Source organism: Streptosporangium sp. NPDC048047 (assembly GCF_040653115.1).
Taxonomy (GTDB): domain Bacteria; phylum Actinomycetota; class Actinomycetes; order Streptosporangiales; family Streptosporangiaceae; genus Streptosporangium.
This window is the reverse complement of the sequence record NZ_JBEZNH010000003.1, coordinates 226054-276618: the sequence shown is the minus strand read 5'-3', so window position 1 is coordinate 276618 and position 50565 is coordinate 226054. Positions and strand designations below refer to the sequence as shown.

37 protein-coding genes (1 of these 37 only partly in view) are annotated in these 50565 nt (G+C 70.1%); 22 read left to right on the top strand and 15 right to left on the bottom strand.

What is annotated here, in order from left to right; all coding sequences use genetic code 11:
* Positions 1–208 precede the first annotated feature (208 nt).
* The 3 genes from AB0D67_RS04585 to mug all read left to right on the top strand — a co-directional run bounded on the left by AB0D67_RS04585 (position 209) and on the right by mug (position 3752).
* Positions 209–1366 carry a VLRF1 family aeRF1-type release factor gene (locus tag AB0D67_RS04585; RefSeq protein WP_362929857.1) on the top strand — a complete coding sequence of 386 codons (1158 nt, stop codon included), beginning with the start codon at positions 209–211 and terminating at the stop codon, positions 1364–1366.
* A gap of 333 nt (positions 1367–1699) precedes the next feature.
* Complete coding sequence (locus tag AB0D67_RS04580) at positions 1700–3118, top strand: sugar porter family MFS transporter (protein ID WP_362929855.1); 1419 nt, start codon at positions 1700–1702, stop codon at positions 3116–3118.
* A 112-nt stretch (positions 3119–3230) separates the two neighbouring features.
* Complete coding sequence (mug, locus tag AB0D67_RS04575; protein WP_362929865.1) at positions 3231–3752, top strand: G/U mismatch-specific DNA glycosylase; 522 nt, start codon at positions 3231–3233, stop codon at positions 3750–3752.
* A 37-nt stretch (positions 3753–3789) separates the two neighbouring features.
* Here the strand turns inward: mug and AB0D67_RS04570 are convergent, their stop codons facing one another.
* A complete protein-coding gene (locus tag AB0D67_RS04570; RefSeq protein ID WP_362929853.1) occupies positions 3790–4335 on the bottom strand; it encodes a DUF1707 domain-containing protein in 546 nt (181 codons plus the stop codon).
* Between the two features lie 7 nt (positions 4336–4342).
* Positions 4343–5131, bottom strand: a complete 789-nt coding sequence (locus AB0D67_RS04565) for a PadR family transcriptional regulator (RefSeq protein ID WP_362929851.1) — start codon at positions 5129–5131, stop codon at positions 4343–4345.
* 636 nt (positions 5132–5767) lie between these two features.
* On the opposite strand from AB0D67_RS04565, the gene AB0D67_RS04560 reads away from it, so the two are divergent.
* The 9 genes from AB0D67_RS04560 (at position 5768) to AB0D67_RS04520 (ending at position 24491) form a co-directional block, all read left to right on the top strand.
* Positions 5768–6496: a metal-dependent hydrolase gene (locus tag AB0D67_RS04560; protein WP_362929849.1), complete on the top strand. Its 729-nt coding sequence runs from the start codon at positions 5768–5770 to the stop codon at positions 6494–6496.
* 211 nt (positions 6497–6707) lie between these two features.
* Positions 6708–9479, top strand: a complete 2772-nt coding sequence (gene acnA, locus AB0D67_RS04555; RefSeq protein ID WP_362929847.1) for an aconitate hydratase AcnA — start codon at positions 6708–6710, stop codon at positions 9477–9479.
* Between the two features lie 271 nt (positions 9480–9750).
* Positions 9751–10476 (top strand): sulfite exporter TauE/SafE family protein, encoded by a 726-nt coding sequence (locus tag AB0D67_RS04550; protein ID WP_362929845.1) that lies wholly within the window; start codon positions 9751–9753, stop codon positions 10474–10476.
* A gap of 195 nt (positions 10477–10671) precedes the next feature.
* The gene (locus AB0D67_RS04545) at positions 10672–11796 is read left to right on the top strand and encodes a substrate-binding domain-containing protein (RefSeq protein WP_362929843.1); all 1125 of its coding nucleotides are present in this window, start codon (positions 10672–10674) and stop codon (positions 11794–11796) included.
* A 188-nt stretch (positions 11797–11984) separates the two neighbouring features.
* Positions 11985–12749 carry an ATP-binding cassette domain-containing protein gene (locus tag AB0D67_RS04540; RefSeq protein WP_362929841.1) on the top strand — a complete coding sequence of 255 codons (765 nt, stop codon included), beginning with the start codon at positions 11985–11987 and terminating at the stop codon, positions 12747–12749.
* The gene (locus AB0D67_RS04535; RefSeq protein ID WP_362929839.1) at positions 12746–13993 is read left to right on the top strand and encodes an ABC transporter permease; all 1248 of its coding nucleotides are present in this window, start codon (positions 12746–12748) and stop codon (positions 13991–13993) included. The genes AB0D67_RS04540 and AB0D67_RS04535 overlap by 4 nt, the downstream gene beginning before the upstream one ends.
* 35 nt (positions 13994–14028) lie before the next feature.
* A complete protein-coding gene (locus AB0D67_RS04530) occupies positions 14029–15441 on the top strand; it encodes an ROK family transcriptional regulator (RefSeq protein ID WP_362929837.1) in 1413 nt (470 codons plus the stop codon).
* A gap of 403 nt (positions 15442–15844) precedes the next feature.
* On the top strand, positions 15845–23896 hold the full coding sequence (locus tag AB0D67_RS04525) for a polymorphic toxin-type HINT domain-containing protein (RefSeq protein WP_362929835.1): 8052 nt from the start codon (positions 15845–15847) through the stop codon (positions 23894–23896).
* Positions 23897–23915: 19 nt separating this feature from the next.
* Positions 23916–24491 carry a hypothetical protein gene (locus AB0D67_RS04520; protein ID WP_362929833.1) on the top strand — a complete coding sequence of 192 codons (576 nt, stop codon included), beginning with the start codon at positions 23916–23918 and terminating at the stop codon, positions 24489–24491.
* 59 nt (positions 24492–24550) lie between these two features.
* On the opposite strand, the gene AB0D67_RS04515 is transcribed toward AB0D67_RS04520, so the two are convergent.
* Positions 24551–26383 (bottom strand): hypothetical protein, encoded by a 1833-nt coding sequence (locus AB0D67_RS04515; protein WP_362929831.1) that lies wholly within the window; start codon positions 26381–26383, stop codon positions 24551–24553.
* Between the two features lie 273 nt (positions 26384–26656).
* On the opposite strand from AB0D67_RS04515, the gene AB0D67_RS04510 reads away from it, so the two are divergent.
* Entirely contained in the window at positions 26657–27220 is a 564-nt protein-coding gene (locus tag AB0D67_RS04510; RefSeq protein ID WP_362929829.1) for an ATP-binding protein, read from the top strand.
* 289 nt (positions 27221–27509) lie between these two features.
* Entirely contained in the window at positions 27510–27821 is a 312-nt protein-coding gene (locus AB0D67_RS04505; RefSeq protein WP_362929827.1) for a hypothetical protein, read from the top strand.
* Between the two features lie 181 nt (positions 27822–28002).
* Here AB0D67_RS04505 and AB0D67_RS04500 read toward each other — a convergent pair whose 3' ends face one another.
* The 3 genes from AB0D67_RS04500 to AB0D67_RS04490 form a co-directional block, all read right to left on the bottom strand.
* Positions 28003–28575 (bottom strand): hypothetical protein, encoded by a 573-nt coding sequence (locus AB0D67_RS04500; protein ID WP_362929825.1) that lies wholly within the window; start codon positions 28573–28575, stop codon positions 28003–28005.
* Between the two features lie 211 nt (positions 28576–28786).
* Positions 28787–29569: a neutral zinc metallopeptidase gene (locus AB0D67_RS04495; protein ID WP_362929823.1), complete on the bottom strand. Its 783-nt coding sequence runs from the start codon at positions 29567–29569 to the stop codon at positions 28787–28789.
* 144 nt (positions 29570–29713) lie between these two features.
* Positions 29714–30580 (bottom strand): neutral zinc metallopeptidase, encoded by an 867-nt coding sequence (locus AB0D67_RS04490; protein WP_362929821.1) that lies wholly within the window; start codon positions 30578–30580, stop codon positions 29714–29716.
* Between the two features lie 142 nt (positions 30581–30722).
* Here AB0D67_RS04490 and dxs point away from each other — a divergent pair, with 142 nt between their 5' ends.
* Both dxs and AB0D67_RS04480 read left to right on the top strand, forming a co-directional pair.
* Positions 30723–32684: a 1-deoxy-D-xylulose-5-phosphate synthase gene (gene dxs, locus AB0D67_RS04485; protein ID WP_362929819.1), complete on the top strand. Its 1962-nt coding sequence runs from the start codon at positions 30723–30725 to the stop codon at positions 32682–32684.
* 218 nt (positions 32685–32902) lie between these two features.
* Positions 32903–34384 carry an amino acid permease gene (locus AB0D67_RS04480; RefSeq protein WP_362929817.1) on the top strand — a complete coding sequence of 494 codons (1482 nt, stop codon included), beginning with the start codon at positions 32903–32905 and terminating at the stop codon, positions 34382–34384.
* Between the two features lie 76 nt (positions 34385–34460).
* Here the strand turns inward: AB0D67_RS04480 and AB0D67_RS04475 are convergent, their stop codons facing one another.
* The 3 genes from AB0D67_RS04475 to AB0D67_RS04465 form a co-directional block, all read right to left on the bottom strand.
* Entirely contained in the window at positions 34461–34937 is a 477-nt protein-coding gene (locus tag AB0D67_RS04475; protein ID WP_362929815.1) for an SSI family serine proteinase inhibitor, read from the bottom strand.
* A gap of 305 nt (positions 34938–35242) precedes the next feature.
* Positions 35243–37315, bottom strand: coding sequence for a 3-hydroxyacyl-CoA dehydrogenase NAD-binding domain-containing protein (locus tag AB0D67_RS04470; protein ID WP_362929813.1), 2073 nt, complete (start codon positions 37313–37315; stop codon positions 35243–35245).
* The gene (locus AB0D67_RS04465) at positions 37312–38511 is read right to left on the bottom strand and encodes a thiolase family protein (RefSeq protein WP_362929811.1); all 1200 of its coding nucleotides are present in this window, start codon (positions 38509–38511) and stop codon (positions 37312–37314) included. The genes AB0D67_RS04470 and AB0D67_RS04465 overlap by 4 nt, the downstream gene beginning before the upstream one ends.
* Before the next feature lie 122 nt (positions 38512–38633).
* Between AB0D67_RS04465 and AB0D67_RS04460 the strand changes: the two genes are divergently transcribed.
* Positions 38634–39641: a LacI family DNA-binding transcriptional regulator gene (locus AB0D67_RS04460; RefSeq protein ID WP_362929809.1), complete on the top strand. Its 1008-nt coding sequence runs from the start codon at positions 38634–38636 to the stop codon at positions 39639–39641.
* Positions 39642–39826: 185 nt separating this feature from the next.
* Here AB0D67_RS04460 and AB0D67_RS04455 read toward each other — a convergent pair whose 3' ends face one another.
* From AB0D67_RS04455 to AB0D67_RS04445, 3 genes are read right to left on the bottom strand one after another with little or no spacing between them, the layout of a single operon-like run.
* Positions 39827–40660, bottom strand: a complete 834-nt coding sequence (locus AB0D67_RS04455; RefSeq protein ID WP_362929807.1) for a sugar phosphate isomerase/epimerase — start codon at positions 40658–40660, stop codon at positions 39827–39829.
* A 49-nt stretch (positions 40661–40709) separates the two neighbouring features.
* Positions 40710–41840, bottom strand: a complete 1131-nt coding sequence (locus AB0D67_RS04450; RefSeq protein WP_362929805.1) for a dihydrodipicolinate synthase family protein — start codon at positions 41838–41840, stop codon at positions 40710–40712.
* On the bottom strand, positions 41840–42982 hold the full coding sequence (locus AB0D67_RS04445; protein WP_362929803.1) for a Gfo/Idh/MocA family oxidoreductase: 1143 nt from the start codon (positions 42980–42982) through the stop codon (positions 41840–41842). The genes AB0D67_RS04450 and AB0D67_RS04445 overlap by 1 nt, the downstream gene beginning before the upstream one ends.
* A gap of 328 nt (positions 42983–43310) precedes the next feature.
* Between AB0D67_RS04445 and AB0D67_RS04440 the strand changes: the two genes are divergently transcribed.
* Positions 43311–43952, top strand: coding sequence for a sigma-70 family RNA polymerase sigma factor (locus AB0D67_RS04440; RefSeq protein ID WP_362929801.1), 642 nt, complete (start codon positions 43311–43313; stop codon positions 43950–43952).
* Positions 43949–44920: a hypothetical protein gene (locus tag AB0D67_RS04435; RefSeq protein WP_362929799.1), complete on the top strand. Its 972-nt coding sequence runs from the start codon at positions 43949–43951 to the stop codon at positions 44918–44920. Before AB0D67_RS04440 ends, AB0D67_RS04435 begins: the two co-directional genes overlap by 4 nt.
* Before the next feature lie 159 nt (positions 44921–45079).
* Here AB0D67_RS04435 and AB0D67_RS04430 read toward each other — a convergent pair whose 3' ends face one another.
* Together AB0D67_RS04430 and AB0D67_RS04425 are read right to left on the bottom strand one after the other, a co-directional pair.
* Positions 45080–46297 (bottom strand): ribonuclease D, encoded by a 1218-nt coding sequence (locus tag AB0D67_RS04430; protein ID WP_362929797.1) that lies wholly within the window; start codon positions 46295–46297, stop codon positions 45080–45082.
* A complete protein-coding gene (locus AB0D67_RS04425) occupies positions 46294–46893 on the bottom strand; it encodes a DUF3000 domain-containing protein (protein ID WP_362929795.1) in 600 nt (199 codons plus the stop codon). The genes AB0D67_RS04430 and AB0D67_RS04425 overlap by 4 nt, the downstream gene beginning before the upstream one ends.
* 174 nt (positions 46894–47067) lie before the next feature.
* On the opposite strand from AB0D67_RS04425, the gene AB0D67_RS04420 reads away from it, so the two are divergent.
* Positions 47068–47193 (top strand): hypothetical protein, encoded by a 126-nt coding sequence (locus AB0D67_RS04420; protein ID WP_362929793.1) that lies wholly within the window; start codon positions 47068–47070, stop codon positions 47191–47193.
* Between the two features lie 439 nt (positions 47194–47632).
* On the top strand, positions 47633–48670 hold the full coding sequence (gene hemE / locus AB0D67_RS04415; protein ID WP_362929791.1) for a uroporphyrinogen decarboxylase: 1038 nt from the start codon (positions 47633–47635) through the stop codon (positions 48668–48670).
* 6 nt (positions 48671–48676) lie between these two features.
* On the opposite strand, the gene AB0D67_RS04410 is transcribed toward hemE, so the two are convergent.
* Complete coding sequence (locus AB0D67_RS04410) at positions 48677–49675, bottom strand: DUF4349 domain-containing protein (protein WP_362929789.1); 999 nt, start codon at positions 49673–49675, stop codon at positions 48677–48679.
* Positions 49676–49807: 132 nt separating this feature from the next.
* Here AB0D67_RS04410 and hemG point away from each other — a divergent pair, with 132 nt between their 5' ends.
* Positions 49808–50565 carry the 5' portion of a protoporphyrinogen oxidase gene (gene hemG / locus AB0D67_RS04405; protein WP_362929787.1) on the top strand. Its footprint extends 679 nt past the window's final position, so only the first 758 of its 1437 coding nucleotides appear in the window; its start codon is at positions 49808–49810; its stop codon lies off the right edge, out of view.

Below are 50565 nucleotides of genomic sequence, written 5' to 3'. Positions count from 1 at the left end.
GACACCGTCGGCAAGGACGGTCTGCAGCTCGCCTTCCAGCAACGCCTGGCCGGCGCCGAGGGTTCCGCGGGAGGACGGTGATCCCCGGGTAAAGACCGGGGCAGGAGCGGGGCAGCTCCCTGCCCGCGCGGCGAGTCCTTTACGTGCCGGTCCATAGGCTTGTAGCCCGGATCAGGTCTGTGGCCCGGACCCGTCGGAGGGGGACGTCGTGAGGTTCGACCGCGCTGCCCTGAGAGAGGTCGTCTCCATCAGCGATGAGCTGGGGGTCCTGTCGTTCTACGTGACCGTGGACCCCCGGGCCGATCCCGGGTCCCGCCCCGCCTGGCGGATCAAGTTCGCCAACGACCTGGGCGACCTGCGCGGGCGGGCCGAGGCCGACCCCGACCGGGCGCGGCGCACGGCCGTCCTGAGGCGGCTGGACGGGCTGGAACGCGACTTCCAGACACTGCTCGACCCGTCCCGGCCGGGGGTCGGGCGGGTGCTGTTCGCCCCGGTCGGCAGGGACGAGGCGCTGACCTTCTCCTTCCAGCTGCCGGTCGCCGACCAGATGGTGCTGGAGTCGACGGCGTACGTGCGCCCGCTGGTCAACACCGTGGAGACCGCGCCGCCCGCCGGGATCGTCGTGGTCTCCCGGGACGGCACGCGCGTGGTCGACTACCGGTACGGCCAGGCCGAGGACCTCGGCGGCATGCGCTTCGAGGTGGACTCCGGCGACTGGCGCGACCCCGGCGGTCCCTCGCGCACCGACTATCCCTCGCACGGCACCCCCTACCGCGACAGGTTCGAGAGAAGGGTGGCCGACAACGTCGCCCGCCTGACGCGTGAGGCGGGCCAGCGCGTCGCCGAGGAGGCCGCGAACCGCGGCTGGACCACCACCGTGGTGCTCGGTGACCCCCCGCTGGGCGAGATCCTGGCCGGGGAGCTGGGCGGCGACGTCATCCAGCTGACCTCGGTGGCGGAGCCGGGGTCCCCGGCGAAGCTGGTCGAGCGGGTACGGCCGCAGCTGAAGGAGGCCAGGACCCGCCTGGGCGCGTCGCTGGCGGCTCATGCCAGGGACGGGGCGCTGTCCGGAGGGCGCGGGGCGCTCGGCCTGGCCGACACGCTCGGTGCGCTGAACGACGGCCGGGTGGCTCAGCTCCTGCTGGACGAGACCCGGGAGTGGAGCGGCAGGCGCGCCGCCGACGGGCTGCTCTATCCGCCGCACGCGACCCCGCCGGGGAATCCGGAGGTCACCGAGGAGCCCAGGATGGGCGAGCGCATGATCGAACGGGCCCTGGACATCGACGCCGAGGTGATCGTCCTGGACGGCGAGGCCGCCGCGGCCCTGGCCGACGTCGACGGGGCCGGGGCGATCCTGCGCTGGTGACCGGGCCGCGCCGGTGATCCGGGCCGCGGACTCGGGCCATCCGGGCCATGGACCCGGGCCGGTCATCGCGCGGTCACCGTGAGAGACTTTCACTCGGAGCCCGCCGGGTCGTGCGGGTTCCGCCGGTCCGGCCGGTGCCATCGGATTCGCCGGGCGCCGCCTCGCCGCGTGCGGACGGGCGGCGCTCCGCCGGACCGCGCCGGGGCATCGCCCTTCGCGGCGCCGGACGCCCGACATCCCTTCGCGGTGCCGTACCACCCCCCGTGACAAGAGCGGATCGATGCCTCCACGCTGATCTGCGGATATATGTCTTTTTCGGGGGAAAGGACCGTCATGGTCGGTACTACCTCATCAGGGTCATCGGGTACATCCAACGAGAACCTCGGGCACGTCGTCTTCATCACCGCCGCGGCGGCGATCGGCGGATTCCTCTTCGGCTACGACAGCGCCGTCATCAACGGAGCGGTCACCGGCATCCAGAAACACTTCGACATCGGCGCGGCCGAGACCGGGGTCGTCGTCGCGATCGCCCTCCTGGGGTCGGCGGTCGGCGCGTGGATCGCCGGGGGGATGGCCGACCGGTGGGGGCGCACCAGGACCATGCAGGTGGCCGCGATCCTGTTCGCGGTGAGCTCCATCGGCCAGGCCCTGCCGTTCGCCGTGTGGGACCTGGCGCTGTGGCGGGTCCTCGCGGGCGTCGGGATCGGCATGGCGTCGGTGATCGGCCCCGCCTACATCGCCGAGGTCGCCCCGGCCGCCTACCGGGGCCGCCTGGGCTCCTTCCAGCAGCTGGCGATCGTGCTCGGCATCGCCGTCTCCCAGCTCGTCAACTACGGGATCGCGCAGTTCGCCGGGGGCAGCGTCAACAACACCCTGTTCGGGCTGCAGGCGTGGCAGTGGATGCTCGGCGTCTGCGTGGTCCCCGCCCTGCTCTACCTGATCTTCGCGTCGATCATCCCCGAGTCGCCGCGGTACCTCATCGGAGCCGGCAAGACGCAGCGCGCCCGCAAGGTCCTCGCCGAGGTGGAGAGCGACGACGTCGACCTGGACGACAGGATCGCGGAGATCAAGAAGTCGCTGCACACCGAGCAGCGGACCCGGCTGCGCGACCTGCGGGGCCCCGCGCTGGGACTGCTGCCGATCGTCTGGATCGGCATCCTGCTGTCGGCCTTCCAGCAGCTGGTCGGCATCAACGTCATCTTCTACTACTCGTCGTCGCTGTGGCAGTCGGTCGGCATCAACCAGAGCAACTCGCTGCTGATCAGCTTCTCCACCTCGATCATCAACATCATCGGCACGTTCATCGCCATCGCGCTGGTCGACCGGCTCGGCCGCAAGCCGCTGCTGCTGGTCGGATCCGTGGGCATGACGCTCGCGCTGGGCACCGCCGCGTGGGCGTTCAGCGCCGGCGTGCCGTCCGGGGAGAACGTCACGCTGCCGGCGACGCAGGGCACCGTCGCGCTGATCGCGGCGCACGTCTTCGTGCTGTTCTTCGCGCTGTCGTGGGGCGTCGTGGTCTGGGTGCTGCTCGGCGAGATGTTCCCCAACCGGCTCAGGGCCGTCGCCCTGTCGGTGGCGGCCACCGCCCAGTGGCTGGCCAACTGGCTGATCACCGTCTCGTTCCCCTCCCTGGCGGAGTGGAACCTGTCGGCCACCTACGTCATCTACGCCTGCTTCGCCGCCCTGTCCTTCGCCTTCGTGATGTTCAAGGTGCGGGAGACCAAGGGGCGCAGGCTCGAGGAGATGGGTTAGGTTCATGGCCGTGACCCCCGGAGAACCCACTCCGGCGGCGCGCCCCCTGCCCCCGCGAGGGGCCGCGCCGCCGAGGACGCCGCGCAGGACGCCGCCGCCGACCCGGGCCGAGCTGGAGGCGGCCAGGGACCGTACGGTCGACGACGTGCTCGGCCCGTCGCTGGACGTGCTGTTCTGCGGCATCAACCCGGGCCTGTACTCCGCCGCCACCGGGCGTCACTTCGCCCGGCCGGGCAACCGCTTCTGGCCCGCGCTGCACCTGTCGGGGTTCACCCCCCGCCTGCTCGACCCGAGCGAGCAGGCGGAGCTGCCCTCGTACGGCCTGGGCATCACCAACGTCGTTGCGCGGGCCACCGCCCAGGCCGCGGAGCTGACCCCCGAGGAGTTCCGGGCGGGCGGCGAGCGGCTGGTACGGCTGGTCACCGAGATCCGGCCCCGCGTGCTGGCGGTGGCCGGGGTGACCGCCTACCGCACCGCGTTCGGCGACCCCAAGGCCGCCGTCGGGCCGCAGGACGCCGCGATCGGCGGCACGGCCGTGTGGGTGCTGCCCAACCCCAGCGGACTGAACGCCCACTGGCCCCTGGACCGGATCGTGGGGGAGCTGCGCAGGCTGCGGGAGACGCTGCGCGCGTGAGGGCCCGGCGTCCTCCGCGACGCCGGTCGTACGGGTGTCAGAAGGGCCGCCGGGGACCCGGCCGCCGTCCCCGGTGCCCGGCGTGCGGTCCCCGCATCATCGGGTGGGCCGCCTGGCGGTGGTGCCACCGCCGCCGCTCCCAGGCCCGCCCCCGCCTCCGGTGCAGCATCCCCGCCACCGCCATCACCAGCCAGATGGTGAGCAGGATCCGGAGCACCCCGAACCCGGCGGCCGCGAACCCGGCCACCAGCAACACGGGAAGGAACACGAACGCCGGCGGCCGGCCGTGGCGGCGCCAGGCGGCGCGGCGCGGCGGGCGGATCCCGCCGGGGTCCCCGTGCCCCATGGGGTTCTCGTGCCCGGCTGCGGGGCTCATGGGGTCCACGGGGTCCGCGCCGGGCCCGCCGGGCAGGTCGGCGCCGGCCCGGGACAGCTCGCGGCCGGTGCGCGCGGCCAGGACGAGGTCGACGCGCTCGCCGAACTCCTCCAGGGTCAGCCGGCCCCGCGCGTAGTGCTCACGCAGGGCCGACACCGCCGCGTCGCGCTCGGCGTCTCCGATACGGAGATCGTCGTGGGACGTCATCGCCCGATCACTCCTCCTCCTGGTCGCCGTCCGCGAGGATCTGGTACAGCTTGCGCCGCGTCTCGACGAGCGTCTGCCTGGCCTGGCGGATCTGGGCGTCGCTGCCGGTCTGCATGATCTGGACCATGGCGAACCCCGCCTGCCGGACGATGTCCATCAGCTCCCAGGTGTCGTCGTCGACCTCGGGGGTCATCTCCTCCCAGGGGGCGCGCAGCTCGTCGGCGTGCTCGGCGACGTAGGCCCGGCCGGTGTCGGTGAGCCGGAAGGACTTGCGGCCGTCGCTCTCCTCCGACAGGACCAGGCCCTCGTCGGCGAGCTGCTGCAGCGCCGGGTAGACCGCGCCGGGGCTGGGCTTCCAGCCTCCCTGGCTGCGCTGGGCGATCTCCTGGATGATCTGGTAGCCGTTGCGCGGCTCCTCCGACAGCAGGGACAGGATCGCCGCGCGGACGTCGCCGCGCTTGGCCTTGCGCCCCCGGCCGAACTGGCCCCGGCCACCGCCGAACGGGCCGCCGCCGAAGGGCCCGCCGAAGGGGCCGCGCCTGCCGAAGTCCCAGGGGAAGGGACCTCCGGGGAAGGGCCCGCGGTGCCCGCGGTGGCGGTGCTCGTGCGGCCCGCCCTCGCTGAGGCCGTGCCCGTGCGGGCCGTGTGGGCCGGGGCCGCCGTGGTGGGACGCGTCCTGGTGCCAGCCGGCGGCCATTGCCCGCATGGCCTCCCTCGCCGCGCGCTTCATCTCGCGCCGGATCCGTCGCGGGTCGGCACCATCCCAGGGGCCGCCCATGGCGTGTGCGGAACTCATGTGCACCTCCGTGCCGATCGTCTTCAGAACGTTCTCGATGCTTCAAAGATATATCGAGACTATTCGATCGACAACCCCTGGAAGCGGCGAGAGCCGACGATGGGGCTCGGCCGGCCATCCCGCCGGATCCGCTCCGCCGGGAGTGGGGGAGCGAGGCGGGAGCCGGAAGACGCGGCGGCGGCAGGAGGGGATTCGTGCATGACCGGAGAAGGGGTTCGGGGCGGCCGGAGAGGGTTTCGAGGCCCGGATCGAGGTCGCCGGGCAAAAAAGTGAGGTAGATCACCCGATTCTCAGCGAATTTCGGAACAACCACTGAGACCTGGGCGTTACAAAGGACATAGACGGGATTCGTTCCGTGCCGGAAGGGCTGGGGGGTGCTTTCGGTACGGAACGGTCCCGTCTGTTAGTTCCAGGGGCAAGGTGCAGGGCCCGCCGGGTTTCCCGGCGGGCCCTTCGCCGTTCCAGGGCCCTTCCTCACCGCTCCCGGCGCCCCGTCCCGCCGCATCCGGTGCCCCGCAGGTAAGACACTGATCACGCCCAGGCGACACGCCACGGGCGGAAGATGGCACTGTCCGCTCCTTTTGAGAGGCTTTGCCGTACTCTCCCTCTAGTGATCTTGATAGGGGTGTTGGACCGATGATGGGGCACACGCACGCGCTCACCGGGGCGGTCGCCTGGCTGGGGGTGGCTCCGACGCTGGCCGCGCTGCCGCTGCTCACCGACTCCTCCCGGTTCGTGGAGACCGGTGTCATGGTGAACGCGCTCAACCCGTCGGAGTTCATCGCCGGGACCATAATCTGCGCCGGGGCCGCGATGCTGCCCGACCTGGACCACCCCAGCGCGACGATCGCCCAGACGTTCGGGCCGATCACCTGGATGCTGAGCAAGGCCGTGGCATGGGTGAGCGGCGGACACCGCCACGCCACCCACTCGCTCGTGTTCGCGGCCGCCGCCGGGTTCGGCGCCCACTACCTGGCCAACACCTACCCCATCGGCCGGGACATCCTGGTCGCGCTGCTCATCGGCCTGGCGATCCGGGCGATCGGCATCGGCGTCCCGGGCAACAAGATGGCCACCGCGATGGTCGACATCGGCCTGGCGGCCGGGCTCTTCGTCGTGTTCCGCAGCTACAACGTGGGCTACGCCTGGCTCGGACTGGCGGTCGGGATCGGCTGCCTCATCCACGTCGTCGGGGACTGCTGCACGGAGAAGGGATGTCCGGTGCTGTGGCCGGTACCCGGGCGGTGGGTGCTGCCATGGAAGATCGGCATCAAGACCGGCCAGGCCTTCGAGCAGAAACTCCTCGCCCCGGTGCTCTCCATCGCCATCGTGGGCCTGATCTACCTCCGCTTCGTCCAGTTCTGAGATCCCACGCCCACAACCGCTACGAGCACAATAACTTGATATCAAGATATCCAGCACGGTATCTTGATGTCGAGACATTCGCCGCGGTCCACAGGTGTCCCAGGGTTAGGCATACCTAACAGACCTGGGCACTCCGCAGGTGCGGCAGGATTTCAGGTGCGCCCCCCAGGCGGCGCTTCGAGACCAACAGGGTGATTGAGGGAGGCGAACCGTGTCCACGAACAGCTTCGGCAGCCGTGACACGCTCCGCGTCGGAGACGCGGAATACGAGATCTACCGGCTGAACGCCGTCGAGGGGTCGGGGCGCCTCCCGTACAGCCTGAAGATCCTGATGGAGAACCTTCTCCGCACCGAGGACGGCGCGAACATCACGGCCGACCACATCCGCGCCCTGGGTCAGTGGGACCCCAAGGCCGCGCCGAGTGTGGAGATCCAGTTCACCCCGGCTCGCGTGATCATGCAGGACTTCACCGGCGTCCCCTGTGTCGTGGACCTCGCCACCATGCGCGAGGCCGTCCGCGACCTCGGCGGCGACCCGGCGCGGATCAACCCGCTCGCCCCGGCCGAGATGGTCATCGACCACTCCGTCATCGTCGACTTCTTCGGCGGCCCGGACTCCTTCCGGCGCAACGTCGAGCGTGAGTACGAGCGCAACCGCGAGCGCTACCAGTTCCTGCGCTGGGGCCAGACCGCCTTCGACGAGTTCAAGGTCGTCCCGCCGGGCACCGGCATCGTGCACCAGGTCAACATCGAGCACCTCGCCCGCGTGGTCATGGTCCGCGATGGCAAGGCTTATCCGGACACCTGCGTAGGCACCGACTCCCACACCACCATGGAGAACGGCATCGGCGTCCTCGGCTGGGGCGTCGGCGGCATCGAGGCCGAGGCCGCGATGCTCGGCCAGCCGATCTCCATGCTGATCCCGCGCGTGGTCGGCTTCAAGCTGACCGGCAAGCTCCCGGCCGGCGCCACCGCCACCGACCTGGTGCTCACCATCACCGAGACGCTGCGCAAGCACGGCGTCGTCGGCAAGTTCGTCGAGTTCTACGGCGAGGGCGTCTCCAGCGTGCCGCTGGCCAACCGCGCCACCATCGGCAACATGAGCCCCGAGTTCGGCTCCACCTGCGCGATCTTCCCGATCGACGGCGAGACGATCAACTACCTCCGTCTCACCGGCCGCTCCGAGGAGCAGGTCGCCCTCGTCGAGGCGTACGCCAAGGCCCAGGGCATGTGGCTCGACCCCTCCGCCGAGGAGCCGGTCTTCTCCGAGTACCTCGAGCTCGACCTGTCCACGGTCGTGCCGTCCATCGCCGGCCCCAAGCGCCCGCAGGACCGCATCGCGCTGTCGGAGGCCAAGAGCGCCTGGCGCGCCTCCGTCAAGGACTACGTCTCCAGCATCCAGGGCCCGACGGACGAGGCCTCCGCCGAGTCCTTCCCCGCGTCCGACTCCCCGGCGATCTCGCACGGCGGCGACGGCGACGCCCCGCACGCCCCCGCGCTGAACGGCGACCGCCCGCGCAAGCCGGTCCAGGTCACGCTGTCCGACGGCACGGGCTTCGAGATCGACCACGGCGTGGTGACCATCGCGGCCATCACCAGCTGCACCAACACCTCCAACCCCTACGTCATGATGGGCGCGGCGCTGCTGGCCAGGAACGCGGTCGAGAAGGGCCTGTCCCGCAAGCCGTGGGTCAAGACCTCCCTCGCCCCGGGCTCGCAGGTCGTCACGGGGTACTTCGAGCGCTCCGGCCTCCAGCCGTACCTCGACAAGATCGGTTTCAACCTGGTCGGCTACGGCTGCACCACCTGCATCGGCAACTCCGGCCCGCTGCAGGAGGAGATCTCCGCCGCCATCCAGGAGAACGACCTCGCGGTCACCGCGGTGCTGTCCGGCAACCGAAACTTCGAGGGCCGGATCAACCCCGACGTCAAGATGAACTACCTGGCCTCGCCGCCGCTGGTCGTCGCCTACGCCCTCGCCGGCACCATGGACATCGACCTGAACACCGAGCCGCTGGGCACGGGCGCCGACGGGAAGCCGGTCTTCCTCGCCGACATCTGGCCATCGCCGGAGGAGGTCTCGGCCGTCGTCGCGTCCTCCATCGACCAGGAGATGTTCCTGCACGACTACGCCGACGTCTTCAAGGGCGACGAGACCTGGCGGTCGCTGCCGATCCCGACCGGCGACACCTTCGAGTGGGACCCGGCCTCCACCTACGTCCGCAAGGCCCCGTACTTCGACGGCATGCCGCGCGACCCGCAGCCGGTGACGGACATCTCCGGCGCCCGGGTCCTCGCCAAGCTGGGCGACTCGGTCACCACCGACCACATCTCCCCGGCCGGCGCCATCAAGGTCGGCACGCCCGCCGCCGAGTACCTGCGCGAGAACGGCGTCGAGGTCAGGGACTTCAACTCCTACGGCTCGCGCCGCGGCAACCACGAGGTGATGATCCGCGGCACCTTCGCCAACATCCGGCTGAAGAACCTGCTGCTCGACGGTGTGGAGGGCGGTTACACCCGCGACTTCACCCTCGACGGCGGCCCGCAGAGCTTCATCTACGACGCCTCCGTCAACTACCAGGCCGCGGGCGTCCCGCTCGTCGTCCTGGCGGGCAAGGAGTACGGTTCCGGCTCCTCGCGCGACTGGGCGGCCAAGGGCACCGCGCTGCTCGGCGTCCGCGCCGTGATCGCTGAGTCCTACGAGCGCATCCACCGCTCCAACCTGATCGGCATGGGCGTGCTGCCGCTGCAGTTCCCCGAGGGCGAGACGGCCGCCTCCCTCGGCCTGACCGGCGAGGAGACCTTCGACATCACCGGTGTCGAGGCCCTCAACGAGGGCGGCGTCCCGCAGACCGTGACGGTCCGGGCCGACGGCAGGGAGTTCGAGGCGGTCGTGCGCATCGACACCCCCGGAGAGGCCGACTACTACCGCCACGGCGGCATCATGCAGTACGTGCTGCGCTCCCTGCTCGCCAAGAGCTGAGCCGGGAGGGCGCGGGGGCGGTGACGCCGCCCCCGCGCCGGGGCGGCACTCCGTACCGAGCCGCCCGGCGGGACGCCTCCCGCCGGGCGGCTCGGCGTTTTCCGGGCCTTCGCCGGCCGGCGCCGGCGGCCTCCGCCGGAGGGGCACCCGGTGCCCCGGCGGTCCGGGAGCCCAACGCTCCGGGAGCCCGGTGGTTCAGGGGCCCGGCGCTCCGGCGGCTCGGCGGGAAATCCCTTTTCGGCGTCGAGAGGACCGGGGCTACGCTCGCCCCGTGACCCATGAGACTCTCATCATCGTCTGCGCGGGCCTGGCGGTCTTCGCCGGAGCGGTCGTGCAGGGGGCGATCGGCTTCGGGCTGGGCCTGGTGGCCGCCCCGCTGATCGCCCTGCTCGACCCCACGCTCATGCCCGGGGCCGCCCAGGTCGTGAACGCCACGCTGCCGCTGTTCACGCTGGCCGCCGAGTGGCGCAGGGTGGACTGGCGGGGACTGGGATTCGCCCTCCTGGGCCGGGTGCCCGGCAGCCTCCTGGGCGGTCTGGTCGTCCTCCACGTCTCCACGCGGGTCCTTGGCGTCCTCGTCGGGGCGATGGTGCTGCTCGCGGTCGGCCTGACCGGGCGGGCGGTGGCGGTGCGCCGTACGGGCGGCACCGTCACCGGGGCGGGCTTCGTCTCCGGGATCACCGGCACCGCGACCGGGATCGGCGGCCCGCCGATGGCCCTGGTCTACCAGAACGCCAAGGGCCCGCAGATCCGGGCCACCCTCGCGATGTTCTTCATGATCAGTGCCTGCCAGTCGCTGGCCGTCCTCGCGTTCGTGGACCGGCTGCCGGTCCGGGCGCTCTCCTTCGGCGCGCTGCTGATCCCCTTCCTCGTCGCGGGGTTCGCGGTGTCCAGGCCGCTGCGGCGTTTCCTGGACGGCGGGCGGGTCAGGACGGCGATCCTCGTGCTGGTCGCGGTTTCCGCGCTCTCGTTGATCATTACCGGCGCACTGGGTTAAGCCCGCGTTTCTGGATTGTTACCGGCGACAACAAACTTTACCGACGAAAGGTCTGGTGCTGAGGCCAACGGCGGCATACGTTGCGGCAAACAACATTCAACGGGAAGGCGGGCCGACCCCGGCCGGCCGTACCCGCTGACCCGGCACGCCTCTACCCATACCCCCCGCCCTCCTTGACGAAAGGACCCGTGCACGATGCGCAAGGGGATCCTCAGCCTGACCGCCGCCGCCTCGCTCCTCACCTTCGGCCTCGCCGCCTGTGGAAACGACGGCGGCACCACCGCCGCCCCCGAGGGCGCCGCCTCCGCCTCCGGAGACGCCGGGGCCAAGGCCGCCGGCAAGGTCGGCGTCATCCTGCCCGACAGCAAGTCCTCCGCCCGGTGGGAGACCGCCGACCGCAAGTACCTGGAGGAGGCGTTCAAGTCCGCGGGCATCGCCTACGACATCCAGAACGCCCAGGGCGACAAGACCCAGTTCCAGACCATCGCCGACCAGATGATCACCAACGGCGCGACCGTGCTGATGATCGCCAACCTCGACAGCGGCACCGGCAAGGCCGTGCTCGACAAGGCCAAGTCCCAGGGCGTGGCCACCATCGACTACGACCGCCTCACCCTGGGCGGCGGCGCCGCCTACTACGTCAGCTTCGACAACACCAAGGTCGGCACGCTGCAGGGCGAGGGCCTGGTCAAGTGCCTCACCGACAAGAAGGCCGACAAGCCGATCATCGCCGAGCTCAACGGCTCGCCCACCGACAACAACGCCACGCTCTTCAAGAACGGCTACGACGGCGTGCTCAAGCCCAAGTACGACTCCAAGGAGTACGTCAAGGGCCCCGACCAGTCGGTTCCCGACTGGGACAACGCCCAGGCCGGCACGATCTTCGAGCAGATGCTGACCGAGCAGCCGAAGATCGCCGGTGTGCTCGCCGCCAACGACGGCCTCGGCAACGCCGCCATCACCGTGCTGAAGAAGCAGAAGCTCAACGGCAAGGTCCCGGTCACCGGCCAGGACGCCACCGTCCAGGGCCTGCAGAACATCCTCGCCGGCGACCAGTGCATGACGGTCTACAAGGCCATCAAGAAGGAGGCCGACGCCGCCTCCCAGCTCGCCATCGCGCTCGCCAAGGGTGAGAAGCCGGCCGCGACCGGCAGCGTCAAGGACACCGAGAGCAACGCGGACGTCCCGGCGGTCCTGCTGGACCCGCAGGCCATCTACCTCGACAACGTCAAGGACGTCGTGGCCGACGGCTACGTGACCAAGGACGAGCTGTGCACCGGCGAGTTCGCCGACAAGTGCACCGAGGCCGGAATCCAGTAACGATGCGCCGGGGTGCGCCCGCCCCGCCTCATGGGAGGCGGGCGCACCCCGTCCGGGTGCGGCTCCGCCGTACCCCTCGGCCGGGCGGGCGCCGACCCGGCGGTGAGCGGCCGGGCCGTGAACGGGCCGGCGGTGAACGGCCGGGCCTCGAACGGGCCGCGCGCAACGAACACAGGGAGAAAACCCTCATGACCCCCGTCCTGGAGATCCGCGGGATCGACAAGAGCTTCGGCCCCGTCCAGGTCCTGCACGACGTCGACTTCTCCGTACATCCCGGAGAGGTCACCGCGCTGGTCGGCGACAACGGCGCCGGCAAGTCCACCCTCGTCAAGTGCATCGGCGGCATCCATCCCGTCGACTCCGGCGAGTACCTCTTCGGCGGCAAGACCGTCCAGATCAACAGTCCCCGCGACGCCGCCGAACTCGGCATCGAGATCGTCTACCAGGACCTCGCGCTCTGCGACAACCTCGACATCGTCCAGAACATGTTCCTCGGCCGGGAGCACCGGCGCGGCATCGTCCTCGACGAGGACACCATGGAGGAGATGGCCGCCAGGACCCTGGAGAGCCTGTCGGTCAGGACCGTCAAGTCCATCCGCCAGCACGTCTCCAGCCTCTCCGGCGGCCAGCGCCAGACCGTGGCCATCGCCAAGGCCGTGCTCTGGAACAGCAAGGTCGTCATCCTCGACGAGCCGACCGCCGCGCTCGGCGTCGCCCAGACCGCGCAGGTCCTCGAACTGGTCCGCCGCCTGGCCGACCAGGGACTGGCCGTCGTGCTCATCTCGCACAACATGAACGACGTGTTCGCCGTGTCCGACCGGATCGCCGCCCTCTACCTGGGCCGGATGGCCGCGCAGGTCAAGACGTCCGACGTCACCCACGCGCAGGTCGTCGAACTGATCACCTCCGGCCGCAGCGGCGACCTCGGCCTCACCAACGGAGTCAGCGCATGACCGACACGATCGCCTCGCCGCGCGCGCCCGAGGCCCCCACCATCAGCGGCAGCGTCCGCGGCTACGCCGAGCGGGTACGCGGCGGCGACATGGGCGCACTTCCCGCCGTGTTCGGTCTGGTCGTGCTCTGCACGGTCTTCTCGATCCTGCGGCCCTCCTTCCTCACCTCCGGCAACTTCGCCAACCTCCTCACCCAGGGCGCCGCGGTCACCGTCATCGCGATGGGCCTCGTCTTCGTCCTGCTGCTCGGCGAGATCGACCTGTCGGCGGGCTTCGCCAGCGGCGTCTGCGCCTCGGTCCTCGCGATCCTCCTCACCGAGCAGGGTCTGCCCTGGTACGTCGCGGTCGCCGCGGCCATCCTCACCGGCGTGGTGATCGGCGCCGTCCTCGGCACGATCGTCGCCAAACTCGGCATCCCGTCCTTCGTCGTCACCCTCGCCGCCTTCCTCGGTTTCCAGGGGCTCGTCCTGCTGCTGGTCAAGGGCGGCACCAACATCTCCATCCGCGACGAGACGATCGTCGCCGTCTCCAACAAGTACCTCCCGCCCGCGCTGGGCTGGGCGCTGCTGGCCCTCGGCGTCGTCGGTTACGCCGCGCTCCAGTTCGTCCGCGCGCGCAAGCGGACCTCCCGCGGCCTGGTCTCCGACCCGATCGCGCTGATCGCCGTCCGGGTGGGCGCCCTCGCCGTGCTCGGCGGCGCCGCCGTCTACATCCTCAACCTGGAGCGCAGCCGCAACCCCGCGGTCGTGTCGCTGACCGGCGTTCCGGTCGTCGTGCCGATCATCGCGGTCCTGCTGGTGCTGGGAACGTTCGTGCTGCGCCGTACCGCGTACGGCCGTCACCTGTACGCCGTCGGCGGCAACGCCGAGGCCGCGCGCCGGGCCGGCATCAACGTCGACCGCATGAAGATCAGCGCGTTCGTCATCTGCTCCGGCATGGCCGCCGTCGGCGGCATCATCGCCGCCTCCCGTGCCAGCTCCGTCGACCCCAACACCGGCGGCAGCAACGTGCTGCTGTACGCGGTCGGCGCGGCCGTGATCGGCGGCACCAGCCTCTTCGGCGGCAAGGGCCGCGTGCTGGACGCCATCCTCGGCGGCACCGTGGTCGCCGTCATCGAGAACGGCATGGGCCTGATGGGCTACAGCTCGGGCGTCAAGTACGTCGTCACCGGAGCGGTTCTGCTGCTGGCCGCCGGGGTCGACGCCCTGTCCCGCAAGAGGGCCGCCGCCACTGGTCTAAGGTGATCAGCGACCCCGACCCCCCGAAGGAAACCCACGCGATGCGGGCTGGCCCCTCCCAGGAGGAGATCCGGCGCCACAATCTCGGCGCCCTCCTCCGGCACGTCCACCTCGGCGGCCCGACCTCGCGCGCGGAGCTGACCAGCCGGATGGGCCTCAACCGCAGCACCATCATGGCCCTCACCGCCGACCTGACCGCCGCCGGTCTGGTCCGCGAGGAGCTGCCCAGGGAGACCGGCCGGGCGGGCCGCCCCTCCCTGGTGGTGCGCCCCGAGTCGGCGCGGGTCTACGTGTTCGCCTTCGACGTGGGCGTCGACCGGCTGGTCGCCGCCCGCGTCGGCCTGGGCGGCGCCATCCTCGACCGCCGCGAGACCGTACGGCGGCGCGGCCCCTTCTCCCTGGAGGAGATCGTCGGCCCGCTCGCCGGGTTCGCCCGGCAGATGCGCCGCAAGACGCGCTCCGACACCGTGTGCGTGGGCGCCGCCGCGGCCTTCTCCGGCGGCGTGGACCGCGGCGACGGCGTCGTGCGGTTCGGGCCCAACATGGGCCCGGCGAAGGACGTGCCGTTCGCCGAGGAGATGACCCGCCGGCTCGCGTTCGGCATGCCGGTCAAGGTCGGCAACGACGCCAACCTCGGGGCCCTCGCCGAACACTCCCGCGGCGTCGGCACCGGCTGCCGCGACCTCATCTACATGCACGGCGACGTCGGTGTCGGCGGCGGCATCATCGTCAACGGCCAGCTCCTCGGCGGCCACGGCGGCTTCGGCGGCGAGATCGGCCACATGGTCGTCAACCCCAAGGGCCGCCTGTGCGGCTGCGGGTCGCTGGGCTGCCTGGAGGCGGAGGTGGGGGAGCGGACACTGCTGGAGGCGGCGGGCCGCATGCCCGGCGTCCCCCGCGGCGCGGTCGTCCCGCAGCCGGGCGCGGGCCAGGGCACGGGCATGAGCGCGTCATCGGGCACCGGCCGAGGACCGGGCGCGTCGCAGGGCGCGGAGCGGATCGCGGTCGCGCCGGGGGACGCGAATGAGGAACCGGAGACACCGCAGGTCACCGGAGCCGTGGCGGTCGAAGTGAAGACCGGAGGCCACGGCGAGAGTCTGATCGGCCGCGACGCCGTACGGGCCGTGGTCGACGCCGCCGACCGCGGTGACGTCGTCGCCCAGGCGGCCCTCAGCCGGGTCGGCGACTGGCTCGGCCTGGGCGTCGCCAACCTCGTCAACATCTTCAACCCCGAGATGGTCATCTTCGGCGGCATGCTCCGCGAGGTCTACCTCGGCTCCGCCGCCCAGGTCCGCAGCCGACTCGCCGTCGACGCCCTCGCCGCCTCACGTGAGGGCCTGCGCCTGCGCACCGCCGCCCTCGGCGACGACGCGACCCTGATGGGCGCCGCCGAACTGGCCTTCGCCCAGGTCCTCGCCGACCCCCTGGAAGTCCTGGCCCGCGCGGGCTCCTGACTCTCTTCCCGGCACGAGGCCCGCTCGCAGGGGCCCGCCGTACGGGCACCGCGTGCATCGGCATGTCGCCGTCGCCGTCAGCCGGAGACGGCCATGTGGTTCGAAGGCGCTCGGGGCTGAAAGTGTCACCCCTTAATACGTCCTATGGACCCCCTGTTCACCGAGATTCTTACTCTCCGTGACCGCTTATGTGACAATCCTCCGTTCCTGATTTCGAACTGGTTGTTTTTCTTATTTGCTCCTTATCTAGATCTTGTGGAGCGGATCGTTCCATGTGTACCTTCTGATCGTTTGCTGACTGCTGTCCTCCGAACCGTCGGTCCACGCCGCCGTGGCCGCCGCGCGCGGTGGAGAAACGTGATGGCTTTCGCCGTCACGCGGACTGTTCGGAGGGTGACGGCGTATGCGCCGTGGTTTGCCGTGGGCTCGTTCTACAGGTCGTAAGACTTGGCTGAGGCTTGTTCTCACCGCGCTGCTGGCTCCAGGATTGCTGTCACTGCAAGTGTCGCCGGTCGCGGCTATTGCACTTCCCATTGCGCATGCCCAAGGTGACGTCGAATCGCCGAAACAACAGTCGGGGACGGCTGAGGGACTGCCACACATCGTGGCCGCTGCCGTAACCAAGACGGCAGCGGACAGGAGAGTACCTTCGAAGAGAGCGGAGCTCCCAAAGCAGGCGCTTCCTGTCGATATCCGTTCAGTGCCTTCCCGTGCTGAGAAGCTTTCGGTCGCAACGGGCGGGGCTAAGAAGACGCGTTCCGATGATTCGTCAAAGAGGGTTCAGAATTCTGTCTCCGGGGCGGTGGCCAGCCCTCTTGAAGTGGAAGACCTATGGCCGCTGAACGGTGCGTTGCTAGGTACGGTGACGCCTACCTTGACGGCTCACGGCACCGGAGACGAGTCTCTGCTTCAGTACGAGTTCACAGTATGTGAGCTGCCCGATGACGATGATGAGATCGATCCGGTGAAAGAGTGCCTGCTGCCGTCGGATCAGATCGCATACTCGGGAAAGCTTCCCAAAGGAGTTAACTCCTGGAAGGTCCCGGTTGGTGAGCTGAAGTGGGCCAAGACGTATGCCTGGTGGGCGAAGATCACCGACCCCGGCGGTAACAACATCACCTCGAACAGTCGGTCATTCGTTACTGGTGCCCGTCAGCCTACTATCACGTCACAGCTGGCGATAAATGGAGCCAACGGTCAAGAGTTCGAACAGACGTCGGGAAACTACACCACCGCTGTGATGGACGCTTCGGTTCCGACAGCAGGACCGCCGTTGAACGTGCGCCGCTCGTACAACAGCAAGGACGCACGGCGTGATGGGATCTTCGGTGCAGGGTGGTCCACTCGGTTCGACATGAAAGTTCAGCCCGAGACGAGTGGGGCGGTCCTGGTCACCTACCCGGACGGTCGTACACTGCGCTTCGCGCCGCGAGGTGACGGGGGCTTCCAGCCACCTCCGGGCATGTTCGCCACTTTCACACAGACGGCCGGCGGTGGCTGGCGTCTGATGGACAAGTCCTCCACCTCGTACATGTTCAACTCCTACGGTCGCCTGGTGAAGGTGAGCGACAATCGCGGTCGTGTCCAGGACTTCGTCTATACCGATGGCAAGCTCACGGAGGTACGGGCGACCGGGGGACGTTCGCTGACGTTCACCTGGAACGGGTCACGAGTAGCGAGTGTGTCGACGGATCCGGTGAACGGCACGCCGCTGACGTGGACATATGAGTACCAGGGGGACAAGCTACACAAGGTCTGCACACCGCAGGGCCCCACACACTGCACCACCTATGACTACACGACAGGGTCGGGATATCAGGGAGTCATCCAGGATGACGAACCGGTCGGTTACTGGCGTTTGGGCGAACCGGCTAACCGGCCTCCTTCGCCGACCCCAAACCCGATCTGCACCATCACTCCTCAGTTGTGCGAGTCGCCGACGACCGAAGCAACCAGCTTGGGCTGGGGTGCGGGTCCGGCCACTTACGAAGGTGTAACGCTCGCTGAGCCTGGAGCACTGGCTGGTTCCACCAACACCGCCGCTCGCTTGTCAGGCACATCGAAGGTGAGACTTCCTGAACATCTCATCGCTCGTCTAGGGGGCCAGGTTTCACTGGAAACCTGGTTCAAGACCACCTCATCCGGAGTGATCGCTTACGCCACCGACGCTACCGGCTCTACTGAGGAACTGGGATTCAGTAAAGGCCAGCCGTTCCTTTATGTCGGAGTGGACGGCAAGCTCCGAGGGCAGTTCCGGGTCGTCAACGCAGCAAACGCGGTCATAGCCCCTATCACTTCACCCGGTGCGGTGAACAACGGCGCCTGGCATCACGTCATCCTGACGGGTTCGGGTGCCAGCCAGACTCTTTACCTCGACGGAGCTCCGGTCGGATCACTGAACGGAACGATCGACCACAACTGGTTGAGGCATGTCACGATCGGAAACGGCCGAATCACCTCCGGTTGGCCTTCTGCTACCTCGGTCACCACTGGAACCGCGGAGTGGGGGCTGAACGGCTACATCGATGAGGCCGCCGTTTACGACCGCCCGCTGACGGGAGTGGAGGCCGCCGAGCACTACGCTGCCCGCCAGGCCGTACCGCATCTGATGTCAAAGATCACCCTCCCGTCCGGGAGAGTGTGGGCCGAAAACACCTACGACACGGCGACCGACCGGCTCAAGACCCATACCGACCAGCATGGAGGTGTCTGGAAGATCGGTGAGCCGACTCCAGTGACCGCCACGGGAATGTCCACGGTGACGGTCACCGATCCCCAGGACGGGAAGCTCGTCTACGAGCACGACGCGTGGCGCGGTTATCGGCTGGTGACCCAGACCGATCAGCTCGGTAAGAAGACCAGCTATGAGTATGACGCTGGGGGCTACTCATGGCTGGTCGCCGATCCTAATGAAAACGCGGTCGTGATGACCCACGACAAGCGGGGTAACGTTCTAACCAGAGGGACATGCTCTCTCGCGGAGAATCCGGCGACCGAACCGCCGATCGTGTGCCTTTTGTCTCAAACCTCAGTACGCAGGTACGGCTATTACCGTAATGCCGATGACGAGTTCGACCCTCGCAACGACCGCGTTCTCGTCTATCGTGACCCTCGCTCGGCGGGGGAGACGGATGACACCTACGCCACCAAGTGGGAGTACAACGAGTACGGCGAGCCCCTCAAGGAGACCGCTCCCGTCACCGCCGACTTCCCCAACGGTCGCTCGACGCTCACCGCCTACACCGACGGCACCGAACCCGCCATCGGCGGTGGGAACACTCCGGCCGGGCTGGTGAAGTCGGCGAAGGACGCCAGGGGCAAGGAGACGACCTACCGCTACACCTCGGCTGGTGATCTGGCCGAGCAGACCAGCCCCTCCGGCCTGGTCACGAAGTTCACCTATGACGCGGTGGGCCGCATGCTCACCCGCACCGAGGTCTCCGAAGCGCATCCCACCGGGGCGATGACGACGTTCACCTACGACGGTCTTGGGCGCATGCTGACCCAGACCGGGCCCGGGGTGAAGAACGAGGTCACCGACGTCACCCACACCGCCAAGGTCACCTATACCTACGACGCCGACGGCAACAAGCTGACCGAGACGCTGTCAGACCTGACCGGCGGGGACCCGGAGCGCGTCACCGCTTATACCTATGACGCCTCTGGCCGGGTGGAGACGGTGACCGACCCCGAGGGCGGCGTGGTCCGGACTGCCTGGGATGCCACCGGCGCCCGCGTCTCGATCACCGACCAACTGGGTGTCGTCCGTACCTTCGGTTACACCAAGCGCGGCGAGCCGGCCACCACGACGCTGAAGAACTGGACCGGCAGCCCGGTCAGCCCGCAGCCCGCCAAGGACGTGGTGCTGGAGTCGCGCTCCTACGACCCCGGCGGTCGGCTGGCCGCCCAGGTCGACGCGATGGGCCGCAAGACCTCCTACACCTACTTCGCCGACAACCTGCTCTCCCAGGTGATCGGCGACGACGTCAAGCTGAACGGCCTGACCACCACCACCGACGTAGTGCTGGAGGACAACGTCTACGACGCGGCCGGCCACCTCACCAAGCAGGTCAAGGGCGGCGGCAAGGCCACCACCGAGTACGTCTACGACGCCGCGAGCCGCCTGACCTCGACCACGTTCGACCCCGCGACGCTCAAGCGCAAGACCACTCTTGAGTACGACGAGGCGAACAACGTCACCAAGAAGACCCTCACCGGTGCGGGCACCACCCGGACGGAGTCCACCCTCTACGTCTACAACGCGCTGAACCAGGTGACGCGGCAGACCGTGGAGAACGGCGACGACGACTTGGTCTCCACCAGCACCTACGACGATCGCGGCCTGCTGGTCACGACCACCGACCCGCGCGGCAACGCCTCCGGCGCCACCGCCGCCGACTTCACCACCGAGATGCGCTACGACATCGCGGGACAGCTCGTGGAGAAGACCTCCCCGCGGGTGAAGGTCGAGAAGACCGGGTCGGCCGCCGACGGCCGCCCGACGGAGAAGTACGGCTACGACACCGCCGGCCTGCCCACCCAGACCGTCGACGCGGAGGGCCGCAGGCTCACTTCCGCCTTCGACAAGGCCGGGCGGCTCACCTCGGCGGCCTCCCCGCCCTACACCCCGCCGGGCGGTGAGGCGGTCACCCCCAAGGTCGGCATCGAGTACGACGCGGCGGGGCGGAAGACCAAGGTCACCGATGAGCGCGGCTATGTCACCTCCACCGAGTACGATGCGCTGGGCAACCCGGTACGGGTCACCGACCCCGGCCCTTCGGGGCCGGGCGGGCAGTGGGTGACCCAGTTCGACCTGCTGGGCGAGCCGCTGGCCACGATCGACCCGACCGGCGCCCGTGACGAGGCCACCTACGACGATCTCGGCCGGAAGATCACTCAGACGCGGATCGAGCGCAGGCCGACCACCGCCGCCTACACCACGACCCTCACCTATGACACCGCGGGCAACCTCACCAAGAGCGTCGCCCCGGGCAGCAAGACCACCGGCTACGAGGTCAACGCCGCCGGGGAGGTCACCGCCACCACCGACCCGAACCTCAACAAGTCCACCGTCGACTACGACCTCGCGGGCCGTACGGTCAAGGTGACCGACCCGCTGAAGAACGCCACCGAGGCCGTCTACGACCTGGCCGGGCGGCAGACCGGGGCCAAGGACCTCGACGCCACCGGTGCGGTCGTCCGCAGCATGGGTTTCGGCTACGACGCGGCCGGCAACGCGACCAGCGGCACCTCCGGTGAGGGGCACGTCACCCGGCGGACCTTCGACGCGCTGGGCCGGATGACCTCGCTCGTCGAGCCGGTCTCCGCGGACAAGTCGATCACCACGACGTTCGGTTACGACGCGACCAGTGCCCGTACCCGCCTCACCGACGGGCGCGGCAACGCCACCTGGACCACCTACAACGTCCTCGGTCTGGCCGAGTCGGTCATCGAACCGGCCACCACCGCCCACCCGAATGCCGCCGACCGGACCTGGACCACCGGCTACGATGCGGCGGGCAACGCCGTGACCACGTTGCAGCCGGGCGGGGTGCGCATCGACCGCGTCTTCGACCATCTCGGTCAGGTCACCAAGCAGACCGGCGCCGGGGCCGGGGTGGACACCCCCGAGCGGAACCTCACCTACGATGACGCCGGCCGGCTGACCGCCATCGGTGACTACACCCTCGAGTACAACGACCGCAGCCTGCTGACCAAGGTGTCCAAGGCCACCAACCAGGTCGCCGCCTACGCCTACGACGGCCTGGGCAACACCACCCAGCGCGTCGACACCGCCGGCACGTCCACCTACACCTACGACAACGCCAGCCGGCTGAAGACGGCCACCGACCCGGTCACCGGCCGCACCTGGACCTACGGCTACGACAACGCCGACCGGCTCACCAGCCAGACCTCCGCCAACCCGGTCAACACGCAGAGCTACACCTACGACGCCGTGGACCGCCTCACCTCCCACACGCTGAAGAACAGCGGCGGTACCCAGCTGTCGAAGATCGCCTATGACTGGGACAAGGACGACAACCTCGTCACCAAGACCACCAGCGGTACGGCGGGCGCCGGGGTCAACACCTACGGCTACGACCATTCCGGACGTCTGACCTCCTGGACCGCCCCGGACGGCAAGGCCACCGCCTACGAGTGGGACGACGCGGGCAACCGCACCAAGGCCGGGGACAAGACCTTCGTCTACGACGAGCGCAACCGGCTGCTGTCCGGCAGCGGCACCGACTACACCTACACCGCCCGCGGTACGGTGGCCACCGAGACCACCGGCGGCGTCACCAAGAACCTCGTGTTCGACGCCTTCGACCAGATGGTCTCCGACGGGGACGCCAGCTACGGCTACGACGCTCTGGGCCGGATGACCTCCCGTACCAAGGGTGTCGCCCAGCAGCGGTTCGTCTACTCCGGCCTGAGCAACGACATCGTCACCGTCACCGATGGGGCCGGCGCGCTCCAGGCCAAGTACGGCCGCGACCTGGCCGGCGGCCTGCTCAGCCTCCAGGAGGGGACCGGCCCCGCGCTCGGCACCATGACCGACCTGCACGGCGACCTGGTGGGCACCTTCTCCGGCACCGCCCTGGTCGACTCGACCGCCTACGACCCGTTCGGCGAGGTGCTCCAGCGCTCCGGCACCCAGCGGACCCTTGGCTACCAGGGTGAGTACACCGACCCGGACACCGGCAAGGTGAACATGCACGCCCGCTGGTACCGCCCGGGAAGCGGTACCTTCACCTCCCGCGACGATTGGACTCTCGATCCTGTCCCTTCAATTCAAGGTAACCGTTACGCTTATGTTAACGGCGCGCCTCTAGTCAACACCGACTCCACTGGTCATTTGACTGATGGTAGTCAGCAGTGTGGTTTCTACACAAGATGCGCCCCTCCGCGGCCTGTATTTAAGCAGCCCATTAAACCGCCTTCTAGATCTCAACCTAGTAGACTTCCGCTCAAATATATTGGTCGGGCCGGCGCGTTCGGTGTAATAATTTATCTCCTAATAACTCAACCGCCTACGCTTCGTTACAAGACGCTTCCTAGCAGCAGAACTGCTACTCCCGGAGAGCTGTACAACAGGCCGCCTCTGCAAAGGGTCAGTCGGCCTCAAAACTCGGGAGGATGTAAGGGTGGATGCGGTTCATGCACGGGTCGTTGTTCTCCTGCCCCTCCACTTCCGAAGAGGCAGGCTCCTGTAGACAAAACGCGGACTCATGTGGAGAAAGAGCCGCCTATCGATACGAAATCTGATTGGTTCAAAAACGATCCTAACAATGTTACGAAAGATAAGCCGCCAACTCAGGCAGAGATTGATTGGCAGTGTCAGACCGGTCCTTGTCGAGGAAGTTATACCGGCCATAATCCAATTGATATCGGCACTGTCGAAGGGGACGGAGGAAGCGGGATATCATGTCAGGCGTGGAATGGTAGTAGCTGTGCCGGTGAATCCTGTTCTTTCTCTATCGGCTTCAGTTACTCCAGTTCGCTGTCCGGATGTTTGCCAAAGACGGATAGCGGCACGGGAAGCGGTGCTGACTCTTCCACGTCCACTGATCCTGATCTCGGGGATCGGTATCCGGATGCTCCTCTGCCTCCGCCGATCACCTCTTTGCCTACGACTTCGTGCGATACGCCCAACAGTTTTGTCCCCGGCACCAAGGTGCTGATGGCTGACGGCACTACCAAGCCGATCGAGGATGTAGAGGTTGGCGATCAAGTGATCGCCGCTGATCCTGAGACCGGGCAGACGGCCGCGAAGCGCGTCAGTCATCTGATCACAGGCAACGGCGTGAAGCATCTCGTGCGGGTCGTCATCGACACCTCTGCCGGAGAGGGTCGGGGGAGCGGAAGCGTCGTCGCGACTGACGGCCATCCCTTCTGGGTCGTCAACCTCCGCTCCTGGGTCAAGGCCAGCGAGCTCCTACCTGGCATGGTGCTGCGAACCAGCGCCGGCACCTACGTCCAGATCAAAGCGATCAAGAAGTGGACCGCCACTCAGCGCGTCCACAATCTGACGATCGACGACTTCCACACCTATCATGTGGTAGCAGGCGACCGAACAGTACTTGTTCACAATGATGGTCCTCTTTATTCGGATGAGGAATGCTGGGATATCGCTGATAGGGCACGGGATGAAGCTCGTGAAGGCATGTCGAATACACAGCGTAATAAGCATGTCATGATGGTTGGCGCGGTCGACTGTGTCACGGGCGCCGTAGCTGTCGGCAGGAAGCGGTCAGAGAAAGGGCCATCAACACACTGCGCTGAGGATCTCGCACGGGATGATCTCATTAGTCGAGGATCGCGGCGTGAGGATATTCGGTATGGACACCCAGCCCACCCGGACTCAATGAAGGAGGCGGACTTCTGCGATAGGTGCCGAGGCTGGATCGATCCGACACAGGTGCCGCCAGACCGGCGATGGACAAAACGCTAGCAGACGAGAACGAGTTCGAATGATGTGGGACTGGCAAGAACTTAAAACGATGAGCGGTGACGCATCAGGTGTTCCCGCAGTTCTGCAACAGCTTCTTCACGGCACATATGAACAGCGGTCAGATGCATTCCGTGCCCTGTACGGGAAAGTGGTTAATCAGGGAGACTTATATACTTCGGCAGCTGCGGTTACTGATGTGATTCTCGATGAGTTGCGGTCCAGAGAATATCTTCCTGATTGTGGCTGGTTGATGCTCCATGAAATATTCCGCAGCTTTGGGTGCAATGAAAGAATTGTGGTAAATGGATGCGCCATTGAGATAGAGGAATATTGTCGCGGGCGCATGCTGGATGCGCTGCCAATTATTGAAAATGCTGTTGCAAATCTTTTGGGAAAGGATTTTGACTATGCAGCATTCCTTCTAGGCGATATGGGGGAATTTAGTAATCAGGCGATCGCAATATTGGAACGCGAAGCTTTAAGGTCGACTGGCTCGCGGCTTCAGTCAGCCCGTGATCAATTGGAAGTCGCGATAGAATTGGCTCAAGAGCGGAAGCTTGACAATGGGAAGGGCTCGGCCGATCTCGACCTATAATCCTGCTGTCGAACCAAGCTGTACTTGCGTCCTCTAAGTATCCTTGCCCGTGAGTCGAATCATTGGCCGGTGATTGTGAGGGCGCGGAGTTTTTCGTCCAAGTCTCGGACGTGCCTGTTGTCCTGCCAGGGTTGAAGCTGGTTGCGGGCCTGCCGTACGGAGTGGGCGAGGCGGGTGGAGCTGTGGCCGGCGACGATCCCGGTGGCTTCGCCGATCATTGCGGCGGCTTCAGGGATCTCGCGGTGGTCGATCAGGGCGAGGGCATACTCCAGTTGCAGGATGCCTCGCTCCCGGACCGAGTCCGGCCCCATCGCGGCCAGGCGCCGCTGTGCCTCGGAGATGGCCAGGTCGGGGCGTTTGAGTTCGATAAGGCAGAACGTTCGGTAGGACGCAACGCGTTCCGGGGTGAGCCAGAACAGGTGCCGCAGGTCTGATCCGCCTTGGCTCCTGTCGGCAAGATCGGTGGCGCGGTCCAGGAGGCGGAGGGCGCGCGGGTCATGCTTGGCGACGGCGATCGCTCGTGCGACCTGGATGGCGGTCGCCGACTGCTGGAGATGGTTGCCGCTCTCTTTGGCCCAGCCTTCGGCGGCGAAGGCGTGATCCAGTGCGACGGTGGGCCTTTTCCGATACAGCGCCATGTGGGCGAGCAGACCGTGCAGGTGCGCCAAAAGGGCGGGGGAACGGAGTTCGTGGGCGGCGGCCAGGCCCTCGGTGTAGCGGCGAGTGGCGCCTTCGTAGTCGAGTAGGTCGAAGCGGCTCCAGCCGGTGAGGTGGGACAGGCTCCAGTACAGGCTCAGCAGGCGGGCGCGTAGTGCGGGGATGGGGGTGGCGTGGCGGAGCAGGTCGTCGACGAGGGCGCGTTTGGCCTCGGCCACGGGCAGGACCTTGGCGGGGCCGAGTTCTTCGTCCAGCGCCCATAGGCGGGCGGTCAGGCGTTCCAGCAGGTCGAGGGCACTGTCATCGACGGCGGTGTGCCGGCGGGCGAGGGTGGCGAGGCGGCCGCGGTCGCCCTCGGGCAGGTGGCGCAGCAGGGGCAGGGCGGGGGCGCCGCCGAGGAGCAGGGCGAGTTCGAAGAGCAGGTCGCGGCGTTTGATGTCGGCCTCCTCGGCGGTGAGGGCGCGCAGCAGTCCGGTGCAGTCCGCCGCACCTGCCAACGAACCACCGGAGGCGGCTGCAAACGAGCCGCCGGTGAAGTGCGCGGGCGGGCCGCCCGGGGAGCCTGGGAAGAGGCCGGAGGCGGTGGGCGGCTGCTGGTTCATGCTGGCACGCTCACCGGGGCCGGACGCCAGAGGCCATGAGGCGAGGGCTTCGTTACACGGGGACAGGTGGGTCATGTCAGAGGTCGTGGTTGGTTGCAGGGGAGCCGGGTGGACGAGCCCCCACGGGGTCTGAGGGAGGCCCGGTGGAGCCGCCCGATCCATGCCTGGCAGGGGAGCGCTCCCGGGAAGGCCCGACAGGGCGGGTGCCTCGTGAGAGGGGCGGTGGTGGAGGTCGAGGTGGCGGTGGTCGGCGCGATCGAGGAGGTCGCGGTCGCGGGGGCGGTAGGTGGCGTAGGCCTGTTCGGTGACCAGGTGACGGGCGGTGGTCTGGTAGAGGCGGGCGAGAATGGCCAGGGTGCGGGCCGGTGGGCGGCGGCCGGTGGCGGGCCAGGACTCGTAGTCGTAGAGCCGGGCTTCGCGGAGGCCGGCCGTACCGGCGGGGTCGAGGTCGTTGTGGGCGGCGACGACGTCGGCGGCGGTGCGGCCGTGGGCGTAGCGGTACAGCCGCAACGGACTGACGTCGTGATCCAGAGCCAGGACGTCGGCGATCTGGTCGTAGGTGAAGGAGCGGGCGCGCAGGGCGGTGCTGCGTCGCCGGCAGTCGAGCAGGGTCCGGTAGCCCTCGCCTGTCATGGGTCGCCTCCTCCGCCGAGCCATACCGTACGGTAATCGTAAACGATCCGTCACTTTGTGTGACAGACGTGCGGGGAAGTGGGGATACGCGGGCGGCCGGTGCGGGGTCGGCGCAGGTCGGCGGGGTGTTCGGGTGGGGTGGTCCGGCGGACGCGGATGGGGATCGGCGCGGCGGGCGGTCCGCGTCACCGTGTGCGGGACGGTTCCTCGCGCGCACGCGAGGACACGGGCCCAAGGACACCCACCCGAGAAACACGCATCCGAGGAGACGACATGACCGCTGCCCCCGACGAGGCGAGCCCTGCTCCTGACGAGGTGGGTCCCACTCCCGCTGAGGCGAGCTCCATCTCCGACGAGGCGATCCCTGCTCCCGCCGATGATGCCCTCGCCTGCGGCGAGGTGGCGCCGATGCTGGTGGACGCCATGGTGGGGCTGTGGCCCGGGGGCATGACCTACCGGCGGACCTTCCCCGGCCGCGCCGACCAGATCCCGGAGGCCCGCCGCTTCGTCCGCTTCCTGCTGGAGGACTCTCCCCGCCGCGACGACGCCGAGCAGATCGTCGCCGAGCTGGCCGCCAACGCCGTCGCGCACACCGCCAGCGGGCAGCCGTACGGCACCTTCATCGTGGAGGTGGCCCGCAGGACCACCGCGATCCGGGTCACCGTCTACGACTGCGGCTGGGGAGCGACCCCGAGGTTCGCCCCGCGTCGCGACGCCGATGCGCTTGCCGAGGACGGCCGGGGCCTGGCGCTGGTCGCCGGCCTGGCGGTTCGGGTCGGGGTGCGGGGGACGCAGGCGGTGGGCCACGCGGTCTGGGCCGAGTTGCCCCCGCGGTGAGCACTCCGCCGAGCCGCCCTGTGATGGGTGCCGCCGGGTCGCCCAGTGGTGAAGCGCCCGGTCGAGCCGCCTTCTCGATGGATGTCCTGCGGGGCCGCCCCGAGACAGGCATTCTGCTGGGCCGTCCCGCAAAGAGCGCCACGAAACCGTACCGAGTTCCACAACCGATCCGGACCAAGATCGGCAGGTCCCTTGGTGATCAATTGACTGCCCCGAGTGGCGGCGTCCCGACACTGTCAGGAGGGAACGCGTCCGCGTTCCCGACGGATCTCTCGGGGGGCGGGAAACGGTGAACGCGCAGGGTGCGCTGGTGACGACGCCGGCCGTACGGGCCGCGTGGCGGCTTCGCGACGAGCTGGCGGGCAGGGGTGTCCTGGGCGACGTTCACGGCGGGTACGGCCTGGCTCTGGTGCTGTTCTGGGCCGACCTGGTGGTCTGGACGGACGGCGCGGTCTACCGGTGGTGGACCGGCCGCACCTCACCGAAGACCGGCCGCCGCCTCTACATGGTGTACGGCGTGCACGACCTGGCCACCACCGTCCGCGGGGTCATGCTGCGCTGCGCGGACCTCTACGAGAGCGGGGGAGTGCCGGTGCGATGAAGAGGGGTGCGGGCCGTTGCCGTGCCCGATCTCTCCCCTTGCATCGGTCTTTTTGGCGTTTATGGAAATTCAGGGCTTCGGTCGTGCATGGGGTGCGTCGTGGCGGGCAGAGGCTGCGTCGAGGGGATGTGAGGAGACGGGCCGCCCTCCCGCCGGGCCAGCGGGACGGCGGCCCTCGCCGTTACCTGATCATTCCGGCGACCAGGTTGCGCAGCTCGATGTGGCCGGCCTTGACCTCGGCCACGTCGCCCTCGACGCGCTTCATGGAGGATTCGAGGTTGCCGACGGACCGCTTGACCGCCCCGAGGTCCCCTCGGATCTCCTTGATCTCCTCCTTCACCCCGCCGATCTCGTTTCGGAGCCCTCCGACTTCGGTTCGGACCACTCCGATCTCACCCCGGAGGCTTCTGGCCTCGGTGTAGAGATCCTTCCGGAGTGCTCTGACCTCGGCGTGAAGCTCGTCCCGGAGTCCTCCGACCTCGTTTCGGAGTCCCTCTTGATCCTTCCGGAGTGCTTCCTGCCCCTCCCGGAGTCCTCCGACCTCGTTTCGGAGTCCCTCCTGGCCCTTCCAGAGTTCCTCCTGGCCCTTCCGGAGCTCCTCCTGACTCTTCTGGAGGTCCTCCTGGCCCTTCCGGAGGTCACCGAGGGCCGCGAGGATCGCCACCGACACCTTCGACTGCTCCAGGGACCAGGTGCGCAGGTCGGCGACGTCCTGCTCCAGAAGCGAGATCCGTGCTTCCGTGTTCGTGCTCAACGCGTCTTCTCCTCGCTGTCACGCGCGATAGGGGGAGTGCCTGACGTGTGACGTGGAGGGCGTCCAGGCGGGACCAGCTTACGCAGGGTGAGCGGCGTGTCGCCGGAGGTTTCCGCCGGAGTCGCCGGCGGACGCGGGCGCGGGAGGGCGGAGCTTCCTCCGGGTGGAAAAGAACCACCCCGGATGGCCTCCAGGGTGGCATCGGCTTGGGTCAGGAGACCTTGGAGGGGGAGGCGGTCCAGGTGTTGCAAGCGCCCGGGCTCTCCTGGTCGAAGCCGCGGTTCAGCCAGTAGGCGACGTTCCTGGCCTTGCCGTGGCTGACGGTGTCGTAGGCGTAGCTGACGACGTAGCGGAGGTCGGACTGGCTGCGGCCGAGGTCGCGCCAGATGCTGCCGATGAAGGCGCCGCCGAGGCACTCGGCCTGGAGTTCGATCTTCCGGATGTCGGCGAGGAGGGCCTTCTTGGTCCGGTACCTCCTGTGGTCGAGGGCGCCCGTCATCCCGGAGAGCCGCTGCACATGGTGGCCGTACTCGTGGGCGACGACCTCCAGCAGGAACAGCTCGGTCGACTCCGACAGGATGGACGGGTTCAGCAGGAAGGTGATCCTCTTGGTCTTCGCGCAGTAGACCGCCTGGGCGCCCTTCGGGAACGGTCCACAGCCGGTCGGGAAGCCGAGCCGGGAGGTGGTCTGGAAGCCGGGCTTGGAGAAGGGCAGCTTGGCCTTGGCGAACTGCCTGCTCCAGGTGTCGTTGAGGCATTCGACGACGAACTCCAGGTAGACCCGGGAGGAGTCGAGGTCGTCCGGCTTGACGGGCTGCTCCTGGCAGGAGGTGGCGTCGAGGGAACCGGTCTTGTAGATCGGGTTGCTGGTGAGGGCCTTGGTGCCCGTGGGCACGGGGGCCGCGGCCTGCCCGGTGACGCCCGCGGCGGCCGTGCCGGTGAACAGCAGGCCCGCGAACACGCCCGAGAGCAGGGTGATGAGGGGGGTACGCATGATCACGAACCCTATAGAGGCATAAAGCGCCGGTAAAGCGGATTGGGGATCTCCGTGCCCGGAAGACGCGCGCGGCCGTACCCCTGGGAGAAGGGGTACGGCCGCGCGGTGAGGACGGTGGAACAGGTGGAACGGGGAGGAAGGTCAGGCGACCCGGGAGCTGGAGACGGTCCAGGTGTTGCAGGACGACGGCGAGCCGGAGTTGAAGCCGCGGTTCAGCCAGTAGGCCTGGCTGCGCCCCTTGCCGTGGTCGTTGGTCGGCCAGACCTTCTGGCCGTTCTGGACGGTCCAGCGGATCATGGCGTCCCAGTGGTCCTGCGGGACCGGCAGGTCGTCGGAGATCTGGCGGAGGAACGCCGCGCCCATGCAGTCGGCCTGAAGCTCCAGGCGACGGGAGTAGGCGAGCTTGGCGGAGGTGCGGGCCCGCCAGACGCTCTGGCCGTAGTAGCCCATGATCCCGGAGAGCTGCTGCACGTGGTGGGCGTACTCGTGGGCCATGAACTGCGCGTTGTTGGGCGCGTACGGCTGCTTCAGCACCGAGCGGAACACACCGATGTAGATGGTGCGGTTGCTGGAGCAGTAGTAGCCGCCGGCGCCGCCCGGCCACCTGCCGCAGGGGCTTCCCACCTTGGTGGTGGTGAAGCGGAGCCTGGGCTGGGCGAAGGACAGGCCGGCCTTGCGGAACTGGGTCTTCCACGCCAGGTTCAGGCAGCGGTTGACCTTCGCCATGAAGGACCGGTAGGAGGCCGCGCTGCCCGCGCGGATCTGCCCGGCGGCGCAGGTGACGTTGGGGAGCAGACCGGTGCGGTAGAGCGGGTTGGCGGTCACGGCGGCACGGCCGCGCGGGGGTGCCTTCACCGTGGTGGCGGCCGCGGTCGCCGTGGAGGCGGCGGTTCCGGCGGCGGGGGCGGTGACGGTGGCGGCTTCGGCGGTGCCGGTGGCCATGACCAGGCCGAACGCCAGGGGAGCGACCACCAGTGACGAGAGTTGTCTGAAGGGGAAAGTGCTCATGGTGAGGCAAAGGCTAGCCCAACTGTGTACAAAACATGCGGAAACCCCACGCTGAACGTGCAGAATCCGCTGTCTTGGAGGCACGGGGCGTCATGCGAACTAGACTCGTCCCAGATGCTGACTGGACAGAGGGGATGATTCCGTGAGCGAGCGGACCGGACGGCCTGGCAGTCTTCTGGAAACGGTCAAGGGACCGGGAGACCTGAAGCAGCTGCGGCCCGAGGAGCTGCCGCGGCTCGCCGCCGAGATCCGCGACCTGCTGGTCAGCTCCACGGCGCGCATCGGCGGCCACCTGGGGCCCAACCTCGGGGTCGTCGAGCTGACGATCGCCCTGCACCGGGTGTTCGACTCGCCGCGCGACACCCTCCTGTGGGACACCGGCCACCAGGCGTACGTCCACAAGATGCTCACCGGCCGCGCCGACCGGTTCGACACGCTCCGCCAGGAGGGCGGGCTGTCGGGCTACCCGAGCCGGGCCGAGTCCGAGCACGACGTCATCGAGAACTCCCACGCCTCCACCGCGCTGTCGTACGCCGACGGCCTGGCCAAGGCGTTCAAGCTGCGCCGCGAGGCCGACCGCACGGTCGTCGCGATGATCGGCGACGGCGCGCTCACCGGCGGCATGGCCTGGGAGGCGCTCAACAACATCGCGGCGAGCAAGGACCTGCCGCTGATCATCGTGGTCAACGACAACGGCCGCTCCTACTCGCCGACGATCGGCGGCCTCGCCTCCCACCTGGCCTCGCTGCGCGCCACCCAGCGCTACGAGGACGTGCTCGACTTCGTCAAGGACAACCTGACGAAGGTGCCCGTCGTCGGCCCGCCGGTCTACGACGCGCTGCACGGCATGAAGAAGGGGCTCAAGGACGTCCTGGCCCCGCAGGTGATGTTCGAGGACCTCGGCCTGAAGTACATCGGGCTGGTCGACGGCCACGACGAGCAGGCGGTGGAGGCCGCGCTGCGCAAGGCCAGGGGCTTCCGCCGCCCGGTCATCGTGCACGTGCTCACCAAGAAGGGCTTCGGCTACTCCTTCGCCGAGAACCACGGCGAGGACTGCTTCCACTCGCCCGGCGTGTTCGACCCGCTGACCGGCGAGGAGAAGCCCAAGCCGCACGGCTGGACCAACGTCTTCAGCCAGGAGATCGTACGGCTGGGCGCCGAGCGCAAGGACCTCGTGGCGATCACCGCGGCGATGCTCGGCCCGACCGGGCTGATCCCGTTCTCCGAGGCGTTCCCCGACCGCCTGTACGACGTCGGCATCGCCGAGCAGCACGCGCTGACCAGCGCCGCGGGCCTGGCGCTGGGCGGCCTGCACCCGGTGGTCGCGGTCTACGCGACGTTCCTCAACCGGGCCTTCGACCAGCTGCTGATGGACGTCGCCCTGCACCGGCTGCCGGTCACGGTCGTCCTGGACCGGGCGGGCGTCACCGGCGACGACGGCGCCAGCCACAACGGCATGTGGGACCTGTCGATCCTCCAGGTCGTCCCGGGTCTGTCCATCGCCGTGCCGCGTGACGAGCCGCGGCTGCGCGAGCTGCTGGCCGAGGCGGTGGCCGTCGACGACGGCCCCACGGTCGTGCGCTACCCCAAGGGCCCGGTGCCCGCCGAGGTCGAGGCGGTCGGCAGGCTCGGCACGATGGACGTGCTGCGCGCGGGCGGTCCCGATCTGCCCGCGGAGAGCGATGCCCCGGCCGCCGGTCCGCTGGACGTGCTGTTCGTGTCGGTCGGCCCGATGGCCGAGACCTGCCTGGAGGCCGCCGCCCTGCTGGACGCGCAGGGCATCTCCGCCACCGTGGTGGACCCCCGCTGGGTCAAGCCGCTGGACGAGGCGCTGGTGGCCGCCGCCGCGGCGCACCGGCTGGTCGTGGTGGTCGAGGACAACGGCCGGGTCGGCGGCGTGGGCGACGCGGTCGCCCGCCTGCTGCGCGACGCCGACGTCGACGTCCCGGTCCGCGTCTACGGCGTTCCGCAGCGGTTCCTGGACCACGCCAAGCGGGCGAAGATCCTCAGCGACATCGGGCTGACCTCCCAGGACATCGCCAGGGAGGTCACCGAGGCGGTGGCGCGGCGGACCCCGGCGCTGGAGAACGACCCGGCCCGCTGACCTCCGCCGTCGCGGGCCGTCATCCACGGGCCGGCGCGCCGGTCGCCGCCGTCACGGGGCCCGGGTGCGCCGGCCCGCGCGGTCTTCCGGTACGGATGTCCGGGAGTGACCAGGGGCTTTCCCGGGAAGAACCCGTATCGCGACCGTTCAGGAGTTGATCCGGTGGGCATGACCTGACCCATGGGGCGCAGCGGCTCTGGATGGTCAAGGGGGATCCCGTGGGCGTTTTCCGCGTCAAGTCGGTAGAGCAGTCGATCAAGGACACCGAGGCGCCGGAGCACCGGTTGCGCAAGGACCTGTCCGCGCTCGACCTGACGGTCTTCGGCATCGGCGTCATCATCGGCACCGGTATCTTCGTGCTCACCGGCCGGGTCGCCAGGGACCTGGCGGGGCCCGCGGTGGCCCTGTCGTTCGTGGTGGCGGGGATCGTCTGCGCGCTGGCCGCGCTGTGCTACGCCGAGTTCGCCTCCACCGTCCCCGTCGCCGGATCGGCCTACACGTTCGCCTTCGCCACCCTGGGCGAGTTCCCCGCCTGGATCATCGGCTGGGACCTGACGCTGGAGCTCATGCTCGCCGCCGCGGTCGTCGCGGTCGGCTGGTCGGGTTATCTGACGTCGCTGCTGGACTCGGCGGGGCTGGCCCTGCCCACCGCGATAGCCGGGGAGGGCGCGGCGTTCAACCTGCCCGCGGCGCTGATCGTGCTGGTCCTGACCGCGATCCTGGTCGCCGGCGTCAAGCTGTCGTCCCGGTTCAACCTGATCGTCGTCGCCATCAAGGTCACCGTGGTGCTGCTGGTCATCGTAGCGGGGCTGTTCTTCGTCAGGGGGGCCAACTACAGCCCGTTCATCCCGCCGGCCAAGCCGACCCCGGCGGTGGAGGGTCTGGCGGCACCGCTGATCCAGGTGGTGTTCGGCATCAGCCCGGTCGCCTTCGGCGTGATGGGCGTCTTCACCGCCGCCGCGATCGTGTTCTTCGCCTTCATCGGCTTCGACGTGGTCGCCACCGCCGCCGAGGAGACCCGCAACCCCCAGCGGGACCTGCCCATCGGCATCATCGGCTCGCTCGTCATCTGCACCGTCCTGTACGTCGCGGTCTCCCTGGTCGTCGTCGGCATGGAGCCGTACTCGCGGCTCAGCGAGGCGGCGCCGCTGGCCGACGCGTTCAAGGCGGTCGGCCAGACCTGGACCGCGACGCTCATCAGCATCGGCGCACTGGCCGGGCTCACCACGGTCGTGATGATCCTCATGCTGGGCCAGTCGCGGGTGACGTTCGCGATGGCCCGCGACAACCTGCTGCCCGGGTGGTTCGCCAGGGTCCACCCGAAGTTCGGCACGCCGTACCGGATCACGATCCTGATGGGCGTCATCGTCGCGCTGCTCGCCGGGTTCGTACCGCTGTCGGCGATCGCCGAGCTGGTCAACATCGGCACGCTGTTCGCGTTCGTCATCGTCTCGATCGCCGTCGTCATCCTCCGCCGCACCCGGCCGGAGCTGCCGCGTTCCTTCCGCACCCCGCTGGTGCCGCTGGTGCCGATCCTTTCGGTGCTGGCCTGCGTGTACCTGATGCTGAACCTGCCGGTGGAGACCTGGCTGCGGTTCGTGGTGTGGATGCTCCTCGGCATCGTCCTCTACGCGGCGTTCGGCTACCGCCACAGCCGGGCGGCGGGCCGCGAGGCGGAGGCCGGTAAGACGGCCTCTTAGCCGCGGGACGGGTCCCGGAGACAGGACGGGTTCGGACGGCTCCGGAGACGGTGAGGACCCCGGCGGCGGGATGGGCTCAGAAGCGGAACAGCGGGCCGGTGAGGGCGGTCATCTCGCAGCCGTTGTCGTAGGTCCGGGTGAACCGGACGGGCCTGCCCGCCCAGGTGCCGAACGCGCCGACGGTGTGCGGGTCGTACTCCGGCGGGCAGATCAGGTCGATGTCGTAGGTGAGCCTGGGCAGGTCGCCGTCCACCTGGCGGAGCAGGCCGCAGGCCGTGGCCGGGTCCGGGTGGCTGCCGCCGTCCCCGGCGTCGCCGCACCGCAGCACGACGCTCTTGGCCGGGCCGCCGGCGACGGAGAGGGTGAGCGTGATGGGCGGGCCGGCTCCGGCGGGGTCCGCGGCGGGGTCCTGGACGGGGGAGGAGCCGCCGAGGGCGGCGGCGAGGTCGTCCGAGACGCTCGAGGGGCCGTCCGGGGCGGAGGACTCGGCCGCGTGCGACATGACGGCGAGGGCGAACAGCATGACCGCGGAAGCGATCTTGACGGTTCTCATGGCGGGGATGTTCCCCGTGTCGGGTAAGGACCCGGCCGGGACATGGCCAAGGATCTTCCCGCTCGCCCTCTCCGGGCCGGGAGATCTGCCCGGCCTTTCCCCTTAAAGCCCTACAGGAGGGGTCGAAAAGGGCGGGGCATGAAGCGAGCCGCGCGGCCGCCTCGGGGAGCGCCGCGCGGGCCGCACCGGGGTCCGGTCCTGACGTCCGTACGGCCGCGCGGGTCTCCCGGAAACCGGCCGGGAAGCCCGGATGGGCCGCGCGGTGTCCCGGGGAGCGCCGCGCGGCCGTACGGGTCAGAGTCGGGTCAGGCCGGGACCGACGCCACGCCCGGCGGCAGGAACCGCGGCCGGGCGACGCCCTCGCGGTCCAGGTACGGCGTGATGCCGCCCAGGTGGAACGGCCAGCCGGCGCCCAGGATCATGCACAGGTCGATGTCCTGGGGCGCGGACACCACGCCCTCGTCGAGCATGATGCGGATCTCCTGCTCCAGGGCGCGCAGGGCGCGCAGCCGCACCTCCTCCGCGGTGGACGGGGAGGTGCCGCCCGCGAAGAAGGCGGCCGCCTCGGGGTCGGGCGTGAAGTCGGGCTTGAACACGCCCGGCTTGCCCGCCGCCACCAGCCGGGCGAGGTTCTCCGACACGCCGAAGCGGTCGGGGAACGCCTGGTGCATGGTCTCGGCGACGTGCAGCGCGACGGCCGGGCCGACGAGCTGGAGCAGCGCGAACGGGCTCATCGGCAGGCCGAGGCCGTCCAGCGCGTGGTCGGCGGTCTCCAGCGGGGTGCCCTCGTCCACCGCGCCGATGACCTCGCCCATGAAGCGGGTCAGGATGCGGTTGACCACGAACGCGGGCGCGTCCTTGACCAGCACCGACGACTTCTTCAGCGTCCTGCCGACGGCGAAGGCGGTGGCCAGCGTCGCGTCGTCGGTCCTCGCGCCGCGGATGATCTCCAGCAGCGGCATCACGGCGACCGGGTTGAAGAAGTGGAAGCCCACCACCCGCTCGGGGTGCTCCAGCCTGGAGGCCATCTCGGTCAGCGAGAGCGAGGAGGTGTTGGTGGCCAGCACGCACTCGGCGGAGACGACCTGCTCCACCTCGGCGAACACCTGCTGCTTGACCTTCATGTCCTCGAAGACGGCCTCGATGACGAAGTCGGCGTCGGCGAACGCGTCCTTGGTCAGCGAGCCCGTCACCAGGCCCTTGAGCCGGTTGGCCTGGTCGGCGGAGACGCGGCCCTTGCCGAGCAGCTTGTCGATCTCGCCGTGGACGTAGCCGACGCCCTTGTCGAGGCGGGCCTGATCGAGGTCGGTCAGCACGACCGGGACCTCCAGGCGGCGGGCGAACAGCAGCGCCATCTGGGAGGCCATCAGGCCCGCGCCGACGACGCCGACCTTGGTGACCTTGCGGGCCAGCGCCTTGTCCGGGGCCCCGGCGGGCCGCTTGGCGCGGCGCTGCACCAGGTCGAAGGAGTACAGGCCGGCGCGCAGCTCGTCTCCCATGAGGAGGTCGGCCAGGGCCTCGTCCTCGGCGGCGAAGCCCTCGTCGCGGGAGGCGGTGCGGGCCAGCTCGACCAGCTCCAGCGCCCGGTAGGGGGCGGGGGAGGCGCCGCGCAGCTTCATGTCGACGAGGAAGCGGGCGTCGGCGACGGGCTTGGCCCAGTCCTCGGCGGTGTGGTCGGTCCGGGAGACCGTCACCTCGCCGCGCAGCACCTTGGCGGCCCAGCGCAGCGACTCCTCCAGGAAGTCGGCGGGCTCGAACATCGCGTCGGCGATGCCGGCGGCGAAGGCGTCCCGGCCCTTGATCATCCGATTCTGCGACAGCGGGTTCTCGATGATGAGCTTGAGCGCCGCGGCCGGGCCGATCAGGCGGGGCAGGAGCTGGGTGCCGCCCCAGCCGGGCACCAGGCCGAGGAAGCACTCGGGCAGGGCGACCGCGGGCACGCCGGAGGAGATCGTCCGGTAGGCGCAGTGCAGGGCGACCTCCAGGCCGCCGCCCATCGCCGCGCCGTTGACGAACGCGAACGACGGCACGCTCAGCTCGCCCAGGCGGCGGAACACCCGGTGCCCGAGCCTGCCGATCTCCAGCGCCTGGTCACGCTCGGCGACCAGCGCGGCGCCCTTGAGGTCGGCGCCGACGGCGAAGATGAACGGCTTGCCGGTGACGCCCACGGCGGCGAGGTCGGTGCGGGCCTCGACCGCGTCGAGGGCCTCGGCCAGGGAGGTGAGGCCGGCCGGGCCGAACGTGGACGGCTTGGTGTGGTCGAAGCCGTTGTCCAGCGTGATCAGCGCCATGGTGCCGGCGCCGTCGGGCAGCTCCACGTCGCGGACGATGGCGCGGGTGACGACCTCGTCGCTGAAGATTTCCCTGATGTCCGTCACTTCGCACCTTCCCAGGCGAGGTTCTCCCAGATGACCGTTCCGCCCATGCCCATGCCGACGCACATCGTGGTGACGCCGTACCGGACGTCGGGGCGCTCGCCGAACTCGCGGGCGAGCTGCGTCATCAGCCGCACGCCCGAGGAGGCCAGCGGGTGGCCGAAGGCGATGGCGCCGCCGTAGGGGTTGACCCGGGCGTCGTCGTCGGCGATGCCGAAGTGCTCCAGGAACGCCAGCACCTGTACGGCGAAGGCCTCGTTGATCTCGAAGAGCCCGATGTCGGAGATCGACAGCCCGGCCAGGCGCAGCGCCCGCTCGGTGGACGGGATCGGCCCGACGCCCATGACCTCGGGGTCCACGCCGGCGAAGGCGTAGGAGACCAGCCGCATCTTGGGAGTGAGGCCCAGCTCGGCGGCGGCGTCGGCGGCGGCCACGATGCAGCCGGTCGCGCCGTCGTTGATGCCGGAGGCGTTGCCCGCGGTGACCCGGCCGTGCGGGCGGAACGGGGTCTTCAGCGTCGCCAGGCCCTCCATGGTGGTGCCGGGGCGGGGCCCCTCGTCGGCGGTGGCCAGGCCCCAGCCCTTCTCGGCGGTCCGGACGGCGACCGGCACCAGGTCGGGCTGGATCCTGCCGTCGGCGTAGGCCTTGGCGACCTTCTCCTGGGAGGCGGCGGCGAAGGCGTCGGCGCGCTCCTTGGAGATGGACGGGTAGCGGTCGTGCAGGTTCTCCGCGGTCATGCCCATGACCAAGGCGGAGCCGTCCACGAGCTTCTCGGACAGGAACCGCGGGTTGGGGTCGACGCCCTCGCCCATCGGGTGGCGGCCCATGTGCTCGACGCCGCCGGCGATGGCGACGTCGTAGGCGCCGAAGGCGATGCCGCCGGCGACCGTGGTCACCGCGGTCATCGCTCCGGCGCACATGCGGTCGATCGCGTAACCGGGGACGCTCTTGGGCAGCCCGGCCAGCACGGCGGCGGACCGGCCGATGGTCAGTCCCTGGTCGCCGATCTGGGTTGTGGCGGCGATGGCCACCTCGTCGACCCGCTCCGGCGGCAGGTTCGGGTTGCGCCGGATCAGCTCACGGATGACGCGGACGACCAGGTCGTCGGCGCGCGTCTCGGCATACAGGCCCTTGGGGCCCGACCTGCCGAACGGTGTGCGCACACCGTCGACGAATACGACGTCACGAGACGAAGGCACGGGTTCGCTCCTCGTTGCTGGGTAGCTTCACCCCCCATGCTACTCGTCGGTAACAACATCTCACACGACCCGCCCCCTCCGCATCTGCGGCAGACTGGGAAATCGTTTTCCTGGAGGTCGCGATGGTCACTCTCGAAGATGTCGCACGGCAGGCCGGCGTGTCGCTCGCCACGGCCTCGCGGGTGCTCAACGGCAGCACCCGCCAGGTGGGCGCATCGCTGCGGGCCAAGGTGGAGCTGGCCGCCCACCAGCTCGGCTACCGGACCAACGTGGCGGCCCAGACGCTGGCCAGGGGCGCCAGCAACGTGATCGGCCTGGTGGTCCACGACCTCACCGACCCCTACTTCGCCGCGCTCGCCGACGGCGCGATGCGGGTGGCCGAGAGCCACGAGTTCATGGTCATGGTGGGCACCACGCACCGCGACCCCGAACGGGAGATCGCCTACGTCTCCACCCTGAACGCCCAGCGGGTCCGCGCCGTGCTGCTCACCGGGTCCAGGGTCGACGACGCCGGCGTGACCCGCAGGATGCGCCAGGAGCTCGACCGCTACCTGCAGACCGGCGGCCGGGTGGCCTGCGTCGGTCAGGAGGCGCTGGGCGTCGACACGGTGGTGCCGGGCAACCGCGAGGGCGCCGCCGACCTGGCGCGGGCCCTCGCCGGTCTGGGACACCGCCGCTTCGCCGTGCTCGCCGGGCCCGAGCGGCTGCTCACCGCCCAGGACCGGCTGTCCGGGTTCGCCGGGGCGCTCGCAGAGCTGGGCCTGCCCGCCCCGCAGGTCGTCCACGGCTCCTTCGACCGCGACGGCGGTCACGCCGCGGCGGCCGAGGTGTCCGACGCCACCTGCGTGTTCGCGGTCAACGACGTGATGGCGGTGGGCGCGCTGGCGTCCTTCCGCGACCGGGGGGCCGACGTGCCCGGCGACGTGTCGGTGGCCGGGTTCGACGACATCTCCACCCTGCGGGACCTGGTCCCGCAGCTGACCACCGTACGGCTGCCGCTGACGGACATGGGGGCGCGGGCGATGGAGCTGGCCCTCACGCCGCCCGGGGACGGCGCGGACGCCGGGCCCAGGATCGAGGCCGTGGCCGGCGAGGTCGTCCTCCGCGAGAGCACCCGCCGCCTCGGCTGAGCCGGCCCGCCGCGGTGCGGAACGCCGCGCCCCGGCCGTGCGCGCGGACCGTCCCGCCACGCGGACGGCGGGGCGGACAGGGTGACAGGACGAAACCGGACGGCAGGACGGCGGAACGGCTCGGGTGGCGGGACATGCCCGACGGCCGGACGACCATCGGCCTCCGGCCGTCCTCCGGGCCGGCCTCAGTCCTCGATCAGCCCGGCGAACCTCTCCTTCACCCGGGCCAGGACCTCGTCGGGGTCGGCGGCCCACACGTCGGCGTTGAAGATCTCCACCTCGATGTCCCCGGTGTAGCCCGCCTCGGCCACCGCCCGGGTCAGCGGCGCGAAGTCGATGACGCCGTCGCCCATCACGCCCCGGCCGAGCAGCACGTCGGCCGGGAGCGGATGCAGGTGGTCGCACACCTGGTAGGAGGCGATCCGCTCGCCCGCCCTGGCGATCTGCGCCAGGACCTGCGGGTCCCACCACACGTGGAAGGTGTCGACGACCACGCCTACCCGCTCCGCCGGGTACGGCCCGGCCAGGTCGAGCGCCTGCCCGAGGGTGGACAGCACCGCCCGGTCGGCGCAGTACATCGGGTGCAGCGGCTCCAGGGCCAGCCGTACCCCGCGTTCGGCGGCGTACGGCACCAGCTCGGCCAGCGCCCCGGCGACGCGCTCCCTGGCCCCGGCGAGGTCGCGGTCCACCGCGGGGGAGGGCTCGCCCGGCGTCACGCCCGGCAGGCCGCCGACCACCATGACCAGGCACGCCGCGCTCAGCGTGGCGGCCTCGTCGATCGCCCGCCGGTTGTCGTCGAGCGCCTCCCGGTCCCCGGAGGTCAGGAAGCCGCCCCGGCACAGCGACGACACCCGCAGGCCCGCGTCGGCCACCAGCTTCACGGTCTCGTCCAGGCCCTGCGCGGCGACGTCCTGCCGCCACAGGCCGATCGCCCCGACGCCGTGCCGTACGCAGCCATCGACGGCCTCGGCCACCGACCACCGCCGGGTGGTCCACTGGTTCAGCGACAGGCGGCTCATCGTGTCGTCCCCTTCCGGGCCTCGGCCCGCGGCCGGCTCTCCCGTCCGCTCAGCATCCGTGCACCGCCAGCAGCGACCGCATCCGGTGGACGGCCAGCTCGGGGTCGGCCAGCAGCCCGGCCCGGTCGGCCAGGCGGAACACCTCGGCCAGGTGCGGCAGCGAGCGCGCCGCCTGGGCGCCGTTCACCATGGTGAAGGCGTCCTGGTGGCCGTTGAGCCAGGCCAGGAAGACGATGCCGGTCTTGTAGTGGTAGGTCGGCGTCTCGAAGATCTTCCGGGAGAGCGGGACCGTCGGGCCCATGATCTCGTCGTAGCGGGCGGTGTCCCCGGCGTCGAGGGCGGCCAGGGCCGCCGCGGCGGCCGGGGCGATCGCGTCGAAGATCCCCAGCAGCGCGTGGCTGCCCGAGGCGATCAGCGACGGGTAGTTGAAGTCGTCGCCGGTGTAGAGCCGCACGCCCTCCGGCAGCGCCGCGCGCAGCGCCACCTCGTGGCCGGCGTCCAGCAGCGAGACCTTGACGCCCTCGACCACCGGCGCGTGCTCGCGGATCAGCTCCAGGAACGACGCGGTGGCCTCGGCGACGTCCCGCGAGCCCCAGTAGCCCGCGAGGTTCGGGTCGAACATCTCGCCCAGCCAGTGCAGGATCACCGGGCGGTCGGCCTGCGACAGCAGCTTGCCGTAGACCGCGTGGTAGTCCTCCGGGCCCCGCGCGATCGCGGCGAGCTGCCGGCTGGCCATCAGGATCACGCCGGCCCCGGCCTCGCGGACGGTCTCGGCCTGCTCGGTGTAGGCGGCCGTGACCTCCTCCAGGGTCGCGGCGCCCGGCGCGTGGTCGGTGCCCGCGCCGCAGGCCACCAGCTCGGCCGGGTCGCCGAGCTCCGCCGCCGCGGCGGCGCTGCGCCGGATCAGCTCGCGGGTGGCCGGCCAGTCCAGGCCCATGTTGCGCTGCGCGGTGTCCATCGCGTCGGCGACGCGCAGGCCGTACGACCACAGGTGGCGGCGGAAGCGCAGCGTGGCGTCCCAGTCGACGGCGGCGGGCGCGCCGGGGGTGTTGTCGCCGAGCGGGTCGGCCACCACGTGCGCGGCTGCGTAGACGACGCGGCCGCGCGGCGGGCCGGCGGGCCGCTCCCAGGCGACCGGCTCGCGCAGGGTGTGCCCCCCGCCGGGGAGGTCGATCCGCATCACCGCTCCATCGCCAGGCGGCGGCCCTCGGCGGAGGAGCGCAGGGCCAGCTCGGCGACGCGGACGCCGCGCGCGCCGGAGGCGAAGTCGTGCGGGAACGGCGCGTCCTCCAGCACGTGCCGGACGAACATCTCCCACTGGGTCTTGAAGCCGTTGTCGAACTCGGCGTTGTCCGGCACCTCCTGCCACTCGTCGCGGAACCGCGCCGTGACGGGCAGGTCGGGGTTCCAGACCGGCCTGGGGGTGGCCGCCCGATGCTGGATCCGGCAGTTGCGCAGCCCCGCGACGGCGCTGCCGTGCGTGCCGTCCACCTGGAACTCCACCAGCTCGTCCCGGTTCACCCGGACGGTCCAGGAGGAGTTGATCTGGGCGACGACGCCGCCCTCCAGCTCGAAGACGCCGTAGGCGGCGTCGTCGGCGGTGGCGGGGTAGGTCTCGCCCCGCTCGTCCACCCGCTCGGGGACGTGGGTGACGGCGCGGGCGTAGACCGACTCGATCCGGCCGAACAGGTTCTCCAGCACGTAGGTCCAGTGCGGGAACATGTCCAGCACGATGCCGCCGCCGTCCTCGGCGCGGTAGTTCCACGACGGGCGCTGCGCGTCCTGCCAGTCTCCCTCGAAGACCCAGTAGCCGAACTCGCCGCGCACCGACAGGATCCGGCCGAAGAAGCCGCCGTCGATCAGCCGCCTGAGCTTGAGCAGGCCCGGCAGGAACAGCTTGTCCTGCACGACGCCGTTCTTGACGCCCCGGGCGGCGGCGGCCTCGGCCAGCGCCACGGCGTCGCCGTGGTTCTCGGCGGTCGGCTTCTCGGCGTAGACGTGCTTGCCGGCCTCGATCGCCGCGAGGACGGCCTTCACCCGGGCCTGGGTGACCTGGGCGTCGAAGTAGATCAGGTTGGAGTCGTCGGCGAGGGCGGCGTCGAGCTCGGTGGTCCACTCCTCGATGCCGTGGTCGGCGGCCAGCTTGGCCAGCTTGTCCGGGTTGCGGCCCACCAGCACCGGCCTGAGCGTCACCCGGCCGCCGTCGGACAGCGCCACGCCGCCCTGCTCGTTGATCGCCAGGACCGAGCGGACCAGATGCTGGCGGTAGCCCATGCGGCCGGTGACGCCGTTCATCACGACGCCGATGCTTCGGTGGGACATTCTTCTCCTGCCTCCTATGGAAAGCGCTTTCCGATATACCGTACGACAGTCCCGTCTCCTCGGCAAGCACTTGCCCGGAAGGGCGGAACGGGGCCGCCAGGTCTTGTTCAGGACCCCCGCCACGTGAGCACCGGCGGAACCCGATGCTCACGTGGTCACCGCGGAGGCGCGTTCCCGCCCGGCCGGTTCACGGCTCTCGGGTCCTGCCGACGAGGTTCGCGGTTCCCGGGCCTTCCCTGCCGAGGGGCGCGACCACCGCTATCGGATACGGGGAAATATCTGTGGATTTCGGGAACCTGTGCGCGTCTGCCGACACGGTCTCAGTGTGATGGACAGCCTTCCCACGGACATCGACCTATGGAGGCGTGCGGCGGACGGGGACGCCGAGGCCTTCGGCGTCATCTTCGACCGGCACGCGCGTGCCGTCTACAACCACTGCTTCCGCCGTACGGCCGACTGGTCCGAAGCCGAGGACGTCACCTCGGTGGTGTTCCTGGAGGCGTGGCGGCGGCGCAAGGAGCTGAGTCCCGAGCGGAGCTCGGCGCTGCCCTGGCTTCTCGGGGTGGCCAACAACGTCCTGCGCAACCGCTATCGCGCCAGACGCAGCCACCGGGACGCCATGGACCGGGTGCCCGCCGTGCCCGCGGAGCCCGATCCGGCCGATGACATCGCCGGGCGGATCGACGACGAGCACCGGATGCGCCGGGTGCTCACCGCGGTGAACCGGCTCCCCCTCGCCGACCAGGAGATCCTGTCCCTGTGCGTGTGGGCCGGACTCGGCTACGAGGACATCGCCATCGAACTCGGCCTTCCGGTGGGGACGGTGCGCTCACGCCTGTCGCGGGCCCGTGCCCGGCTCAGGAGGCTGACGGCCACGTCCCCGGCGGACGCGTGGGAACCGATGACCGGCACGACACACAGACCAGGTGAGCGCCACACCGCGCTCCGGCCCCCAGTGGAGGAGTCATGACCGATCCGCTCATCCCCGGCGAGCGTGACCTTCCCGCCGGCCGCCACGCGCAACGAAGGGCCCACCTCATGGCCGAGATCACCGGGAATCCCCAGAGCGCGCACGACGCGCCGCCCACCCCTCTGACGTCCTCATCCCAGAAGCCCCAGAAGCCCCAGAAGCCCCAGAAGCCTGGTGCCCCCCGGCGGTCCCGGCCGTGGCGGCCGCTCGCGGGCCGCCTGGCGATCGGGGCCGCCGCCGCCACGGTGGCCGCGGCCGTGGTGACGGGGAGCGCGATCTTCGGAGAGAACCCGTCCACGGCTCAGGCCGCCGTGAGCTGCTCCAAGGACCGTGACTACGTGGTCGCCCGCATCATGGATCCCCTCGCCGACCAGAAGCGGCTCAGGAACGACTTCCTCGCGTGCGGCTTCGACATCGACCTGAGGCTCACCCCCGTCTCTCCCAGCCTGGTGGGGAACATCGTGATGATGGAAGGAGGCCGGAAGATCACGACGATCGGCGATCCCTCCTGCAGGACGGCGAGCGGCGCCCGGTGCCCGATCGGCCTGCGCATCCAGGCGGGTTTCACCGGTGAGGCCGCGGTGGTCCTCGGACGCGCGGCCCGCCCCGGTGAGCCCTACGACTCCGTCAACTCCTCGTCGGCGAAGGGAGAGGCCATGGAAGGCGTCACCGTCAAGGGACGCACCGTCGCCGAGGTGGAGGAGCTGGTCGCCCGGAGGCACCTGACGATCAGGCACTACAACGTCCAGTGGTCCGTTCCGGACGGGCGGGGCTATGGGGCTTTCACGCCCCGGGCGGAGGTCGACCCGGCATGGCGGGTGATCGACGTCGATCCGTACGCGCCCGGACAGGTCATGCTGATGATCGATCCTGCCGGACCCGTGCCTTCGGAGATCATGAAGAAGATCGAGGACGCCGGTGCGATGCCGCCGGCCGTACCGGGGGCGACGGCCACGCCGGGGCACTGAGGCCGGTCCCACCGGCTCCCCCCGCCGGACGGGGAAGCCTGGCGAGGGCTCCGGCGGCGCGGCGCCGCGTCACCGGCCCGGCGGGGGGAGCCGGGCCCCGTCATCGGGGAGCGCCGGCGCGCTCCCCGATGACCGGTCTCCGGCCGGCGACCACGGCTCTCAGCTCTCGTCGAGGCGGTTCAGCGCCTTGGCGATGGGGGCCGCGGTCAGTTCGATCTGCCACTCCCGGGCGCCCAGCTCGCGCAGCCGGGACGCCACACCCTCCTCGTCGACGGGGGAGGGGGGCTCCCACGTCAGGCGGCGCACGGCGTCCGGCTGGACGAGGTTCTCCGCCGGCATGTGGTGCTCCTCGGACAGGGAGGTCACCACGGTCCGGGCGGCGGCCAGCCGCCGGGCGGCCACGGGGTCGCGGTCCATCCACCGGTTGGCGGGCGGCGGCCCGTCACCCGGCGTGCTCGGCTGGGGGAGCTCCGACTCCGGCAGGGTGCGGGCCCTGCCGATCGCGGCCAGCCACTCACGCAGGTGCTTGCGGGCGCTGCGGCCGGTGAACGGGGGGATCTCGGTGAGGGCCTTGGTGGTGCGGGGCAGTTCCAGGGCGGCGGTGACGATCGCGGAGTCGGGCAGCACCCGGCCCGGGGCGAGGTCGGCCTCGCGGGCGAACCCGTCGCGGAGCGTCCACAGCTCCCGGACCACGGCCAGCCCGCGCAGCGAGCGGACCTTGTGGATGCCGGAGGTGCGCCGCCAGGGGTCCGCGCGCGGCGCCGGGGCCCGATGCGCCAGGACGGCGGCGAACTCCTCCTGCGCCCACGTCAGCTTTCCGGCCGTCTTCAGCTCCTCGTACAGCACGTCACGCAGCTCGACGAGGACCTCGACGTCGAGGGCGGCGTAGCGCAGCCAGTCCTCGGGCAACGGCCGGGTGGACCAGTCGGCCGCGGAGTAGCCCTTCTCCAGCCTCAGACCGAGGACGTTCTCCACCATCATGCCGAGCCCGACGCGCTCGTAGCCGAGGAGCCGGCCGGCGAGCTCGGTGTCGAACAGCGCGCGTGGCAGGAAGCCCAGCTCGGCCAGGCACGGCAGGTCCTGGGAGGCGGCGTGCAGCACCACCTCCGCGTCGGCCAGCGCCGCGTCCAGCTCCGACAGGTCGGGACAGCGGATCGGGTCGATCAGCGCGCTGCCCGCACCCGCCCGGCGCAGCTGCACCAGGTAGGCGCGGCCGCTGTAGCGGTAGCCGGAGGCCCGCTCGGCGTCCACCGCCACGGGGCCGGTGCCGGCGGCGAAGTCGCGCACCACGCGGGCGAGCCCGGCGGGCGTCTCGACGACGGGAGGTATCCCCTCCCTGGGCTCGAGCAGCGGAACGATGGTTGTCTCGTCGGTCACGTTCGAAAGGACTCCGGATCTTCGCGACGGCGCTGCGGCAGGGCCGCCACGCCGGGTGGCAGGGGTGGCATGCCCGCCGCCAGGCACATCAGGTCGCACCAGGCGGCGACGTGGCCGGAGAGGTCTTCCTCCAGCGGGGACCAGGAGGCCCGCAGCTCCAGCTCCGTGGTCACCGGATCCTCGGCCTTGTTGCCGAAGCCCTCCGACACCGCCCTGGTGACGGTGCCTCCGGCCGCGGCGTAGGCGGCGCCGTGGGCGTCGAGCGACTCGGTGAGCCAGCTCCACGCGACCGGGCCCAGCAGCGGATCCTCGGTGATCTCCGGCTCCATGTCGGCCCGCACGTAGGCGACGAGCCGGAACTGGCCGTCCCAGCCGCGCTGGCCGTCGGGGTCGAAGAGCATGATGAGGCGGCCGACGGCCAGCTCGTCGTCGTCGTCGCGGTAGACGGACGCGCCGACGGCGGCCGAGTACGGTGCCAGCCGCTGCGGGGCCGGGATGTCCTCCAGCTCGATCTCCGGCCTGACCTCCGTGGGGCGCAGCGTGGCCGCCGCCCGCCGGAAGGCGGCGGGAGCGGGCGCGGCGTCACCGATGGTCATACCGGAAGCGTAGGTCGAAAGTGAACGCATGGGGACCATTGGGGTGGGTGTAGGAGCCATCGGAAGCGATCAAGCCGACGCCGCCGACGGACGGGAGGCGCGGGAGACCCCGCCGCCGCGGGACCCGGCGGGTCCTGACGGCCCGGGGAACGCCCGGGGCGCGAGGAACAGCGCGTGACCGCACTCGACGCACGCCCACTCCGGGCACTCGCCGGGATCGTGCCCGTCGGGGCAGGGAGGTTGCTCGAAAACCCGGTCGCCGGCGCAGGAAGCACAGTGCTCATCGCGGTGTTCGAGTGAACGCCACGTTATGGACATCGTGGACATCGCACAGGCCTTTCGTCGGGTCGTGGTCCGACGTTGGCACGTCGCGCCGACATTTCCCCGCAACGTGCTCGGCGTGTCCCGAAAGTGGTGCCGGAATCGGTGCCGCGCGGTGACTTGGCGAATATTTGGAACAGCCGGGGGCCGGGCCAGGTTCGTCGATGGGAGGAACTGTACCCGGAAACATGATCGCTTCGTGTCGTCCGGGCGGCGGACCCGCTCTCCGGGCGTTCCCGACCGGCTCTCCATTGAGGGACGAAGAACCCAAACAGGTCGAACACTATCGTCATCATGACTTGAAACTGTCTGGGTGTTGTTATAGATGATCTCAGCGAATAAATGGCGATTTCGCCCTAGATCGCCCGCAGATGGCCTGGGTGAACGGACCGGGACCCTGGCATGGCACCCTGGAAGGGTGAATCCCGAGCTTGCCGACTCCCCGTTCCTGCGCGCCTGCCACCGGCGTCCCGTCCCCCGCACCCCTGTGTGGTTCATGCGCCAGGCGGGCCGCGCACTGCCCGAGTACCACGCCGTGCGCGAGGGGGTGCCGATGCTCACCGCGTGCGCCACCCCGGACCTCGTCGTGGAGATCACGATGCAGCCGGTCCGCCGCTACGGCGTGGACGCGGCCGTCTTCTTCAGCGACATCGTGGTGCCGCTCAGGGCGATCGGGATCGACCTCGACATCAAGCCCGGAGTCGGCCCGGTGGTGGCCGACCCGATCCGGGACGCCGCCGCGATCGAGACGCTGCGCCCGCTGGAGCCCGGCGACGTCCCCTACGTCACCGAGGCCGTCCGGACGCTGACCGGCGAGCTGGGCGCCACCCCGCTCATCGGCTTCGCCGGCGCGCCGTTCACCCTGGCCGCCTACCTCATCGAGGGCGGCCCCTCCAAGAGCCACGACCGCACCAAGGCGATGATGTACGGCGAGCCGCGGCTGTGGCACGCCCTGATGGACCGCCTGACCGGGATCACCCTCGGCTTCCTGCGCGTCCAGGCCGAGGCCGGCGCCTCGGCCGTCCAGCTGTTCGACTCCTGGGTGGGCGCGGTCGCCCCCGAGGACTACCGCGAGTTCGTCATGCCCTACACCCGCCGCATCTTCGCGGGCCTGACCGACCTGGACATCCCGCGCATCCACTTCGGGGTCGGCACCGGCGAGCTGCTCGGCCTGCTCGGCGAGGCCGGCGCCGACGTGGTCGGCGTCGACTGGCGGGTCCCGCTCGACGAGGCCGCCCGGCGGGTGGGGCCGGGCAGGGCGCTGCAGGGCAACCTCGACCCGGCGGTCCTGTTCGCCCCCTGGGAGGTGGTCGAGCGCCGCGCCGCCGACGTCCTGGCCCGCGGCGCCAAGGCCGAGGGCCACGTCTTCAACCTCGGGCACGGCGTGCCGCCCACCGCCGACCCCGGCCAGCTCGCCCGCCTCACCGACTTCGTGCACGAGACGTCCGCCCGCTGACCCGTCCTACGTCTCCTCGACGGCCGCGGGCTTCTCCCCCCGCGGCTCCTCCCGCCACTCCTCCCGCGGCGCGGGAGGCGGGGCCGGACGGCTGCGGCGGGTACGGCGCAGCACGAACACCACCACCAGCCAGACCAGCCCGGCCGCGATCGTCCAGGGCAGCAGCACGCCCAGCACGGTGAGGCCGATCTTCAGGGCCTCGACGAAGCTCCGCCAGCCCGTCCGCAGACCTCCGAGGAAGCCCGGCGACTCCTCCTCCGGCTCGGGGACCACGACCTCGGGGCCGACCAGGTTCAGCGTCAGCGTCGCCATGCTCGTCTTGGCGGCGAGCGACCGCTGACGGGCCTGGAGCGCCTCCAGCTCCGTCTCGCGGCTGGAGACCTCCCTCTCGATCTCCAGCACCTCACCGATCTTGTCCGCCCGCTTCAGCAGGGCGCGCAGCGAGTCCAGCGACGCTTTCGCCGACCGCACCCGGCTGTCGACGTCGGCCACCTTCTCGGTGACGTCCTCGGTGTTCTGCTGCACCGACTCCCGTACGCCGAGCTCCTTGCCCAGGCGGTTCAGCACTCCGGGGTAGGCCGACGGCGGGATCTTGAAGACCAGGTTCGCGCTGCCCTGGTCGCCGCCGGAGGAGTCGGACCGCTCGGTGGCGAGGTAGCCGCCGGCGGTGTCGACGAGCGCGCGCGCCCGGTCCGACGCGGCGGCGACGTCCTTGACCCGAACCGTCAGCTCGGCGGTGTAGACGATCTGCCGGTCCTGGGGGACCGGGTTCACCTGCTCGGCCGGCGCTCCCGTGGCGGCCGTGCGGCTCCTCTCCGCCCTGCCCCCGGAGGCCGCCGAGTCGGCGCCGGCCTGGTCCGCTGAGACGGCCTGTGGCGCGGCGGGCGCGGCCTCGCCCGACGTCGAGTCCATCTGGGCGCTCTCGCCGCCGGCGCACGCGGTCAGAGCCAACACCGCGGCCGCCAGCGCGATCGCCGGCCGTAAGCCGTACCGGAATCTATTCATGTCCTGATTGACGGAGGTTTGTCCGGCGGGGTTGAGTACACGCGGTCACGATGGCATCACGTTCTCCGCGCCGCGCGATCACGGGGGTGGCGGATGCCGGGGCGCGCGCGGCGGGCGATACGGTCGACATCCATGGAACGCAAGCGTCACCACGTGGTGGTCGTCGGCGGGGGGATCGCGGGGCTGGCCGCGGCGTGGCATCTCGGGCGGGCCGGGGACCGCGTCGAGGTGACGGTGCTCGACGCCGCCCCGCGGGCCGGCGGCAAGCTCCTGACCGCCGAGGTCGCCGGGGTCCAGGTGGACGTCGGGGCCGAGGCGATGCTCGCCCGGCGGCCCGAGGGCAAGGAGCTGGCACGGCTGGCCGGCCTGGGCGATGAGCTGCGGACGCCCGGCACCACCCAGGGCGCCATCCTCACCCGCGGCACACCCCGGCCGCTGCCCGCCGGGCAGGTCATGGGCGTCCCCTCCGACCTGGGGGCGCTCGCCGGGTCGGGCATCCTGTCGCCCGGCGGCCTCGCGCGCGTGCCGCTGGACCTCGTGCTGCCCGCCACGCTCATCGACACCGACGTGTCGGTGGCCGCCTACATCCGCGCCCGGATGGGCGCCGAGGTGGTCGACCGCCTGGTCGAGCCGCTGCTCGGCGGCGTCTACGCGGGCCGGGTCGAACGGCTCTCGCTGGACGCGACGATGCCGAAGATCGCCATGGCGGCCCGCTCGGAGCGGTCGCTGCTCAACGCCGCCCGCCACATCGCCGCCGAGGCGCCGAAAGACGCCGGGCCCGTCTTCACCTCCCTGCGAGAGGGGATGGGCAGCCTGCCCGCGGCGGTCGCCGCCGCCTCCGGGGCGCGGGTGCGGACCGGAGTCACCGTGCGGGAACTGCGGCGCACCGG

What these genes read in the sequence shown, in the direction of transcription:
- AB0D67_RS04580 (WP_362929855.1), top strand. Translation starts at nt 1,700, where the DNA reads ATGGTCGGTACTACCTCATCAGGGTCATCGGGTACATCCAACGAGAAC.
- AB0D67_RS04570 (WP_362929853.1), bottom strand. Translation starts at nt 4,335, where the DNA reads ATGACGTCCCACGACGATCTCCGTATCGGAGACGCCGAGCGCGACGCG.
- AB0D67_RS04565 (WP_362929851.1), bottom strand. Translation starts at nt 5,131, where the DNA reads ATGAGTTCCGCACACGCCATGGGCGGCCCCTGGGATGGTGCCGACCCG.
- AB0D67_RS04560 (WP_362929849.1), top strand. Translation starts at nt 5,768, where the DNA reads ATGATGGGGCACACGCACGCGCTCACCGGGGCGGTCGCCTGGCTGGGG.
- AB0D67_RS04545 (WP_362929843.1), top strand. Translation starts at nt 10,672, where the DNA reads ATGCGCAAGGGGATCCTCAGCCTGACCGCCGCCGCCTCGCTCCTCACC.
- AB0D67_RS04540 (WP_362929841.1), top strand. Translation starts at nt 11,985, where the DNA reads ATGACCCCCGTCCTGGAGATCCGCGGGATCGACAAGAGCTTCGGCCCC.
- AB0D67_RS04535 (WP_362929839.1), top strand. Translation starts at nt 12,746, where the DNA reads ATGACCGACACGATCGCCTCGCCGCGCGCGCCCGAGGCCCCCACCATC.
- AB0D67_RS04530 (WP_362929837.1), top strand. Translation starts at nt 14,029, where the DNA reads ATGCGGGCTGGCCCCTCCCAGGAGGAGATCCGGCGCCACAATCTCGGC.
- AB0D67_RS04525 (WP_362929835.1), top strand. Translation starts at nt 15,845, where the DNA reads ATGCGCCGTGGTTTGCCGTGGGCTCGTTCTACAGGTCGTAAGACTTGG.
- AB0D67_RS04520 (WP_362929833.1), top strand. Translation starts at nt 23,916, where the DNA reads ATGATGTGGGACTGGCAAGAACTTAAAACGATGAGCGGTGACGCATCA.
- AB0D67_RS04515 (WP_362929831.1), bottom strand. Translation starts at nt 26,383, where the DNA reads ATGACAGGCGAGGGCTACCGGACCCTGCTCGACTGCCGGCGACGCAGC.
- AB0D67_RS04510 (WP_362929829.1), top strand. Translation starts at nt 26,657, where the DNA reads ATGACCGCTGCCCCCGACGAGGCGAGCCCTGCTCCTGACGAGGTGGGT.
- AB0D67_RS04495 (WP_362929823.1), bottom strand. Translation starts at nt 29,569, where the DNA reads ATGCGTACCCCCCTCATCACCCTGCTCTCGGGCGTGTTCGCGGGCCTG.
- AB0D67_RS04490 (WP_362929821.1), bottom strand. Translation starts at nt 30,580, where the DNA reads ATGAGCACTTTCCCCTTCAGACAACTCTCGTCACTGGTGGTCGCTCCC.
- AB0D67_RS04475 (WP_362929815.1), bottom strand. Translation starts at nt 34,937, where the DNA reads ATGAGAACCGTCAAGATCGCTTCCGCGGTCATGCTGTTCGCCCTCGCC.
- AB0D67_RS04460 (WP_362929809.1), top strand. Translation starts at nt 38,634, where the DNA reads ATGGTCACTCTCGAAGATGTCGCACGGCAGGCCGGCGTGTCGCTCGCC.
- AB0D67_RS04455 (WP_362929807.1), bottom strand. Translation starts at nt 40,660, where the DNA reads ATGAGCCGCCTGTCGCTGAACCAGTGGACCACCCGGCGGTGGTCGGTG.
- AB0D67_RS04450 (WP_362929805.1), bottom strand. Translation starts at nt 41,840, where the DNA reads ATGCGGATCGACCTCCCCGGCGGGGGGCACACCCTGCGCGAGCCGGTC.
- AB0D67_RS04445 (WP_362929803.1), bottom strand. Translation starts at nt 42,982, where the DNA reads ATGTCCCACCGAAGCATCGGCGTCGTGATGAACGGCGTCACCGGCCGC.
- AB0D67_RS04440 (WP_362929801.1), top strand. Translation starts at nt 43,311, where the DNA reads ATGGACAGCCTTCCCACGGACATCGACCTATGGAGGCGTGCGGCGGAC.
- AB0D67_RS04435 (WP_362929799.1), top strand. Translation starts at nt 43,949, where the DNA reads ATGACCGATCCGCTCATCCCCGGCGAGCGTGACCTTCCCGCCGGCCGC.
- AB0D67_RS04425 (WP_362929795.1), bottom strand. Translation starts at nt 46,893, where the DNA reads ATGACCATCGGTGACGCCGCGCCCGCTCCCGCCGCCTTCCGGCGGGCG.
- AB0D67_RS04410 (WP_362929789.1), bottom strand. Translation starts at nt 49,675, where the DNA reads ATGAATAGATTCCGGTACGGCTTACGGCCGGCGATCGCGCTGGCGGCC.